49 protein-coding genes (2 of these 49 cut by a window edge) are annotated in these 57,671 nt (G+C 73.5%); 26 read left to right on the top strand and 23 right to left on the bottom strand.

The genetic code is table 11. The annotated features are described in order from the left end of the window. Nucleotides 1-927 carry the 5' portion of an SGNH/GDSL hydrolase family protein gene (locus ABIH81_RS03315; RefSeq protein ID WP_349878964.1) on the bottom strand. It extends 120 nt beyond the left edge of the window, so the window shows 927 of its 1,047 coding nt (coding positions 1-927); the start codon lies at nt 925-927; its stop codon lies beyond the left edge, outside the window. 140 nt (nt 928-1,067) lie between these two features. On the opposite strand from ABIH81_RS03315, the gene ABIH81_RS03310 reads away from it, so the two are divergent. Beyond that, nucleotides 1,068-1,424 carry a YkvA family protein gene (locus tag ABIH81_RS03310; protein WP_013474058.1) on the top strand — a complete coding sequence of 119 codons (357 nt, stop codon included), beginning with the start codon at nt 1,068-1,070 and terminating at the stop codon, nt 1,422-1,424. 77 nt (nt 1,425-1,501) lie between these two features. After that, the gene (locus ABIH81_RS03305) at nt 1,502-2,872 is read left to right on the top strand and encodes a cystathionine beta-synthase (RefSeq protein WP_349878963.1); all 1,371 of its coding nucleotides are present in this window, start codon (nt 1,502-1,504) and stop codon (nt 2,870-2,872) included. Between the two features lie 88 nt (nt 2,873-2,960). On the opposite strand, the gene ABIH81_RS03300 is transcribed toward ABIH81_RS03305, so the two are convergent. The 9 genes from ABIH81_RS03300 to ABIH81_RS03260 all read right to left on the bottom strand — a co-directional run bounded on the left by ABIH81_RS03300 (nt 2,961) and on the right by ABIH81_RS03260 (nt 12,166). Beyond that, on the bottom strand, nt 2,961-3,470 hold the full coding sequence (locus ABIH81_RS03300) for a GNAT family N-acetyltransferase (protein WP_349878962.1): 510 nt from the start codon (nt 3,468-3,470) through the stop codon (nt 2,961-2,963). Further along, nucleotides 3,467-4,396, bottom strand: coding sequence for a ribonuclease Z (locus ABIH81_RS03295; protein ID WP_349878961.1), 930 nt, complete (start codon nt 4,394-4,396; stop codon nt 3,467-3,469). Before ABIH81_RS03295 ends, ABIH81_RS03300 begins: the two co-directional genes overlap by 4 nt. 306 nt (nt 4,397-4,702) lie before the next feature. Next, the gene (locus ABIH81_RS03290) at nt 4,703-5,887 is read right to left on the bottom strand and encodes an osmoprotectant NAGGN system M42 family peptidase (protein WP_349878960.1); all 1,185 of its coding nucleotides are present in this window, start codon (nt 5,885-5,887) and stop codon (nt 4,703-4,705) included. Next, on the bottom strand, nt 5,884-7,722 hold the full coding sequence (gene ngg, locus ABIH81_RS03285) for an N-acetylglutaminylglutamine synthetase (protein ID WP_349878959.1): 1,839 nt from the start codon (nt 7,720-7,722) through the stop codon (nt 5,884-5,886). The genes ABIH81_RS03290 and ngg overlap by 4 nt, the downstream gene beginning before the upstream one ends. Before the next feature lie 2 nt (nt 7,723-7,724). Then, nucleotides 7,725-9,515, bottom strand: coding sequence for an N-acetylglutaminylglutamine amidotransferase (locus tag ABIH81_RS03280; protein ID WP_349878958.1), 1,791 nt, complete (start codon nt 9,513-9,515; stop codon nt 7,725-7,727). A 355-nt stretch (nt 9,516-9,870) separates the two neighbouring features. Then, nucleotides 9,871-10,533, bottom strand: a complete 663-nt coding sequence (msrA, locus tag ABIH81_RS03275) for a peptide-methionine (S)-S-oxide reductase MsrA (RefSeq protein WP_349878957.1) — start codon at nt 10,531-10,533, stop codon at nt 9,871-9,873. A gap of 76 nt (nt 10,534-10,609) precedes the next feature. Then, on the bottom strand, nt 10,610-11,023 hold the full coding sequence (locus ABIH81_RS03270; protein ID WP_349878956.1) for an HIT family protein: 414 nt from the start codon (nt 11,021-11,023) through the stop codon (nt 10,610-10,612). A gap of 121 nt (nt 11,024-11,144) precedes the next feature. After that, nucleotides 11,145-11,837 carry a nucleotidyl transferase AbiEii/AbiGii toxin family protein gene (locus tag ABIH81_RS03265; RefSeq protein ID WP_349878955.1) on the bottom strand — a complete coding sequence of 231 codons (693 nt, stop codon included), beginning with the start codon at nt 11,835-11,837 and terminating at the stop codon, nt 11,145-11,147. A gap of 2 nt (nt 11,838-11,839) precedes the next feature. Further along, the gene (locus tag ABIH81_RS03260) at nt 11,840-12,166 is read right to left on the bottom strand and encodes a hypothetical protein (RefSeq protein WP_349878954.1); all 327 of its coding nucleotides are present in this window, start codon (nt 12,164-12,166) and stop codon (nt 11,840-11,842) included. 95 nt (nt 12,167-12,261) lie between these two features. On the opposite strand from ABIH81_RS03260, the gene ABIH81_RS03255 reads away from it, so the two are divergent. The 4 genes from ABIH81_RS03255 (at nt 12,262) to ilvA (ending at nt 17,076) form a co-directional block, all read left to right on the top strand. Continuing rightward, nucleotides 12,262-13,404: a cystathionine gamma-synthase gene (locus ABIH81_RS03255; protein ID WP_349878953.1), complete on the top strand. Its 1,143-nt coding sequence runs from the start codon at nt 12,262-12,264 to the stop codon at nt 13,402-13,404. 15 nt (nt 13,405-13,419) lie between these two features. Then, the gene (locus ABIH81_RS03250) at nt 13,420-14,832 is read left to right on the top strand and encodes an amidase family protein (RefSeq protein WP_349878952.1); all 1,413 of its coding nucleotides are present in this window, start codon (nt 13,420-13,422) and stop codon (nt 14,830-14,832) included. Nucleotides 14,833-14,980: 148 nt separating this feature from the next. After that, nucleotides 14,981-15,859, top strand: coding sequence for a DUF4328 domain-containing protein (locus tag ABIH81_RS03245; protein WP_349878951.1), 879 nt, complete (start codon nt 14,981-14,983; stop codon nt 15,857-15,859). Then, nucleotides 15,856-17,076: a threonine ammonia-lyase gene (ilvA, locus tag ABIH81_RS03240; RefSeq protein WP_349878950.1), complete on the top strand. Its 1,221-nt coding sequence runs from the start codon at nt 15,856-15,858 to the stop codon at nt 17,074-17,076. The genes ABIH81_RS03245 and ilvA overlap by 4 nt, the downstream gene beginning before the upstream one ends. A 151-nt stretch (nt 17,077-17,227) precedes the next feature. Here ilvA and greA read toward each other — a convergent pair whose 3' ends face one another. Beyond that, nucleotides 17,228-17,728 carry a transcription elongation factor GreA gene (gene greA / locus ABIH81_RS03235; protein ID WP_018787521.1) on the bottom strand — a complete coding sequence of 167 codons (501 nt, stop codon included), beginning with the start codon at nt 17,726-17,728 and terminating at the stop codon, nt 17,228-17,230. Between the two features lie 146 nt (nt 17,729-17,874). Then, nucleotides 17,875-18,309: a DUF4307 domain-containing protein gene (locus ABIH81_RS03230; RefSeq protein ID WP_349878949.1), complete on the bottom strand. Its 435-nt coding sequence runs from the start codon at nt 18,307-18,309 to the stop codon at nt 17,875-17,877. A 242-nt stretch (nt 18,310-18,551) separates the two neighbouring features. On the opposite strand from ABIH81_RS03230, the gene mca reads away from it, so the two are divergent. From mca to ABIH81_RS03215, 3 genes are all read left to right on the top strand, one after another. Next, entirely contained in the window at nt 18,552-19,433 is an 882-nt protein-coding gene (mca, locus tag ABIH81_RS03225) for a mycothiol conjugate amidase Mca (RefSeq protein WP_349878948.1), read from the top strand. Between the two features lie 48 nt (nt 19,434-19,481). Then, nucleotides 19,482-19,766 (top strand): hypothetical protein, encoded by a 285-nt coding sequence (locus ABIH81_RS03220; RefSeq protein ID WP_349878947.1) that lies wholly within the window; start codon nt 19,482-19,484, stop codon nt 19,764-19,766. A 215-nt stretch (nt 19,767-19,981) separates the two neighbouring features. Continuing rightward, nucleotides 19,982-22,477 carry a bifunctional diguanylate cyclase/phosphodiesterase gene (locus tag ABIH81_RS03215; RefSeq protein WP_349880990.1) on the top strand — a complete coding sequence of 832 codons (2,496 nt, stop codon included), beginning with the start codon at nt 19,982-19,984 and terminating at the stop codon, nt 22,475-22,477. 45 nt (nt 22,478-22,522) lie between these two features. Here ABIH81_RS03215 and ABIH81_RS03210 read toward each other — a convergent pair whose 3' ends face one another. Then, complete coding sequence (locus ABIH81_RS03210) at nt 22,523-23,554, bottom strand: phosphatidylinositol-specific phospholipase C domain-containing protein (protein ID WP_349878946.1); 1,032 nt, start codon at nt 23,552-23,554, stop codon at nt 22,523-22,525. A 209-nt stretch (nt 23,555-23,763) separates the two neighbouring features. On the opposite strand from ABIH81_RS03210, the gene ABIH81_RS03205 reads away from it, so the two are divergent. From ABIH81_RS03205 to purE, 4 genes are all read left to right on the top strand, one after another. Next, on the top strand, nt 23,764-24,660 hold the full coding sequence (locus ABIH81_RS03205) for a hypothetical protein (RefSeq protein ID WP_349878945.1): 897 nt from the start codon (nt 23,764-23,766) through the stop codon (nt 24,658-24,660). Between the two features lie 85 nt (nt 24,661-24,745). Then, nucleotides 24,746-26,782, top strand: a complete 2,037-nt coding sequence (locus ABIH81_RS03200; protein ID WP_349878944.1) for a thioredoxin domain-containing protein — start codon at nt 24,746-24,748, stop codon at nt 26,780-26,782. A 64-nt stretch (nt 26,783-26,846) separates the two neighbouring features. Then, nucleotides 26,847-28,004: a 5-(carboxyamino)imidazole ribonucleotide synthase gene (locus ABIH81_RS03195; RefSeq protein WP_349878943.1), complete on the top strand. Its 1,158-nt coding sequence runs from the start codon at nt 26,847-26,849 to the stop codon at nt 28,002-28,004. After that, nucleotides 28,004-28,495: a 5-(carboxyamino)imidazole ribonucleotide mutase gene (purE, locus tag ABIH81_RS03190; RefSeq protein WP_349878942.1), complete on the top strand. Its 492-nt coding sequence runs from the start codon at nt 28,004-28,006 to the stop codon at nt 28,493-28,495. The genes ABIH81_RS03195 and purE overlap by 1 nt, the downstream gene beginning before the upstream one ends. Before the next feature lie 316 nt (nt 28,496-28,811). On the opposite strand, the gene ABIH81_RS03185 is transcribed toward purE, so the two are convergent. Together ABIH81_RS03185 and ABIH81_RS03180 are read right to left on the bottom strand one after the other, a co-directional pair. After that, entirely contained in the window at nt 28,812-33,725 is a 4,914-nt protein-coding gene (locus tag ABIH81_RS03185) for a permease (protein WP_349878941.1), read from the bottom strand. Nucleotides 33,726-33,887: 162 nt separating this feature from the next. Next, nucleotides 33,888-35,315, bottom strand: a complete 1,428-nt coding sequence (locus ABIH81_RS03180) for a UDP-glucose/GDP-mannose dehydrogenase family protein (RefSeq protein WP_120571563.1) — start codon at nt 35,313-35,315, stop codon at nt 33,888-33,890. Between the two features lie 239 nt (nt 35,316-35,554). Here ABIH81_RS03180 and ABIH81_RS03175 point away from each other — a divergent pair, with 239 nt between their 5' ends. Beyond that, nucleotides 35,555-36,718: an acyl-CoA dehydrogenase family protein gene (locus ABIH81_RS03175; protein WP_349878940.1), complete on the top strand. Its 1,164-nt coding sequence runs from the start codon at nt 35,555-35,557 to the stop codon at nt 36,716-36,718. A 52-nt stretch (nt 36,719-36,770) separates the two neighbouring features. On the opposite strand, the gene ABIH81_RS03170 is transcribed toward ABIH81_RS03175, so the two are convergent. Then, the gene (locus tag ABIH81_RS03170) at nt 36,771-37,424 is read right to left on the bottom strand and encodes a hypothetical protein (protein ID WP_349878939.1); all 654 of its coding nucleotides are present in this window, start codon (nt 37,422-37,424) and stop codon (nt 36,771-36,773) included. 23 nt (nt 37,425-37,447) lie between these two features. Here ABIH81_RS03170 and ABIH81_RS03165 point away from each other — a divergent pair, with 23 nt between their 5' ends. Both ABIH81_RS03165 and ABIH81_RS03160 read left to right on the top strand, forming a co-directional pair. Further along, nucleotides 37,448-37,963, top strand: a complete 516-nt coding sequence (locus tag ABIH81_RS03165) for an acyl-CoA thioesterase (RefSeq protein WP_349878938.1) — start codon at nt 37,448-37,450, stop codon at nt 37,961-37,963. 317 nt (nt 37,964-38,280) lie between these two features. After that, nucleotides 38,281-40,272: an acetoacetate--CoA ligase gene (locus tag ABIH81_RS03160; RefSeq protein ID WP_349878937.1), complete on the top strand. Its 1,992-nt coding sequence runs from the start codon at nt 38,281-38,283 to the stop codon at nt 40,270-40,272. A gap of 89 nt (nt 40,273-40,361) precedes the next feature. On the opposite strand, the gene ABIH81_RS03155 is transcribed toward ABIH81_RS03160, so the two are convergent. After that, nucleotides 40,362-41,051, bottom strand: a complete 690-nt coding sequence (locus tag ABIH81_RS03155; RefSeq protein WP_349878936.1) for a TIGR03089 family protein — start codon at nt 41,049-41,051, stop codon at nt 40,362-40,364. 150 nt (nt 41,052-41,201) lie between these two features. Here ABIH81_RS03155 and ABIH81_RS03150 point away from each other — a divergent pair, with 150 nt between their 5' ends. Both ABIH81_RS03150 and ABIH81_RS03145 read left to right on the top strand, forming a co-directional pair. Beyond that, nucleotides 41,202-42,347, top strand: coding sequence for a glycosyltransferase family 1 protein (locus ABIH81_RS03150; protein WP_349878935.1), 1,146 nt, complete (start codon nt 41,202-41,204; stop codon nt 42,345-42,347). A gap of 64 nt (nt 42,348-42,411) precedes the next feature. Beyond that, nucleotides 42,412-43,503, top strand: coding sequence for a sugar phosphate nucleotidyltransferase (locus ABIH81_RS03145; protein ID WP_349878934.1), 1,092 nt, complete (start codon nt 42,412-42,414; stop codon nt 43,501-43,503). 62 nt (nt 43,504-43,565) lie between these two features. On the opposite strand, the gene ABIH81_RS03140 is transcribed toward ABIH81_RS03145, so the two are convergent. After that, nucleotides 43,566-44,135, bottom strand: a complete 570-nt coding sequence (locus ABIH81_RS03140; protein WP_349878933.1) for an NUDIX domain-containing protein — start codon at nt 44,133-44,135, stop codon at nt 43,566-43,568. A 308-nt stretch (nt 44,136-44,443) separates the two neighbouring features. On the opposite strand from ABIH81_RS03140, the gene ABIH81_RS03135 reads away from it, so the two are divergent. After that, a complete protein-coding gene (locus tag ABIH81_RS03135; RefSeq protein ID WP_349878932.1) occupies nt 44,444-45,433 on the top strand; it encodes a winged helix-turn-helix domain-containing protein in 990 nt (329 codons plus the stop codon). Nucleotides 45,434-45,448: 15 nt separating this feature from the next. Here the strand turns inward: ABIH81_RS03135 and ABIH81_RS03130 are convergent, their stop codons facing one another. Beyond that, nucleotides 45,449-46,534, bottom strand: a complete 1,086-nt coding sequence (locus ABIH81_RS03130) for a coenzyme F420-0:L-glutamate ligase (protein ID WP_349878931.1) — start codon at nt 46,532-46,534, stop codon at nt 45,449-45,451. Further along, a complete protein-coding gene (gene cofD / locus ABIH81_RS03125; RefSeq protein ID WP_349878930.1) occupies nt 46,531-47,478 on the bottom strand; it encodes a 2-phospho-L-lactate transferase in 948 nt (315 codons plus the stop codon). The genes ABIH81_RS03130 and cofD overlap by 4 nt, the downstream gene beginning before the upstream one ends. Before the next feature lie 99 nt (nt 47,479-47,577). On the opposite strand from cofD, the gene ABIH81_RS03120 reads away from it, so the two are divergent. The 6 genes from ABIH81_RS03120 to ABIH81_RS03095 all read left to right on the top strand — a co-directional run bounded on the left by ABIH81_RS03120 (nt 47,578) and on the right by ABIH81_RS03095 (nt 54,183). Next, entirely contained in the window at nt 47,578-48,528 is a 951-nt protein-coding gene (locus tag ABIH81_RS03120; RefSeq protein WP_349878929.1) for a hypothetical protein, read from the top strand. 143 nt (nt 48,529-48,671) lie between these two features. After that, entirely contained in the window at nt 48,672-51,197 is a 2,526-nt protein-coding gene (locus ABIH81_RS03115) for a bifunctional FO biosynthesis protein CofGH (RefSeq protein ID WP_349878928.1), read from the top strand. A 149-nt stretch (nt 51,198-51,346) separates the two neighbouring features. After that, a complete protein-coding gene (locus tag ABIH81_RS03110) occupies nt 51,347-51,640 on the top strand; it encodes a hypothetical protein (RefSeq protein ID WP_349878927.1) in 294 nt (97 codons plus the stop codon). 72 nt (nt 51,641-51,712) lie between these two features. Then, nucleotides 51,713-53,110, top strand: a complete 1,398-nt coding sequence (locus ABIH81_RS03105) for a DUF4331 domain-containing protein (protein WP_349878926.1) — start codon at nt 51,713-51,715, stop codon at nt 53,108-53,110. A gap of 13 nt (nt 53,111-53,123) precedes the next feature. Next, complete coding sequence (locus ABIH81_RS03100) at nt 53,124-53,462, top strand: phospholipase (RefSeq protein WP_349878925.1); 339 nt, start codon at nt 53,124-53,126, stop codon at nt 53,460-53,462. Nucleotides 53,463-53,922: 460 nt separating this feature from the next. Beyond that, complete coding sequence (locus ABIH81_RS03095; RefSeq protein WP_013284161.1) at nt 53,923-54,183, top strand: WhiB family transcriptional regulator; 261 nt, start codon at nt 53,923-53,925, stop codon at nt 54,181-54,183. Nucleotides 54,184-54,284: 101 nt separating this feature from the next. Here the strand turns inward: ABIH81_RS03095 and ABIH81_RS03090 are convergent, their stop codons facing one another. Further along, on the bottom strand, nt 54,285-54,734 hold the full coding sequence (locus ABIH81_RS03090) for a metallopeptidase family protein (RefSeq protein WP_018787548.1): 450 nt from the start codon (nt 54,732-54,734) through the stop codon (nt 54,285-54,287). A gap of 152 nt (nt 54,735-54,886) precedes the next feature. On the opposite strand from ABIH81_RS03090, the gene ABIH81_RS03085 reads away from it, so the two are divergent. Further along, nucleotides 54,887-55,258 (top strand): DUF3499 domain-containing protein, encoded by a 372-nt coding sequence (locus tag ABIH81_RS03085; RefSeq protein WP_349878924.1) that lies wholly within the window; start codon nt 54,887-54,889, stop codon nt 55,256-55,258. 117 nt (nt 55,259-55,375) lie between these two features. On the opposite strand, the gene ABIH81_RS03080 is transcribed toward ABIH81_RS03085, so the two are convergent. After that, entirely contained in the window at nt 55,376-56,755 is a 1,380-nt protein-coding gene (locus tag ABIH81_RS03080) for an FAD-dependent oxidoreductase (RefSeq protein WP_349880989.1), read from the bottom strand. A 5-nt stretch (nt 56,756-56,760) separates the two neighbouring features. After that, nucleotides 56,761-57,671, bottom strand: partial view of an aspartate aminotransferase family protein gene (locus tag ABIH81_RS03075; RefSeq protein WP_349878923.1) — the 3' portion only. It continues 436 nt past the right edge of the window; the window shows 911 of its 1,347 coding nt (coding positions 437-1,347); the start codon falls outside the window, past its right edge — the gene reads right to left on this strand; its stop codon occupies nt 56,761-56,763.

Genomic DNA, 57,671 nt, shown 5'->3' with positions numbered 1-57,671 from the left:
ACCCCGGAGCTGGGCGCCGCTGACCTCCGTGCCGGCGTGCCGGGCCGCCTGGTGGGCGGCCTCCGGGAGCGACCGTACGCCTTCCACGCCGGGCAGGACAGGCCTGCGTTCCGGGACCGCGCCCAGCGCGGACAGCACGGTGGGCAGCAACGCCGCCGCGGCTATCGCGTACCCCTCGGCGGAGGGGTGGAACCGGTCCCACGCGAACATCCGGCCGGGCTCGGCGGCGAACCGCGGCCCGAGCATGTCGCCGAGCGAGACGGTACGGCCGCCGGCCTCGACCACCGCCACCGTCTGCGCGGCCGCGAGCTGGCGGCTCCAGCGCCGGGCCAGCCAGCGCAGCGGCGGCTGGATCGGCCGGATGGTGCCCAGGTCGGGACAGGTGCCGACGACCACCTCGCAACCGGCCGCCCGCAGCGTGCGGACCGCGTCGACCAGGTAGCGCACTGCTACCGGGAACGGTGTGCGGTTGGTGACGTCGTTGCCGCCGACCAGGATCACCGCCACGTCCGGCTCGACCTCCAGCGCGGACTCGACCTGCGGCTTCAGCCCGGACGACAGCGAGCCGACGACGGCGAACCGGTGCAGCCGGACCGGCCGGTGCAGGCGGCGGGACAGCCCGGTGGCCAGCAGCGAGCCCGGCGTCTCCCGGCGCCTGTGCACGCCGTAGCCGGCCGCCGAGGAGTCGCCCAGGATGACCATGGTGACCGGTGGGCCGGGCAGTTTCGCGCCGTAGACGCCGTCGCAGCGCGGCGGCGGCGCCTGCGCCATCGGAATGGTGCGGCGTGCCTGCCGGGCCTGGCCGAGCAGCACCCCGCCGGTGGCGGCGGTGGCCGCCACCGTGGCGCCCGTGCCGATCGCCGCGAAGCGGGCGATCTGCCGGGCGCGCTGCCGGCGGACCGGCGCGACGGAACCAGCGTCCCCCATGAACCGACAGTATCGCGCCAGTACGACCACCGCTGTCCGTGATCGGATGGCTGGGCGGTGCCCGGATTGGGTACCGATGGGGCAGCGGACGCGGGCTTGCCACCGGGCCGCACCATGGTCGGGCGGAGAGGGGCGAAATCATGGGGAAGACGTTGAAGCGCAGCGCCGCGTTCGCCGCGCTGGCCCGGGCGCTGGCGGCGGGCACGCGGGGCGGGCCGTCGCTCGGGGCCCGGCTGGCGGCGCTGCCGCGGATGATCCGCGCGACCACCCGGGGCGAGTACGACGGCGGCCTGCGCCTGGCGCTGATGGCCGGGGCGACGGCGTACATCGTCTCCCCGATCGACCTGCTGCCGGAGATCCCGCTGGCGATCTTCGGGCTGGCCGACGACGCGGTCATGGTCACCTGGCTGGCGGGCAGCGTGCTGGCCGAGACCGAGCGGTTCCTGGAGTGGGAGGCACGTCGCAGCTCTGTCATCCCCGGGCATGTGGTGCCCTGACGGCACGTAGGCTGGTCGGCGAACTGAGGGCTGACCGGCCGCCGGAACGACGGCGGCGCGACGAAGGGCACAACGAGGTGCAGTACTACGACAACGTCGTCGAGCTGATCGGCAACACGCCGCTGGTACGCCTGCGCAACGTCACCGAGGGCATCCAGGCCACCGTGCTGGCGAAGGTGGAGTACGTCAACCCGGGCGGCTCGGTCAAGGACCGGATCGCGCTGCGCATGGTGGAGGACGCCGAGAAGGCGGGCATCCTGCGGCCGGGCGGCACGATCGTGGAGCCGACCAGCGGCAACACGGGTGTCGGGCTGGCCCTGGTGGCCCAGCTCAAGGGCTACCGCTGCGTCTTCGTCTGCCCGGACAAGGTCAGCCAGGACAAGCAGGACGTGCTGCGCGCGTACGGCGCCGAGGTGGTGGTCTGCCCGACCGCCGTCGCGCCGGAGGACCCGCGCTCCTACTACAACGTCTCCGACCGGCTGGCCCGGGAGATCCCCGGAGCGTGGAAGCCCAACCAGTACAGCAACCCGGCCAACCCGCGCTCGCACTACGAGACCACCGGCCCGGAGCTGTGGCGGCAGACCGAGGGGAAGATCACCCACTTCGTCGCGGGCGTCGGCACCGGCGGCACCATCTCCGGCATCGGCCGCTACCTCAAGGAGGCGTCCGAGGGCCGGGTCAAGGTGATCGGCGCGGACCCGGAGGGCTCGGTCTACTCCGGCGGCACCGGCCGGCCGTACCTGGTCGAGGGCGTCGGTGAGGACTTCTGGCCGGAGACGTACGACCGGTCGGTCGCCGACGAGATCGTCGAGGTGTCGGACAAGGAGTCGTTCGAGATGACCCGCCGGCTGGCCCGCGAGGAGGGGCTGCTGGTCGGCGGCTCCTGCGGCATGGCCGTGGTGGGGGCGCTGGAGGTGGCCCGCAAGGCCGGCCCGGACGACGTGATCGTGGTGCTGCTGCCGGACGGCGGCCGGGGCTACCTGTCGAAGATCTTCAACGACAAGTGGATGGCCCGGTACGGCTTCCTGGACGACTCGGGCACCGAGCCGACAGTCGCCGACGCGCTCGCCGGCAAGCCCGGTGGCCTGCCCGAGCTGGTGCACGTGCACCCGACCGAGACGGTCCGCGACGCGATCGACTACATGCGCGAGTACGGCGTCTCCCAGCTCCCGGTGCTCAAGGCCGAGCCGCCGGTGGTGACCGGCGAGGTGGCCGGCTCGATCGCCGAGAAGGATCTGCTCGACGCCCTGTTCACCGGCCAGGCCCACCTGCACGACACGATCGAGCGGCACATGGGCGAGCCGCTGCCGATGGTCGGCGGCGGGCAGCCGGTGAGTGAGGCGGTCGGGCTGCTGGAGAAGGCGGACGCGGCGCTGGTGCTGGTCGACGGCAAGCCCAAGGGCGTGCTGACCCGGCAGGATCTGCTCGCGCACCTCGGCGCCCGCTGACCCCGCGTGTAAGGAAGGGCCCCCTTTTAACACCGCGTGTTAAAAGGGGGCCCTTCCTCTACCGGAGGCGTTAACAAGGGGCCCTTCCTTACAAGCGGCGGGCGTAGCGGAGCTGGGGGACGAGCGCCTGGCCGATGTGCTCGTCCCGCTGCTCACCGGTGGCGGTCCAGCCGCCGCGCTCGTAGAACCGGCGCGCGGCGGCGTTGTCCCGCAGCACCCACAGCGCGGCGCGGGTCCACCCCCGGGCCCGCATCGCGTCCAGCGCGTCCACCATCAGCGCCCGCCCGGTGCCCCGGCCCCGCTCGGACGGCTCCAGGTGGATCGCGTTGAGCAGCCCGGTCGCGGTGTCGCCCTCGTCGTCCGGGCCGAGGTAGCTGAACCCCACCAGCCGGCCGTCCCGCTCGGCCACGGTCATCCGGTGGTCGGCGCCCTCCCAGGTCAGCCGTTCCACCCAGTAGCGGCCCATCGCCTCGGGCGTGGGGTCGGCCAGCGCCTCGGGCGGCAGGAACGACGAGTACGCCGCCACCCGGGAGCGCTGGTGCAGGGCGCCGACCGCCATCAGGTCGGCCTCGGTCGCGGAACGTAGGGAGATCGTCACCCGGGCGACGGTACCCGCCGGGACGGCACCTGCACCGTCTGGAGATCCTCGGCGACGACCAGATCACCGGAGAAGTGTTCCCGGGCCTCGTCGTGGAAGCGGCGCGGGTCGGCGTACCGCTGGGAGAAGTGGGTGAGCACGAGCGTGCGTACCCCCGACTCGGCCGCCACCCGCGCGGCCTGGCCGGCGGTGAGGTGCCCGGCCTCGGCGGCGAGCGCCGCCTCCGACTCCAGGAACGTCGACTCGATCACCAGCAGGTCGGCGTGCTCGGCCAGCGCGTACACGCCGTCACAGAGCCCGGTGTCCATCACGAAGGCGAACCGCTGCCCCGGCCGGGTCACGCTCACCTCGTCCCGGGTCACGCGACGCCCGTCGCGGTCCAGGTGGCCGTCGCGCAGCAGCCTTCCGGTGTCCGGACCGGCGATGCCGTACGCGGCCAGCCGCTCCGGCAGCATCCGGCAGCCGTCCGGCTCGACCAGGCGGTACCCGTACGTCTCGATCGGGTGCCGCAGCCGGCGGGCCTCCAGCGTGCCGATGCCGAGCGTGATCCGCTGCCCGTCGGTGTCGATCGGCTCGACGGCGAGTTCGGCGGTCTCGTAGAAGCTGGACGCGTGGCGCAGCCGGGCGAAGTACTCGGCGCCGCCGGCCGGGAAGTGCACCGCCACCGGGCGCGGTACGCGGTCCAGCGAGAGCCGCTGGATCATGCCGGGCAGGCCGAGGCAGTGGTCGCCGTGGAAGTGGGTGACGCAGATCCGGGTCAGGTCGGTGGCGGTGACCCCGGTGTGCAGCATCTGCCGCTGGCTGCCCTCGCCCGGGTCGAAGAGGATCACCTCGTCGTCCCAGCGCAGCAGGTAGCCGTTGTGGTTGCGCTGCCGGGTCGGGGCCTGGCTGGCCGTACCGAGCACCACCAGCTCACGCATGGACACGGCATCCTCCGGAGCGCATGAAGCGACCCCCGGGGCTTCCGCGCTCGCGCGCGGGCCGGCTGGACTGGGCCGGCACCCCGGGGGTCGGGTGGCTGTCGTGGTTTCGCCGCACCGCTGCCACACGGTCTCGACGATCGTGCAGGTGCCCGCCTCGCGGCGGACGAGTTTTCACTGTCGAGGACAGCGGCTAGCGGACAGCCACCTCACGAGTCCGATTGCTATACAAGTCTGGACCACCTCCTTTCCCGTGTACCGCCACGCTATCCACTTCCCGGCGGCCGCGGCAACGGATTTCGATCACAGGGGTCAGTCCAGGCCGATCGGGCCCTTACGCGGGCCCTCCTCGTGCGCCGGCTGCACGGCCAGCGACGGGAAGTCGGCCAGGTCGCCCTCCGGCTCGGCGTCCCACTCGGGGAAGACCAGCGGGTTCTGGAGGTAGAGGCAGAGCAGCTGGGTGAGCTGGTGCAGGCCGTCGAGGTGGGTGCGCTCGTGGCCGTGCGTGGCGTCCACGCCGAACCCGAGCAGCGCCACCCGGGCGTGCGCACCGGCCTCGACCGCCGCGGCCACGTCCGAGCGGTAGTAGTCGAACACGTCCCGGACCAGGTCGACGCCGTGCTCCTTGGCGATCGAGGCGAGGTTGCGGGTCAGGTGGTAGTCGAACGGGCCGACCCCGTCGCCCATCGCGAGCGTCGCCGCGGTCTCCCGGGACTGCTGGCCCGGCGCGACCACCGCCGCGTCCACCGAGACGATCTCCGCGACGTCCGGGTCCAGCCCGTGACTGGCGCCGTGGCCGATCTCCTCGGTGACGGTGACCAGCAGGTGCGCGGTGACCGCCGGGGTGACCCCGGCGTCGACCATCGCCTTGAACGCGGTCAGCACCGCCGCCACGCCCGCCTTGTCGTCCAGGTGCCGGGACTTGACGTACCCGTTCGGGGTGACGGCCGGGTTGGGCAGGAACGCGACGAAGTCCCCGGCGTCGATGCCGAGTGCCCGCAGCCCGGCCTCGTCGTGCACCGGCTCGTCCACCCGCACCTCGACCAGCTCCCAGCCGACGCCCTGGAGGTCGACCGCCTCGTTGTAGCGGTGGCCGCTCGCCTTCAGCGGCAGCACCTGGCCGGTGACGACCCGCTCCAGGTCGTCGGTGAAGATCCGCACGTGGGCGCCCTCGGCGAAACGGGCGCTGTGCGTGCCGATCGGGTTCACCTCCAGCCGGCCGTTCTCCTTCAGCCGCTTCACCATGCCGCCGATGGTGTCGGTGTGCACCACGATCGCCCGGTCGGCGCCGGTCGACCGGGGGCCGGGCAGACAGGCGCTCAGCGCCCCGCGACGGGTCAGCGTGGAGCTGATCCCGATCGCGGAGAGCCGCTCGCCCACGTACTGCTGGATGTGGTCGGTGCGCCCCGACGGGCTGGGGATCTCCAGCAGCTCCACCAGCACCTGGCGCAGGTAGTCGAGGTCGAGCTTGAGCGGTTGGGGTTTGCGTGCGGTCATGCCCCAGAGCCTGCCGCACCGGCCGGCGACCAGAGTCGCTGCGGTGCCCGGGTACCCGGGAAGAGCAGGTCGACGAAGCGCTCGGCGGTCGGCTGCGGCTCGTGGTTGGCCAGGCCGGGCCGCTCGTTCGCCTCGATGAACACGTGTTCCGGCTGGTCCGGGGCGGGGACCAGCAGGTCCAGCCCGGTGACCGGGATGTCCAGCGCCCGGCTCGCAGTGACGCACGCCTCGGCGATCGCCGGGTGCAGCTCGGCGGTCACGTCGTGGATCGTGCCGCCGGTGTGCAGGTTGGCCGTCCGGCGGACCGCCAGCACCTCGCCCTCCGGCAGCACGTCGTGCATCCGGTACCCGGCCTCCGCCACCACCTCGCGGGTCATGTCGTCGACCGGGATGCGGGACTCGCCGCCGGTGGCGGCCGCCCGGCGCCGGCTCTGCCGCTCGATCAGCTCGGTGATGTCGTGCACGCCGTCGCCGGTGATCTGCGCCGGCCGGCGTACCGCGGCGGCGACCACCTCGTGGTCGATCACCACGACCCGCAGGTCCTCGCCCGCGCGCAGCTCCTCGATCAGCACGTCCGGGCAGAACCGGCGGGCCAGCTCGACGGCCGCGGCGAGCGCCTCCGGCGTACGCACGCCGACGGTGATGCCGTTGCCCTGCTCGCCGCGCGCCGGCTTGACCACCACCGGGCCCACGTCGTCGAGGAACGTGACGTCGTCGGGCTCGCCGGTGGCGGTGCGCCCGCGCGGCACCGACAGCCCCGCCTCGGTGAGGATGCGCCGGGTCACCCGCTTGTCGTCGCAGCGGCTCATCGCCACCGCCGAGGTCAGCTCCGACAGCGACTCGCGGGTGTGGATGGTCCGGCCGCCGGTGGTCAGCTTCAGCTCACCCCAGTGCGGGTCGGTCACCTCCACCCGGATGCCGCGGCGCATCGCCTCGTCCGCGACGATCTTCGCGTACGGGTTCAGCTCGTCGTACCCCTGCGGCATGGCGGGCAGGAACAGGCGCTCGTTGATCGGGTTCTTCCGCTTCACGCAGAGCGTGCCGGTGCGGTGGAAGCCGAGGCGCTCGTACAGCCGGATCGCGCCCGAGTTCTCGGCCAGCACGGACAGGTCCACGAACGCCCGGCCGCGCCCGTCGAGCCGGTCGGCGAGCGCGGTGAGCAGCGCCTGCCCGGTCCCGGGCGGAGCGGTGTTGAAGTCCACGGTCAGGCACCACAGGCTGGCGCCGTTCTCCGGATCGCCGAACACCGCGACGTGGTCCACGCCGGTGATGGTGCCGACCACCTCACCGGTGGTGTCCTCGGCCACCAGGTGCAGGAACCGGTCCGTGCCGGCGTTGTCCACGAGCACCTCGACCGGGGCGGTGACCATGCCGTTGCGCGCGTAGATCCGGTTCACCGCCTCGGCGTCGGCGGCGTCACGCAGCGGCCGGACGGTCAGCCCGGGCACCTCGCCGCCCTCGGTGGCGGCGGGCCGCTTCTCGCCCAGCGGCAGCCGGTACGTCAGCGACGGGTCGATGAACAGCTCGTCCGGCAGCCGGGACACCAGCACGTGCGGGTCGCGCAGGTAGATGCAGATGTCCCGGGCGCCGACCGCCTCGGAGCGCAGCACGTCGGCCACGTGCACCTGGTCGTCGAACGTCTGCCCGAACACCAGCCGGCCCCAGCCGCAGTCCAGCACCACGCCCGAGGCGTCGGTGGACCCGGTCTCCGGCTGTCGCGGCTCCGGCGTACCCGGTGCGACCGGGTCACCGCCGGGGCCGGTGCGTTCCCGGCGGCGCCCCAGCACCCGTTCCCGGTCGGTACGCGCCGTTCCGGTGGCGAGGGTGTCGGTCACGGTCAGTCGATTCCGTGGCTCTGGAGCCACATTTCCAGGAGTCCCAGTTGCCACAGCTTGTTTCCGTTCAACGGGGTCAGTTCGGCGTTCGGGTCGGCGAGCAGCGCGTCGACGTAGTCGGCGCGGAACAGGTCACGGCGGCGCGCCTCCGGCGAGGTGAGCGCGTCGCGTACCCGGTCGAGGAGCTTGCCCTCCAGGTGGGTGAGACCGGGCACCGGGAAGTAGCCCTTGGGCCGGTCGATGACCTCGTGCGGCAGGACCCGGCGGCCGATCTCCTTGAGCACGCCCTTGCCGCCCTGGGCCAGCTTCAGCTCCGGCGGGCAGCTCGCGGCCAGCTCGACGAACTCGTGGTCGAGGAACGGCACCCGGGCCTCCAGCCCGTGCGCCATGGTCATGTTGTCGACCCGCTTCACCGGGTCGTCGGTGAGCATGACCTGGGTGTCGATCCGCAGGCCCGCGTCGACGGCGGTCTGCGCCCCCGGGCGGCCCAGGTGCGCGGCCACGAACTCCCGCGCCGGGTCGCCGTCGGCCAGCCAGGCCGGGTTGAGCACCCGGGCCAGTCCGGCCGCGTCGCGGTCGAAGAACGCCTTCGCGTACGTCTCGAGCGCCTGCTCCCGGTCCACCCCGGCGAGCGGCGGATACCAGTGGTAGCCGCCCAGGATCTCGTCCGCGCCCTGGCCCGACTGCACCACCTTGACGTGCCGCGCGACCTCCTGGCTGAGCAGCCAGAACGCCACGCAGTCGTGGCTGACCATGGGCTCGCTCATGGACGCGACGGCGGCCTCCAGCGGTGGCAGCAGGTCGCCGGTGGGCACCCGGATCTGGTGGTGGTCGGTGCCGAACGTCTTCGCCACCAGGTCGGAGTAGACGAACTCGTCGCCCTCCCGGCCGCCGACCGCGTCGAAGCCGATGGAGAACGTGGCCAGGCCGGACCGGGCCTGCCCCTCGCCGGCGAGCAGCGCGACCACCAGGCTGGAGTCGAGGCCGCCGGAGAGCAGCACGCCCACCGGCACGTCGGCCACCATGCGGCGGCGTACGGCGGTGGTCAGCGAGTCGAGCAGCGCGTCCTGCCAGTCCCGCTCGGACCAGCCGGCCCGCTCGGCGGCGCGGCTGAACGCCGGATCCCAGTACACCCGCTCGTGGGTGGAGCCGTCGGCCTCGTACACCCGGACCGTGGCCGGGGGCAGCTTGGTGACGCCGGCCAGGATGGTGCGCGGCGGCGGCACGATGCTGTGGAAGCTCAGGTAGTGGGCGAGCGCCACCCGGTCGATCGTGGTGTCGATGCCGCCACCGGCGAGCAGCGCCGGCAGGGTGGAGGCGAACCGCACCACGCCGGGGCTCTCGGCCAGGTAGAGCGGCTTGATGCCGAGGCGGTCCCGGGCCAGCACCAGGCGGCCGGTGTCGCGCTCGCTGATCGCGACGGCGAACATGCCGATCAGGTGGTCGACGAAGTCGAGCCCCCACTCGGCGTACGCCTTGACCACGACCTCGCTGTCGCCGGACGAGAAGAACCGGTGGCCCTTGGCCTGCAGCTCGGCGCGCAGTTCCCGATAGTTGTAGATGCAGCCGTTGAAGACACCGGTGAGCCCGGCGGCGGCGTCCACGATGGGTTGGCCGCTCGCCGCGGACAGGTCGATGATTTTCAGGCGCCGGTGTCCCAGCGCGGTCGGGCCCTGCGACCAGACGCCGCTGTCGTCGGGCCCTCGGTCACTCATCGTGGCCGCCATCCGCTCCACGGCCGAGACGTCGGCGCGTGAACCGTCACGGCGGAACTCTCCCGCAAGTCCGCACATACGAGCCAATGCTGCCAGAGCTTGTTGCAGTTCGCCTGTTGAGACGATGACGAACGTGTGACAGCTTGCTACGATGCGCCGTCACGCAGGGTGGTTGCCTGTCATGCCTTCGGTTCCTGCCCTCCAGGCCGCAGATGCCGGAAACCCGGCCTGCCCTCGGTGTGAGGAACACCGCACGAACCGGCGCCGCCCCGGCGTCGTCGGCTTTCACCGATCTTGCACTTTGGTGCCCTGCAATCCTCGCGAACCGGATAACCTGCGGGCCCAAACTGCAAGATCGCGCGTGCGTAGACGCTGCCGGCACGGTGATCGGCCTCGCCGTTCACCGTGCCGGACTCGTGGTTCGGATCTCGGGTCAGCCCGCGGTGCGGGCCACGCCGACCGGGCAGCTCAGCCCGTTCGGTCCGTGGTTGCAGTAGCCGTTCGGGTTCTTCGTCGGAGCCAGGTACTGCTGGTGGTAGTCCTCGGCGAAGTAGTAGTCGCCGAGCGGGGCGATCTCGGTGGTGATCTCACCCTTGCCGGCCCGGGCCACGATCGGCGCGAACGCGTCCCGCGACGCCTTGGCGGCGGCGATCTGCTCGTCGGTCGTGGTGTAGATCACCGAGCGGTACTGGGTGCCCACGTCGTTGCCCTGGCGCATGCCCTGGGTCGGGTCGTGGTTCTCCCAGAAGACCTTCAGCAGGTCCTCGTAGGCGATCTTCGACGGGTCGTAGACCACCTGGACCACCTCGGCGTGCCCGGTCATGCCCGAGCAGACCTCCTCGTACGTCGGGTTGGTGGTGTACCCGCCCGCGTAACCGGCCGACGTGGTGATCACGCCGGGGAGGGTCCAGAACAGCCGCTCGGCGCCCCAGAAGCAGCCCATGCCGAAGACGGCGACCTGCGCGCCCTCGGGGAACGGGCCCTTCAGCGCCGACGGCAGCACCTCGTGCCGGTCGGCGATCGGCATCGCGATCGGGCGGCCCGGCAGGGCCTGGTCAGGAGAGATCATTTCGGCCTTCATGCGGCGGAGGAACACGGTGGGACTCCTCTCTTGGCTTTCCCAGCGTGTGCAACAGCGTCGGCCCCCGGTTCCTTACCCGCCCATGCCGGCGTCAGGCCAGCGCCGCCGAGATCCGCCCGGCGCACTCCGTCGCCTCGGCGTCGTCGGCGTACCGGGTACGAGGCCAGAAGAAGCCGCGCAGCCCGTCGCCCTTGGTCCGGGGCACCACGTGGGTGTGCAGGTGCGGTACGGACTGGGACACCCGGTTGTTCATCGCCACGAACGTCCCACCGGAGCCCAGACCGGTCTCCACCGCCACGGCGATCCGCTGCACCAGCCGGAAGTAGCCGGGCAGCTCGTCGGCCGGCAGGTCGGACAGGGTGACCAGGTGGGTGCGGGGCACCACCAGCACGTGGCCCTTGAACACCGGCCGGGTGTCGAGGAACGCGACCCCGTCCGGCTCGTCGGTCACCCGGAAGGCCGGCACCTCGCCCGCCACGATCCCGCAGAACACACACCCGCTCACGACCCCACCCTAGGCCCACCCACCCTGCCTCCAAGAGCCGTGATCATGAGGTTGGCGGCGACAAATCGGACGGTCCGCACCGCCAACCTCATGATCACCCGGGAAGTCGCGCTGGGTGGCGTCAGGAGCGGTCGAGGTAGGCGTCCCAGTCGTCGTCGGGGATGCCGGTCGGGCCGGTCTCGCCGTTGGCGAGGCGCGCCCGGATGTCCGCCTCCCACCGACGAGCCCAGCGCCTGAGTCCGCCGATGTCGTCCTCGCCGAGACCGTAGGAGGCGAATGTCTCCACCTCGAGCTCGTCGATCCCGCCCAGTCGGTCGGCCAGCTCGTGAAGCGAGAACGCGACGGTGTGCCGGGCTCCCAAGGATTCGAGTCCCCTGCACTCCACGATCCGGCCGGCGGCGCGTACGTCGATGTAGTCGCGATGCGCGGCGCGGTCGTGAAGCGCCCTGACCTTGAGGCCGATGGCGTCCTCCAGCGCGAGCACAGGGCCGATGTGCAACCTCGCGGGCGGCCCGATCGCCTCTTTCAAGAGGTCGACCTCGCAGGCGAAGCCCGGCCCCTCGACCAGCAATCGGGCCATCCGGGGCGTCGCCTCGACGACCCAGCAGTCGAGCCCCTCCGCCCGGTACGCCTCGGTCAGGCGCGCCGCGACCAGGGGTAGCGGCAGCGCGGTTGCGGTGGCGAAGTCGATGTCGCGGGAAGGCCGGTTCACGAGATCGTGCGCGGCTAGGGCGTAACCGCCTGCGAGCACCAGACCGAGGTCGTCACCGGCGCGGAATCCAACGCGCAGCAAGCGCGTGTGCAACTCGTCCACGGCTAGGCTGCCAGGCCCGGCATCCTGCTCTCCCAGATGCTGATCACTCGGCGCGCGGTCAGCTTGCAGATGCGGGACCAGTCCTGCCGGAGAAGCGCTGGATTGACGTACCGGACGATGTCCTCACGCTGCCCGCAGTCCATCAGCGTGCGATAGAGCGTGAGCCGCTGTCCGCTGTCGTCGACATCGAACTCGGTGAGCCCGGACCACGCGAGGCGGGTCGGCAGCGTGACCCGGCCGTGCTCGGGCCCCTTGAGCTCGTCCAGGGACGTGGGGATCCGGTCGGCGATGCCGTGCAGGCGAGAGGGGAGCGCCTCGGTCGTACTCACCGGACCAGTATGGCCGACCGCCCCGACACCCTCGCGGTTGTGACTCGCGCCGGGTTGCCGGGAGCGGGACCGGGCGGGGGGCTAACGTCTGCGGCATGAGCCACGGCTTCGAGACACTCGCCATCCACACCGGTCAGGACCCGGAGGCCCGCACCGGTGCGGTGATCCCGCCGATCTACCAGACCAGCACGTACGCCCAGGACGCCGTCGGAGCGCCCCGCGAGGGCTACGAGTACAGCCGCTCCGGCAACCCGACCCGGGACGCGCTCCAGGAGTGCCTGGCCGCGCTGGAGGGCGGCCCGGTGGCGCTCGCCTTCGCCAGCGGCCTGGCCGCCGAGGACACGCTGCTGCGGACCGTCTGCAAGCCGGGCGACCACGTGGTGATCCCGGACGACGCGTACGGCGGCACGTACCGGCTGTTCGCCAAGGTGGCCGAGCGCTGGGGCCTGGCGTACACCCCGGCGAAGGTCTCCGACCCGGACGCCGTACGCGCCGCGATCCGCCCCGGCGCCACCAGGATCGTCTGGGTGGAGACGCCGACCAACCCGCTGCTCGGCATCGCCGACATCGCCGCGCTGGCCGCTGTGGCGCACGACGCCGGCGCGCTGCTGGTGGTCGACAACACGTTCGCCTCGCCGTACCTCCAGCAGCCGATCGCGTTCGGCGCGGACGTGGTGGTGCACTCCACCACGAAGTACGTCGGCGGACACTCCGACGTGGTCGGCGGCGCGCTCGTCGCGGCGGACCGGACGCTCGGCGAGGAGCTGCGCTACCACCAGAACGCGATGGGCGCGGTCAACGGCCCGTTCGACGCCTGGCTCACCCTGCGCGGCATCAAGACCCTCGGGGTACGGATGGACCGGCACTGCGACAACGCCGAGCGGATCGCGGCCTACCTGGACGGACACGCCAAGGTCGCCCAGGTCCTCTACCCGGGCCTGCCCTCGCACCCCGGCCACGAGGTGGCCGCCAAGCAGATGCGCCGGTTCGGCGGCATGATCTCGTTCCGCGCGGCGGGCGGCGAGGAGCACGCCGTCCAGATCTGCAACCGGGCCCGGCTGTTCGTGCTCGCCGAGTCGCTGGGCGGCGTGGAGTCCCTGATCGAGCACCCGGGCCGGATGACACACGCGAGCGCCGCGGGCTCGCCGCTTGAAGTTCCCGGCGATCTCGTGCGACTGTCTGTCGGCATCGAGACGGTCGACGACCTGCTCGCCGATCTGGAGCAGGCCCTGGGCTGACCGCTGGCTGGGAGGGTGGCAGTGCCGGACATCTTGCCGACGACCTGGGTCGGGACGACCGCGAAACAGATCGCCCGGGCGGTACGCCGTGGCGACGTCTCCGCCACCCAGGTCGTCGCCGACCACCTGGATCACGTCGCCCGGGCCGACGCCGAGCTGGCCGCGTTCCGCACGGTACGCGGCGGCGAGGCGATCACCGAGGCGGAGAAGGTCGACGAGCAGGAGGAACTGGCGAACCTGCCGCTGGCCGGCGTGCCGGTGGCGGTCAAGGAGAACACGCCGGTGGCCGGCCTGCCCACCTGGAACGGGTCGGCCGCGATGCGTACCGAGGTCGCGGAGGCCGACCACGAGGTGGTCCGGCGGCTGCGCGGCGCGGGCGCTGTCATCCTCGGCGTGACCCGGATGCCGGAGCTGGGCCTGTGGGCCCTCACCGACGACGACACCGCTGTGACCCGCAACCCGTGGGATCCGGCGCGTACCCCCGGCGGCTCGTCCGGCGGCGCGGCCGCCGCGGTGGCCGCCGGGCTGGTGCCGATGGCCCACGGCAACGACGGTCTCGGCTCGATCCGCATCCCGGCGGCCTGCTGCGGCCTGGTCGGGCTCAAGCCCGGCCGGGGCGTGGTGCCCTGCCAGCTCGGCGCGGACGACTGGTTCGGCCTCACCGAGCACGGCATGCTGACCAGCACCGTGGCCGACGCGGTGGTCGGCTTCTCGGTGCTGGCCGGACGCCGGCCGGACAAGCTGGTCCCGCCGGAGCGGCTGCGGGTGGGCGTCTCGCTGCGCTCGCCGGTACGCGGCGTCTCGCCGGACGCGCCGAACCGGGACGCGGTCGCCGCCGCCGGCCGCCTGCTGGCCGCCGCCGGCCACGACACCGTGCCCGCCGACCCGGTCTACCCGACCCGGCTCGGCCTCCAGGGCATCGCCACCTGGTTCGCGGCGGCCGCCGCCGACGTGCGCGCCGCCGGGGTGGCGCCGCGGCAACTCCAGCGGCGCAGCCGCCGGCACGTCACGCTCGGCGAGTGGGCGCAGCGCCGGGGGTACGTGCGGGAGGCCGACCGGGCCGCCTGGCGCGAACGGTCGGTGCACTTCTTCGCCGACAACTCGATCGACCTGCTGCTCACCCCGGCGCTGGCCGGGCCGCCGCCGGAGGCCGCCGGGTGGTCCGGCCGCTCCTGGCTGGCGAACATGTCGACCAACATCAGGTACGCCCCGTACGCGGCGCCGTGGAACATCGCCGGGCTCCCGTCGATCGTGGTGCCGGTCGGGCGCCGCCCGGACGGCCTGCCGGTGGGCGTGCAGTTCGTCGGCCCGCCCGGCTCCGAACTGCTGCTGCTCGGGGTGGCCGGCCAGTTCGAGATGCAGGCGCCGTGGGCCCGGCACGCCCCCGGCTATCCCCGCGTCGGAACGGGGTCGCCGGCCACCGCGTGATCGTCTAGCGTGTGCGCACCCCTGTCGCGCACACCACCTCGGACGGTCCCCGATGAACTGCCAGACCTGCGGGGACGCCACGTCCCCGGCCTATGAGGAGTGCCGGCGCTGCGGTACCCGAGTCGGTCAGCCCGCCGTGAGCCCCGGCGTGCCCACGTACGGCGTACGTGGTCTGGCCGTGGCCGGCGCGTTCGCGGTCGGCGCCGCCACCCTGTGCTACCTGCTCACGGCCCTGTTCCCGCTGGTGGGTGTGCGGATCGCCCGCTCGGCCGCCGAGCAGCTCGACCGGGACGTGCTGCTCGGCGCGGTGCTGGCCGAGGTGCTGTTCTCGGTGCCCTACCTGCTCGCCCTGCTGACCGCGGGGACGCTCGTGGTGATCTGGACCTGGCGGGCCCGCAAGAACCTGGACGCGTTCCCGGGCACCGTGCCGAACCTCGGCCCGGCGTGGGCGATCGCCGGCTGGCTGGTGCCGCTGGCCAACCTCGTCGTACCGGCCCGGGTGCTCGCCGACCTGCTCCGCAACAGCGTCTGGCGGCGCCGCCAGTCGTGGCTGGTCGGGGTGTGGTGGGCGAGCTGGCTGGTGTTCCTGATCGGTGACCGGTTCGTCGCCCGGGCCGAGCAGCAGCGCTACGACCGGCTGACCGAGCTGCCCCGCAACGACGCGGAGTTCGGCACGTACGTGCGCTTCTACGAGGACGCGCTGGGGCCCCGGCTGGTGCCGGCGGTGGCCTGCCTGGTCGCCGGCATCGCGTTCGTCGTGCTGATCCGCCGGATCTCCGCCGCCCAGCAGGACCGGCTCGCGCGGGCCGTGCCGGCGTGGCCCGGGCAGCCGGTCTGGCCCGGTCACCCGGGCTGGCCCGCGCCCGCCGCGCCGGCGCCGGTTGCGCCGATGCCCGCCGCGACGGCCGCCTTCGCGCCTGCCGCGCCCGCCGCCTTCGGGCCCGCTGGTCCGCGGGACGGCGCGGACGGTGCCTCGGCGACGTCGCCGCAGGTTCCGCCCGCCCCGGGTGGCACGATCGGGGCATGACGGAACTGGTCGGTCTCGCCGACGTACAGGCCGCGCGGGAACTGCTCGCCGGTGTCACCCGTACCACCCCGCTGGAGCCCTCCCGGCCGCTCAGCGCCGCGCTCGGCGGGCCGGTCTGGCTCAAGTGCGAGAACCTCCAGCGCGCCGGGTCGTACAAGGTGCGCGGCGCGTACGTGCGGATCTCCCGCCTTTCGGCCGAGGAGCGGGCCCGCGGCGTGGTCGCGGCGAGCGCCGGCAACCACGCCCAGGGGGTGGCGCTCGCCGCCGGGCTGGTCGGCGCGCGCGCCACCGTCTTCATGCCGGTGAACGCGCCGCTGCCGAAGGTCGCCGCGACGAAGGGGTACGGCGCGCAGATCGAGCTGGTCGGCAACACGGTGGACGAGTCGCTCGTCGCGGCGCAGACCTTCGCCGAGCGGACCGGAGCGGTGTTCATCCACCCGTTCGACCACCCGGACGTGATCGCCGGGCAGGGCACCGTGGCGCTGGAGATCCTCGAACAGTGCCCGGACGTGCGCACCATCGTGACCGGGGTGGGCGGCGGCGGGCTGGTCTCGGGCATGGCGGTGGCGGCCAAGGCGCTGCGTCCCGACGTACGCGTGATCGGGGTCCAGGCGGCGAGCGCCGCCGCCTTCCCGCCGTCGCTGCGGGCCGGCGAGCCGCTGCGGCTGCCCTCGTTCGCGACGATCGCCGACGGGATCGCCGTCGGCCGTCCGGGCGAGCTGACCTTCACCCATGTCCGCAAGCTCGTCGACGACGTCGTCACGGTCTCCGAGGAGGACATCTCCCGGGCGTTGCTGATGCTGCTGGAACGCGGCAAGCAGGTCGTCGAGCCGGCCGGCGCCGTCGGCGTGGCGGCGCTGCTGGCCGGCGCGGTGGAGGTGACAGCGCCGGTCGTCGCGGTGCTCTCCGGTGGCAACATCGACCCGCTGCTCATGCTCCGGGTGATCGAGCACGGCCTGGCGGCGGCCGGCCGGTTCCTGCGGATCACCGTGCGCTGTACGGACCGGCCCGGCCAGCTCGCGTCCCTGCTCGGCGAGATCGCCGAGCACCGGGCCAACGTGGTGGACGTGGTGCACCAGCGCGCCAACCCGCACCTGCGCCTCGGCGAGGTGGAGGTGGCCCTGTCCGTGGAGACCCGCGGGGTGGAGCACTCGGACACGCTGATCAGCGCGTTGCGGGCCAGCGGCTACCAGGTGGTCTTCACCGGCGAGGGCTGAGCCGTCGGCGGAACGCCGACGCCACAGCGGAACCGAACGCCCCGGCCGGATGATCCGGTCGGGGCGTTCGGGTGTGCGGCTCGGGTCCGAGGAGGGCCTGTCAGCCTCGGTCGGGTTCGGACCCGAGCCATCCGGCGCGGGTCCGGAGGGGTCAGCCGCTGTACGGCTCGAAGGAGACGATGGTCACCTTGATATCGGCGCCGCTGGGCGCGGTGTAGGTGCAGGTCTGCCCCGCCTTGCCGCCGAGGATCGCCTTGCCGAGCGCGGACTCGGGGCTGTAGACCGTGAGGTCGGTGGTGGAGGCGATCTCCCGGGAGCCGAGCAGGAAGGTCTCGCTGTCGTCGGCGTCGTCGTCGAAGTAGATCTTCACGACCATGCCCGGCGACACCGCGTCGGCGTCCGGCGCCTCACCGACCTTGGCGGTGCGCAGCAGCTCCTTGAGGTAGAGAATGCGGCCCTCGGCCTTGCCCTGCTCCTCACGGGCGGCGTGGTAGCCACCGTTCTCCCGCAGGTCGCCCTCCTCGCGCCGGGCGTTGATCTCGGCGGCGATGACCGGCCGGTTGGCGATCAGCTCGTCGAGCTCGGCCTGCAGACGGTCGTAGGCGTCCTGGGACAGCCAGGTGGCGGGCGCCTCGTTTCCATTTGTGGACACAGGCGGTCTCCTCGATTGGTGCGGACTGGCTGACAGGTGAACTTGCAAGGCTACCAGTGCAGGCCACGTCGAGGTGTGCTCAATCACCCCGGGTGCCGGTGATGGGGACCGGGGTGTGGGGGCCGGCGACTCGCCGGCGGTCCGGCTCAGCCGGCGGGCCGGCAGCGCAGGACCTCGCCGATGAACGGCCGGGCGCTCGTGGGCACCTCCTGCCGGGTCCGGATGTGGCGCTGGCCGGGCTCCGCGGTCACCGTGGCCTCGGCGCTGCCCACCTGGGCCCCGTCGTGGGAGCGGGCCCGCAGCAGACAGGTGGCGGAGCCGCCCGGCGGCACGGTGACCCGGAAGTCGACCACCACCCGGGAGTCGGTGATGTCGGTGTAGCTGATCATCTCGCCCTGGTACTCCGGGTCGCCGTACTGGTAGTAGAGCTTCGCCGCGCCCAGCCCGAGGACGGCGAGCAGGACCGTCACCGTGAGGGCGAGCAGGAGTGGCCGGCGGCGTCCCGGCTCCCGGCGGCGGCCGTAGCGGCCCGGCGGGAAGACCGGCGCCTCCGCGGCGACTGTGGCGTGCGTCTCGCTCACCGGCGGGTATCTCCTGGCGTTGTTGTCGGCGGTATCGGCAAGAATGGCTAGGTCCATCTTCCCAGCCCGGCGCTGAGTCAAGGATGGCAGGTCGGCCTGGACCGGCGGGCGTGGCCCTGGCCACTCCGGTGGCGGGTCGGGCCGGCCGTCACGGGGGCTTTCGCGGGCGCGGGGGGAGATTCCGGCAGGTCAGCCGGTCGGCCCGGGGGCCGGTCGGCGGGCACAGACGAGGAGCGCCGAAGGTGGCAGAACAGCTGCGTCTCATGGCGGTGCACGCCCATCCCGACGACGAGTCGAGCAAGGGCGCCGCCATGATGGCGAAATACGTCGCCGAGGGGGTGGACGTCCTGGTCGTCACCGCCACCGGTGGCGAGCGGGGCAGCGTACTCAACCCCAAGATGGACCGCCCCGACGTCTGGGCGAACATCGGTGACATCCGGCGGGCCGAGATGGACGCCGCCCGGGCGATCCTCGGCGTCGAGCAGGCGTGGCTCGGCTTCGTCGACTCCGGGCTGCCCGAGGGCGACCCGCTGCCGCCGCTGCCGGAGGGCTGCTTCGCCCTCCAGGACGTGGACGTCGCCGCCGCGCCGCTGGTGCGCCTGATGCGGCAGTTCCGCCCGCACGTCGTCACCACGTACGACGAGGAGGGCGGCTACCCGCACCCCGACCACATCATGACCCACAAGATCACCGTGGCGGCGTTCGACGCGGCCGGTGACCCGGAGCGCCACCCCGACCTGGGCGAACCGTGGCAGCCGCTGAAGCTCTACTACGACGTGGGCTTCTCCCGCGCCAAGATCATGAGCCTGCACGAGGCGGTGCTCGCCGCCGGGCTCGAATCGCCGTACGGCGAGTGGATCAAGCGCTGGGACGAGCGCCCCGACAAGGGCGCCCGGATCACCACCCGGGTCGAGTGCGCCGACTACTTCCCGGTGCGCGACGACGCGCTGCGCGCGCACGCCACCCAGATCGACCCGGACGGCTTCTGGTTCCAGGTGCCGATGGAGCTGCAGAAGCGCGCCTGGCCGACGGAGGACTTCCAACTCGCCCGGTCGCTGGTCGACAGCCCGCTGCCCGAGTCCGACCTGTTCGCGGGCGTACGTGAGGCGTGCCGTGCCCACTGACCCGGCCGGGGTCTACCCTGGTGCTCAGCCGCACATCGGAGGAACACCATGCTGACCACCGTCGAGGTGCTCGCGCAGAACAACTTCGGTGACACCCGTACGGGTGGTCTGGCCGGTCCGATGGGCCTCTTCCTCATCGTCGCGCTGGCCACCGTCACCGTCCTGCTGATCCGCAACATGAACGCCCGGCTGCGCCGGCTGCCCGACCGCTTCCCGCAGCAGGGCGCCCCGGGCCGGGCCGATTCCGCAGTCGCCGATCCGACAGACGGGCTCGTCGAGCAGGATTCACCGACGAACACGCCCAACGGCTCCCAGCAGCACCGGAACAGCTGAACACCGCGTGAATCACGTCGAAGCCGGTCGTCGCCCCCTGTTGCGACCACCGGCTTTGGCTTAGCCTTCCGCCGGGGGGACCGTCAGGCCCCGGACCCTGCGCGGAAGGGGACGCCGATGTCGAAGACAGCACCGGCCCCCGACCATGTCCCGGCCCGACCCGTCGACGGGGCGGCCCCGTGACCACCGAGCCGGCCGACCGTTCCCCCGACCGGATCGGCCTGCGCGGGACACCGGTGGGCGTCGTCCTGCTCACCGTCGCGGTCGCGCTGACCGGTCTGCTCGCCGCCGCGCTCGGCCTCACCGTCCCGTCGCACCTGCCGGCCGACCACCCACTGCCCGGTCCGGCGCGCTTCGGCATCGCCACCGCCGCGTTCGCGGTGGCCCAGCTCGCCCGGCTGCGCTTCCGCAGCGCCTCGGGCATGGTGAGCATCACCTGGGGCGAGGCCGCGCTCGTGGTCTGCCTGTGGCTGGTGCCGGCGGGCTGGCTCCCGGCCGCCGCCCTGCTGGGCGTGGGCGCCGCCTGGACCGTGATGTCAGTGGTCTCCGACCGCCGTCCCGCACTGGAACTGGTCGGGATCGCCGGTTCGCTCACCGCCGCCACCGCGCTCGCCGCGGCCGTCGCCACCGCGCTCGGACCGCCGCTGCTCGCCGCGCCCACCCCGGAGCTGGCGCTCACGCTCACCGCCGCCGCGGTCACGTACCTGCTGACCACCGCCTTCCTGGGCGCCGTCACGCTGGCCCTGCGGCACGGCATCGCGATCGGGCCGCCGTTGCTCGCCGCGCTGCGCGGCAAGCTGCTCATGTTCGTCGGCAACGTGGCGGTCGGCCTGGTGGTCGTCGCGCTGCTCGAACTCGACGCGCGGTGGCTGCTGCTCCTGCCGCCGCCGCTCTGGCTACTCCAGCAGACCTACCGCCACCGGCTCCGGGCCGACCAGGAGCGGCGCACCTGGCGGGCGTTCGCCGAGGCCACCGCCGCGCTCAACCAGCTCGACGAGCGCGGCGTGGCGACCGCCGCGGTGACCGGCGCGCTCACCCTGTTCGGCGCGGAACTGGTCGAGGTCGACGTGGCCCGGGGCGAGGGACGCTGGCGCCGCTACCGGGGCGACCGCGGCGGGCAGGTACGCGACCGGGAGGTGGAGCCGTCCGGTGGTGCCGACGCGGGGGAGCACGAACTGGTGCGCCGCCTCGCGGTGGGACCGGCCGAGGTCGGCCGCCTGCGGGTACGGTTCGCCCGGTCCGCCCCGCCGAGCGCCCGGGAACGTGACGGCGTGGCGGCCTTCGGCGACGCCCTGGCCGCCGCCCTGCACGACGCCGCCACGCACCGGGAGCTGCGTCTGGTCACCGCCCGCTCGTCGTACGACGCGGTGCACGACCAGCTCACCGGACTGCTCAACCGGGCGGCGCTGCTGGCCAAGGGGGACCAGGCGCTGCGGCAGCGCGCGCACGACCACCCGGTGGCGCTGCTGCTGCTCGACGTGAACCAGTTCAAGGAGGTCAACGACACGCTCGGGCACTCGGCGGGCGACCAGTTGCTGCGGCTCACCTCCAACCGCCTCGCCGCGCTGACCCGGCCGGGTGACCTGCTCGGGCGCCTCGGCGGCGACGAGTTCGCCCTGCTGCTGACCTCGGTGCCGCTGGTCGAGGACCGGACGGCGCCGCTGGCGTACGCGCTGCGCCAGGCCCGGGAGGTCGCCGAGCGCCTCGCCGCACCGACCGAGGTGGCGGGGGTGCGGATGTCCGTCGAGGTGGCGGTGGGCGTGGTGGTCGCCGACGCGGGCGCCGCCGACCTGACCGAGCTGCTGCGGCGGGCCGACATCGCCATGTACCAGGCGAAGGAGGGCGGCGGCAGCGTCGCCGCGTACGACAGCTCCCGCGACGCGGCGAGCACCGACCACCTGGCGTTGCTCGCGGAGATGCGGGAGGCCCTGGCCGCCGACGACCAGCTGGTGCTGGCGTTGCAGCCGGCGGTGGACCTGGCGACCGGCGCGCCGACCGGCGTGGAGGCGCTGATCCGGTGGCGGCATCCGCGCCGGGGCTGGCTCGGCCCGGCCGACTTCATCCGCCCGGTGGAGAACAGCGAGCAGCTCGGCAGCTTCACCCGGTACGTGCTGGACAAGGCGCTGGCGGTCGCCTCCGGCTGGGCGCGGGACGGGCTGGACGTCCCGATCTCGGTGAACCTGTCCGCGCGCAGCCTGCTCGACCCCCGGCTGCCCGCCGAGATCGAGGAGGCGCTGCGCCGCCACCAGGTGCCGCCGCGCCGGCTGGTTCTGGAGATCACCGAGACGGTGGTGATGAGCGAGCTGGAGGTCATCGACGAGGTGCTGGCCACGCTGCGTGCCATGGGTGTGCAGCTCGCCGTGGACGACTTCGGCACCGGGTTCTCGTCGCTGACGTTCCTCACCCGGATCGCTGTCGACGAGTTGAAGGTGGACCGCTCGTTCGTGCTCCGGATGGCCGACTCGCCGGAGGCGGCGGCGATCGTCCGGACCACCGTCGGGCTGGCCCACGAACTGGGCCTGCGGGTGGTGGCCGAGGGCGTGGAGACCGCCGAGCAGCGCATCGCGCTGGCCGAGCTGGGCTGCACCGCCGCGCAGGGCTACCACTTCTTCAAGCCGATGCCGGCCGACAAGATCGCCGCGGTGCTGGGGTCGCTACGCGACGCGGCCCCGGGGAACGTCTTCCCGCTGCGCGCCGACGGCGCCTCCTGAGCCGGGGCCCGCGCCGCCGGAGCGGTCCGGCGGCGCGGGGAGGGCTCAACCCCGGGGCAGCACGTCGTCGAGGACTGTGGGCAGTGTCGCCCAGTCGGCGGAGGCGATGCTGGCGTGCTTGCGGGCCAGCTCGGCGACCCGGGCCGCCGCCGCTCCGGCGTCGCCCGTGCCGACCGCCGGCGGGACGTTCTGCGCGTCGGTCATGACCAGCAGGTAGTGGTTGGCGTGGTACCAGGCGGTGTCGATCCCGCCGCTGACGTACGCGGTGGCGTCGCCGTCGAAGAGCACGAACCACTGCCGCAGGCTCGCGTCGGCGTACCGGGTGCGCGGGTCGCCGGCCTGCGCCCGGTGCACGGCCGGGAACGCGCGGGCGCTGCCCAGCGTGCCGGCCGCTGCCAGGGCGGCCAGGTGGCGGGCGTACTCGACGTCGGTCCAGAGCGTGTCGGTCGGGTTGCCCTCCTCGACGGTGCCGGGGATCAGCTCCACGATCACCCTGCCGGCGAGCTGGCTCCGGGTGGGCCAGGCGTCGGCCCGGGCGGCGGCGTCCAGGCTGGGGTGGCCGCCGAGCAGGTCGGCCGGGCGGAACACCCGGTCGCCGAGCCGGGCGGCGAGCACCGCGTCGAGCTGCGCCGGCCCCTGCCCGGTACGGCCGCTGAAGCCGGTCTTGAGCTCCAGCTTGAGGATCAGCGGTCCGGCGTCGGGGTGCGCGCCGAGCCAGATGCGGATGTCGTCCAGGCAGTGTTCGAGATTCTTGTTCCGGGTGCCGGTGTAGAGCTGGGCGGCGCTGGTGGCGGCGACGCAGTTGTTGTCGTTGCCGAGCGGGTTGCTGTGGCTGACCCGCCACTGCCGGGTCAGCACGTCCGGCCAGACGTCGAGCTCGATCAGGCCGGGCCGGGCGTCGAGCGCCTGGGCCAGGTAGGTGTAGGTGCCGCGTTCGTACGCGTTGTGGATGCCGACGCCGGTGCCGGCGGACAGGCGTGTCTGCGGCGGGACGTCCGCGGACGCGGTGCCGGCTGCGGATGTGGTCGCGGCGACGGCGACGACGAGGGCGGTGACCAGGACGGGGAGTCTTCGCATGACCGTCTCCTTCGGACGGACCGGTGTGGGGGACACCGGGCATGCGCCGATTTAAATAGACGAATGTGAATTGGGGAAGACTTTTCGTGGACCGTCGGGCTCCGACAACCCGCCCGTACGGGGCAGCGGGGGCGGTCGGCTGGTCCTAATCTGCTGGCACGGTGGCACAACGGGTGTGCCCTGCTGACGTCCACACGGGGAGGACGACGATGAGACGTTCCTGGCGACAGGTTCTGCTTGCCTCGACCATGGCGCTGGTCACCGGCGCCACCGGCCTGGTCATGTCCGCGCCGGCGCAGGCTCGGCCGGCGGAGTCCTGGTCGTTCGGCGTCACCGGCGAGCCGGGCGATCCGATCACCGCCGGCAACTCCTACTCCTACAGCTCCGCCGCGCCGACGCCCGGCGACGAGATGAACGCGTGGGGCGGCGAGCAGCAGCGGTTCGGGATGGAGTTCTGGAGCGAGACCGACAACATCTGGCGCCTCGACATCATCGCCCCGACCGGCCAGCCCCTGAAGGCGGGTGACACCTACCAGAACGTCGGCCAGCCGGCGTACGGGAGCGACGCGGCCGGCATCCGCCTCTACAACGGCGGCTGGGGGCGTTCCTGTGCGCAGAGCACCGGTTCGTTCACGGTCCTCGACGCCGCCTGGGGCCCCTTCGACTACGTCGAGCGCTTCGACGCCACCTTCGAGATCCGGTGCGAGGGCGCGACCGGCAGCCTGCGCGGTGAGATCCACATCGGAAACCCGCCGCCGGTGCCGGCGCTCGACGTCACGTTGACAGTCGACCCGGTGGCGACGGTGGACAACAAGGGCATCGCCACCGTCCGCGGATCGATCACCTGCACCCGGGCGGGCTCCTTCTCCATCGCGGGCGAGCTGGTCCAGGAGCAGAAGAAGGCGGGCATGGTGCGCGGCTACTTCTCACCCCACATCCCGTGCGTTCCGGGCCAGGTGGTTCCCTGGTCGGCCACCACCTACCCGGCCGACGTCAAGTTCCAGCGCGGCACCGCCCAGGCGGTCAGCGAGATCCTGGTCCGCGACTTCGAATACTGGAACGAGTTCACCGTGCGCGACACCTCGACGCTCACCCTCACCCGCTGAGGCGCCGGTCGGGCCGGGACGCCGGTCCCGGCCCGGCCGACGCACTCGCGCCGCACCGGCTCGGCGCGCTCGCTATGGTCGGATGGTGAACCGACTCGCCAAGGCCACCTCGCCCTATCTGCTCCAGCACGCCGACAACCCGGTCGACTGGTGGCCGTGGTGCGACGAGGCGTTCGCCGAGGCGAAGCGGCGCGACGTGCCGGTGCTGATCTCGGTCGGCTACGCGGCTTGCCACTGGTGCCACGTGATGGCTCACGAGTCGTTCGAGAACGAGGCAGTGGCCCGGCTGATGAACGACGACTTCGTCTGCGTCAAGGTCGACCGCGAGGAGCGCCCCGACGTCGACGCGGTCTACATGACCGCCACCCAGGCGATGACCGGGCAGGGCGGCTGGCCGATGACCGTCTTCGCCACGCCGGACGGCACCCCGTTCTTCTGCGGCACGTACTTCCCCCGCGCCAACTTCATCCGCCTGCTCGGCTCGGTCGCCACCGCCTGGCGTGACCAGCGCGATGCGGTGCTGCGGCAGGGTGCCGCCGTGGTCGAGGCGATCGGCGGCGCGCAGGCCGTCGGCGGCGTCACCGCGCCGCTCACCGCCGAACTGCTCGACGCCGCCGCCGGGCAGCTCGCCCAGGAGTACGACGAGACGAACGGCGGTTTCGGCGGCGCGCCGAAGTTCCCGCCACACATGAACCTGCTCTTCCTGCTCCGGCACCACCAGCGCACCGGCTCGGCGCGCAGCCTGGAGATCGTCCGGCACACCTGCGAGGCGATGGCTCGCGGCGGCCTCTACGACCAGCTCGCCGGCGGCTTCGCCCGCTATTCGGTGGACGGCCACTGGACCGTGCCGCACTTCGAGAAGATGCTCTACGACAACGCGCTGCTGCTGCGGGTCTACACCCAGCTGTGGCGGCTCACCGGCGACCGGCTGGCCCGCCGGGTGGCCCGCGACACGGCCCGGTTCCTCGCCGACGAGCTGCACCGCCCCGGTGAGGGCTTCGCCTCGGCCCTCGACGCGGACACCGAGGGCGTCGAGGGGCTCACCTACGTCTGGACGCCCGACCAGCTCGTCGAGGTGCTGGGGGAGGACGACGGCCGGTTCGCCGCGGACCTGTTCGGGGTCACCGCCGACGGCACGTTCGAGCACGGCACCAGCGTGCTGCGGCTGGCCCGGGACGTCGACGACGCCGATCCGGAGGTGCGGGCCCGCTGGCAGGACGTGGTGGGCCGGCTGCTGGCCGCCCGCGACACCCGTCCCCAGCCGGCCCGCGACGACAAGGTGGTGGCCGCCTGGAACGGGCTCGCGATCACCGCCATCGCGGAGTTCCAGCAGGTCGCCACGCTCCTCGTGTCGCCCGACGACGAGGACGCGAACCTGATGGACGGCGTGCTGATCGTCTCGGACGGCGCGATGCGGGAGGCCGCCGAGCACCTGGCCGCCGTGCACCTGGTGGACGGCCGGCTGCGCCGGGTCTCCCGGGACAAGATCGTGGGTGAGCCGGCCGGGGTGCTGGAGGACTACGGCTGCGTCGCCGAGGCGTTCTGCGCGTTGCACCAGCTCACCGGCGAGGGGCGGTGGCTGACCCTGGCCGGTGAGCTGCTCGACGTGGCGCTGGCCCGGTTCGCCGGCCCGGACGGTGCCTTCTACGACACGGCTGACGACGCCGAGCGGCTGGTCACCCGGCCCGCCGACCCGACCGACAACGCGACCCCGTCGGGCCGGTCGGCGATCGTCGCGGCGCTCGTGGCGTACGCGGCGCTGACCGGGGAGACCCGCTACCGGGAGGCGGCCGGGAAGACGCTGGAGACCGTCGCGCCGATCGTCGACCGGCACGCCCGGTTCACCGGGTACGCGGCCACTGTCGGCGAGGCGCTGCTGTCCGGGCCGTACGAGATCGCGGTGGCGACCGGCGACCCGGAGGGCGACCCGCTGGTGGCCGCGGCGCGGCGCCACGCCCCGCCCGGCGCGGTGGTGGTGGCCGGCGCCCCGGACCAGCCCGGCGTGCCGCTGCTGGCCGGGCGGCCGTTCGTCGACGGGCGGCCCGCCGCGTACGTCTGCCGGGGCTTCGTCTGCCGGCGGCCGGTGACCAGCGTCGAGGAGCTGGTCGAGCAGCTCGGCTGAGCGGGGTGGGCCGGGCCGCCCTCACGGTCCGGCCCGGCACCGGCCCTTATAGGCTGGCGGCGCTATGGACTCCCGTACCGGTCTCCCCGTCGTGGGCATGGTGGGTGGCGGCCAGCTCGCCCGGATGACCCACCAGGCCGCCATCGCTCTCGGTCAGTCGCTGCGCGTGCTGGCGCAAGCCCCGGACGACGGCGCCGCGCTGGTCGCCGCCGACGTCCAGTACGGCGACCACACCGACCTGGCCGCGCTGCGTACGTTCGCCAAGGGCTGTGACGTGGTCACCTTCGACCACGAGCACGTCCCCAACGAGCACATCCGTGCCCTGACCGACGAGGGCGTGAAGCTGTTCCCGCCGGCCGAGGCGCTGGTGCACGCGCAGGACAAGCGGGTGATGCGGGAACGGCTCGGCGAGCTGGGCGCGCCGAACCCGGCCTGGCGCCCGGTGGAGTCCCCGGCCGACCTGGTCACCTTCGGCGAGGAGACCGGCTGGCCGGTGGTGCTCAAGGCCGCCCGGGGCGGCTACGACGGCCGCGGCGTCTGGATGGCCGACGACGCCGGCCAGGCCGGCGAGCTGGCCGCCACGCTGCTCGCCGGTGGTACGCCGCTGCTGGTGGAGGAGCGGGTGGCGCTGCGCCGGGAGCTGGCCGTGCAGGTGGCGCGGTCGCCGTTCGGGCAGGTCGCCGCGTACCCGGTGGTGGAGACGGTGCAGCGCGACGGCATCTGCGTCGAGGTGCTGGCACCCGCGCCCGACCTGCCGGAGGAGCAGGCCGTGGCCGCGCAGCAGCTCGCCATCGACCTGGCCACCGCGCTCGGCGTGGTCGGCCTGCTGGCGGTGGAGCTGTTCGACACGCCGTCCGGGCTTGTCGTCAACGAGCTGGCGATGCGGCCGCACAACTCCGGGCACTGGACCATCGAGGGGGCCCGGACCTCGCAGTTCGAGCAGCACCTCCGGGCGGTGCTCGACTACCCGATGGGGGACACCTCGCTGACCGCGCCGGTCGTGGTGATGGCGAACGTGCTGGGCGGCGAGCCGGGCGGCATGTCCATCGACGAGCGGCTGCACCACCTGTTCGCCGCCGAGCCCGGGGCCAAGGTCCACCTGTACGGCAAGCAGGTCCGCCCGGGCCGCAAGATCGGGCACGTCACCGTGCTCGGCAACGACCTCGACGACGTACGGGCCCGGGCCGCGCGTGCCGCCCGCTGGCTCCAGGAGGGGCACTGATGAGCACCGTCGGGCTGATCATGGGTAGCGACTCGGACTGGCCGGTCATGAAGGCCGCCGCCGAGGCGCTCGACGAGTTCGGCGTGCCGTACGAGGTGGGCGTGGTCTCCGCGCACCGCACCCCGGTCAAGATGATCGAGTACGGCCGGGCCGCCGCCGGCCGTGGTGTCCAGGTGATCATCGCGGGCGCGGGCGGAGCGGCCCACCTGCCCGGCATGGTCGCCTCGGTGACCCCGCTGCCGGTGATCGGCGTCCCGGTGCCGCTGAAGTACCTGGACGGCATGGATTCGCTGCTGTCCATCGTGCAGATGCCGGCCGGTGTGCCGGTCGCCACCGTCTCGATCGGCAACGCCCGCAACGCCGGTCTGCTCGCGGTACGGATCCTGGGCGCCTCCGACCCGGTGCTGCGCGACAAGATGGCCGCCTATCAGGCGAGCCTGGAGGATCTGGTCGCCGGGAAGGAAGCCGCGCTGCGCGCCTCCCTGACCTGATCACCCGTCACTCTGCGTACTCAACGAGGCTGGTTGCTCTGCGTGACTGAGCGCGCGGGCGGGTGTTGGTGCCCTCCGCCGACTTTGCTCTGCAGCCATCGGCGCAGCCCGGCTCCGACCTGCGGCGCAGCATTTCGACGCCGACGGCTCGGCGACGGAGATCGTCACGTCGGGTGACTGCTGCTTCGGTGGGTGCAGAGCAAAGGGGGCGGAGGGGAACCACCCTCGCCGCGCCCTGCCGACACGGAGCGTGACCCGGTCAAGGGCGATGGCGCAGGGTACCGCGGACCTGGGCGCGAGCCGGCTGGACCAAACCTCACCGCATGCCGCGCAGCGCGGTCTGGAGGCGTTCCTGGGCACGGCGGCGGCGTTCGTTGCTCGCACCGAGCACCAGCAGCACGATGCCGACCGGGATCAGCACCAGCCACGGGCCGAGGCTGAACAGCGCGTGCACGGCCGCGATCGCGGTCACGGTCGCCCCGACGATCACCGGGGCCTGCTGCCGGCTGGTGGAGCCGAAGATCAGCACCGCGACGGCGCCGAGCAGCAGCAGTACCTGACGCACCGTGCTGGAGTCGGTGGCGATCACGATGGCCAGCGTGGGCAGGAACGCGGTGACCAGTGCCGGCCCGTACGCCACCCAGCTCGACAGGTCGGGCCGGTGCCGCAGTTGCAGGACGCCGACCAGCAGGGCGAGCGCGGCGAACGGCAGCGTGTACGCCTCCGGCAGCGCCACGTCGGCCACCCGCATCAGGATCCACCAGGCGCTGATCTCGCAGGCCACCACCGCCCAGAACAGCAGGTTGCGTTCCATCGGCCGGCGTCCCGGACGGCTGGCCGCCACCCCGAGGACCGCGCCCCAGGCAGCCAGCAGCGCGGCGATGTGCCGGGGCGAGTCGTACGCCAGGGCCAGCGCGATGAGCGCCGCGCCGTAGCCGCTCCACTCGACGGTGGCCGCCTCCCGGTACGCCTCGGGGCGGCGCAACCGGGGCAGCGTGGCGGCGAACACCTGCAACGCCGCACCGACCGCGAGCACCCCGAACGCGGACCAGACGGCCGCCAGCCCGGACTTCAGGCCGATCGTGAGCACGAACAGCTGAGCCATCACCGAGCCGAACAACCAGCCCAGGATGCGCGCCCGCTGGGTGGTGCCGAACAGCGCGGCGACGGCACCCACGCCGACCGCGCCGCCGAGCGTGAACACGGTCAGGTCGCTCGTGGCGAGGCTGCCGGCGAGCCCGGCGCCACCGGCGGCCAGGCCGAGCGCGAAGACCAGCACCCGGGCCACCCGGATCGACCGGCCCGGCTCGGCCAGCGCCGGCGGCGGGGTGAGCGCCAGCCCGAGCATCGAGATGGTGAACACCGCGAGCGCGGCCAGCGCGGTCACCGGCCAGCCCTTGCCGAGCGCCACCGGCGTGATCAGCAGTGTGATCGCCGCGCCCGGCAGGATCACCGGCACCGCCCGGGACCGCCGCCCGCCGCTGAACCCGGTGGCGGCGAGCGCCGCGGTCACCGTCAGCAGCAGCGCGGTGAGCACGTGCGTGGGGTTGACCGCCTCCGGCGGCGGGGTCAGCAACTCCGGTGGCGGTCCCTGCCACACCCGGCTCAGCACCGCGAACGGCGAGAACAACGCCACCACGAGCGAGGGCGCCACGGTGGCCAGGGCCAGCGCGGTGGGCAGCGCCGCCGCGGCGAGCGCACCGGCGGCCGGGCTGACCCGCCAGCGCAGCTCGGGATCGTCCGGGTCGCGCCGCAGCGCGCCGTTGAGCAGCACGGTCCAGCGGCGTACCGGCCGGCCCGAACCGGCGGGCGGGACGGTCGCGGCGCGTACCAGTTCGGCGAGCACACCGAGCAGCGCGGCGGCGGCGGCGAACACGCCCGCCGGCAGGCCGACAGCGAGCGCCGCGGCGGCGGTGACGGTGGCCGCGCCGACCACCGCGACGCTCGCGTACGGAAGATACTGCGGCACCTGCCGGCGTACCGCCGCGATCGCGGCCAGCCCGATGCTGGCGGCGGCGAGCGCGGCGGTGAGCACCACCTGCGGTGGGCGGCCGTACTCGACCGCCAGCGCGGCCACCGCGCCGGGCAGCGCGAGCACTGCCGCTCCGGCGCCCGCGCCGCCCACCTGCACCAGGTGCGGCGGCATGCCCTCGGTGCGGATGTCGTCGACGAGCGACGGCGCGAGCGTGCGGGCCACGGCGGCCACCGTCGCGCCGATCAGCGCGATGCTGCCCAGCGCCAGCGCTGTGGTCCACGGCCGCACCAGCCCGGCCCCGGCCCCGTGCAGCGCCACCACCCCGGCCACCGTGGCCCGGGACAGCGCGGCCCGCGGATCGACAGCGGCCGCGGCGGCCATGCCGTAGACGGTGGCCACCATGCAGCCGACCAGCACCGGGGACCACCAGGGCAGGTCGAACGCGGCGGGGGCGCCCACCGTGGCGAGCACGGCGGCCAGGCCGGAGACGTCGTACTTCCACGGTGGCGGCAGCAGGATGGCCGCTGTCACCGCCAGCAGCGCCAGCGCGACCGGGGCCTGCCAGGTCGACCCGCCGGTCGGCGCGGCCGGCCAGCCGGTCAGGTCACCGGCCCAGATCGGGCCGGGCGTGGCGAGCACGCCGAGCCCGCCGCGCAAGGCGCTCCAGGCGGCGATCAATCCGATCAGCGTGCCACCCGCGGCGATGCCGAGGATCGGGCCGCGCCGCCACTCCTCGGGCAGCGCCCGGGCGGCCACCGCGACCAGCAGCACCAGTGCCGAGGCCACCACGAGCTGACCGCCGGGGGCGAGCACCGCGGCGATCCGGGCCAGCGTGGCGACGAGCGCCACTGTGGTGGCGGCCAGCGCCAGGTCGGACCCGTCCAGGGACATGTCGGCCCGGCGTCCGGCGTCGATGCGCGGGGCGAGCGCCAGCAGTGCGGCGGCGACCAGGAGCAGGCTGCCCACCCAGGCGTCGGCCGAGGTCGCGCCCGGCGCGCCGAACGCGGCGGCGGCGACCGCCACCGTGCCGAGCACCGTGCCGAGCGCGTGCGGCATGCTCAGATGCCGCTGCGCCACCTGCACCAGGGCGGCGTAGCCGAGCGTGACGCAGACGGCGAGGAAACTCGCCGCGAGGATCGGCACGGTGATCTCGCGCAGGTTCGCCGGTGTGGCGACCGGCGGCGTCGGCACGGTGGCCGCCACGAACGCGGCGACGGCGCCGGGCAGGGCGAACGCCCCGCCACCCGCGGCCCAGGCGCAGACCGTGTCCGTCGCGGCGGCGGCGAGCCGGACCCGTGGGGCGAGGGACACGAGTGCCCCGGCCAGGAACAGCACCGTCAGCGCGGCGGCGGTGAGCGCCGGGCGCGCGAGGGCCGCGCCGGCGCCGGTCAGGCCCAGCCCGGCCGCTGTCACCGCGTGTGCCACCGCGGCCCGTTCGGTGCGTGCGGTCAGCCCGAGCACGCCGACCGCGACCGCCGTCAGCAGCATCGGCCAGCAGGCCGCCGCCCAGCCCAGACCGAGCGAGGCGGGTACGGCGAGCGCGGTGAGCGCCGCCCCGACCACCGCGAACTCGCGCCGGATCTCGGCCGGCAGCGCGATCACGGCGGCGACGGTGAGCAGCAGCGCGCTGGCCGCGAGCTGCCAGCCGGTCGGGCCGACCGCCCGGGCCAGCTCGGCGTGCCATCCGCTCAGGTCCGCCGACCAGGCGGGCAGGGCGGCCCGGACCGGTGCCAGCCCGGCGCGCAGCGCGCCACCGGCCACCACCAGGCCGCTGACCGTGAGCGCCACCGCGGAGGCGATCTGCGGACCACGCCGGGCCGCCTCCGGTACGGCCCGGACGGCGAGCCCGGTCAGCGCGATGACGGCGGAGATGAGCAGCAGGGACCGGCTGGGCAGGGCCACCGAGGCGACCCGCCCGAGCGCGCCGATGACCGCCAGTGTGAGGATGCCGGCGCCGACGTCCGGCAGCGGCGGCCGGCGCAGCACCAGCGTCCCGGCCAGCGCGACCAGGGCGGCGAGCAGCAGCACCGTGCCCGCGGCGGCGGCCGGCGGCACTGTGGTGGCGCGCAGCAGGCCGGTGACCGCGTACGCCAGCGCGACCGCGACCGCCACGCCGTGCAGCAGCCAGGTCAGCTCGGGCAGCCAGGGCACCGGCCTAGCGGTGGCGGTGGCGGCCGGACCCGGCGGGGTCTCCCCGCCCAGCACCTCGGCGGACTCCTCCGGCGCCGACTCGGGCCGGTCGTCGTCGGCGCGCTGCCGGGGCGGGACGGGCGGTGCCGGCTCGGTGGCGGGCAGGTCACGCCGGACGGGCCGCTCGCGTACCACCGCCGAGCGCGCGAGCGCCAGGTCGAGCACTGCCACCACGGTCAGCATCAGCGCCCAGCCGACCGGCCCGGTGATCCGCTCGTACGCCAGCAGGGGCAGCACCGGCTGGGCGGCCAGCACGGTGGCGAAGCGTGGCGCGCGCAGGCCCGTCCCGTACGCGTACCCGAGGGCGACGAGCGTGGTGACCAGGAAGATCGTCCCGGCGAACGCGGCACCCGAGGAACCGCCGCCGATCCGGTCGACGGCCCAGAGTGCGTACCCGGCCAGCGGCACCAGCAGCAACCCGACCGCGGCGATGGTCTCGGCGGTGGAGGTGAGCCCGCGCCGGGCCAGCACCGGCGGGGCGAGCAGCATCAGCGCCGTCGCCACCAGCAGCACGCCGAGGCGGGCCAGCGCGTCCATCGAGCTGGTGGCGACCGCGGCGAAGACCACAGCGGCGACGCCGAGCAGGAGCGCGCCGAGCCCGAGCGGGATGTTCTGCACCTCGCGCGAGGACGCCTCGGGCGGGTGCTCCGGGTCGTCCGCGTCGAGCCAGCGCGGGCGGCCGCGCGGCGGCGCCGGGGGCAGATCCTCCGGAGGGCCGGGCGGCGGGGTGCCCTGGCGGGGCACCCGGGGCGGCGCGCCGGTGGCGGCGGTGGGCGGGCGGCGGCCGGGCCGGCGGCGCAGAACCCGGCGTGGCCGGGTGGCCTGCCGGATCCGTTCCTCACCGGCGTGCGCCAGTATGTCCCGCTGGAAGAGGGCGGCCTGCATCTTGGCGGCGATCTGCCGCTGCTCCCGGGCGATCTCGGCGTCGCGGGCCTTCATCTCGGCGATCGAGCGCTCGATGTCGGCCAGGTGCTCAGCCCACTGGGGCTGGTGCGCCCCGCAGTGCGGGCAGACGACGGCGGGCTTGATGTCCTGCCCGCACGAGGCGCACCTGAAGCTCTCCACGACAGTCTCCCGTCCGCCCGTGCCCCCGCACTGTGGACCTCCCAGAGGCAGCATGCCTTGAGTGGGCCGGGATTTCGACAGTTGCCGCCGCGTTCCGGACAACAAAAACGGACCGGCCGCCGGGGAGACGTTCCCCGGCGGCCGGTCCGTACGGTCAGCGGGTCAGGGGCGGCCCATGCCGCGGTACTCCCAGCCGGCCTGCGTCCACAGTGTCGAGTCGAGGCAGTTGCGCCCGTCGACCACCTTGCGGCCGTTCGCCAGCTCGCCCAGGGCGACCGGGTCGGCGTTGCGGAACTCGGCCCACTCGGTGAGCACGCAGACGAGGTCGGCGCCGCGGACGGCGTCGTTCATCGTCTCCTCGTACGTCAGCTCGGGCACCGCCCGGCGCGCGTTCTCGATCCCCTGCGGGTCGAACACGTGCACGTCGGCGCCGGCCTTGCCGAGCAGCGAGGCGACCGCGAGCGCCGGCGCGTCGCGTACGTCGTCGGTGTTGGGTTTGAACGTGGCGCCGAGCACCGCGACCCGGGTGCCGGACAGGTCCGGGCCGGCCGGGCCGGAGCGGCGGCCGAGCAGTTCGGCGGCGAGCTGCACCACGCGGCTGCGGCGGCGCTGGTTGATCAGGTCGACCTCGTGCAGGAAGCGCAGCGCCTCACCGGCGCCCAGTTCCTGCGCCCGGGCCTGGAAGGCGCGGATGTCCTTGGGCAGGCAGGCGCCGCCGAAGCCGAGCCCGGCCTGGAGGAACCGGTTGCCGATGCGCGGGTCGTAGCCGATCGAGCGGGCGAGCTGGGTGACGTCGCCGCCGGCCGCCTCGCAGACCTCGGCCATCGCGTTGATGAAGGAGATCTTGGTGGCGAGGAACGCGTTCGCGGCGACCTTGACCAGCTCGGCGGTGGCGAAGTCGGTGACCACCAGCGGCACCTCGCGGTCCTCGGTGGCGGCGAGGTCGAAGACGCCCTTGTGGGCGGCGAAGAGCATGCCGTTGGCCCACTCGCTCTTGACGCCGACCACGATCCGGTTGGGGCGCAGCACGTCGTCGACGGCGAAGCCCTCCTGGAGGAACTCGGGGCTCCACGCCACCTCGACGCCGAGGTCGGCCGGGGTGTGCTTGCCGACGAGCTGCTCGACCCACTCGGCGGTGCCCACCGGCACGGTGGACTTGCCGACGATCAGCGCCTTGCGGGTCAGGTGCTGGGCGAGGCTGGTCACGGACGCCTCGACGTACGACAGGTCGGCGCCCATCCCGTCGGCCCGCTGCGGGGTGCCGACGCAGATGAAGTGGACGTCGCCGAAGTCGGCGGTCTCCTGGATGTCGGTGCTGAACCGCAGCCGGCCGGCGGCCAGGTTGCGCCGCAGCAGCTCGTCGAGGCCCGGCTCGTGGATCGGCACCTCGCCCGCGTTGAGCTTGGCGATCTTGTCCGCGTCGACGTCGAAGCCGAGCACCTCGTAACCCAGCTCCGCGTAGCAGATGGCGTAGGTCGCACCGAGGTAGCCGGTGCCGAGGAACGTCACCCGCGGGCGGGCGGCGCCGGACGGCGGGGTCACCGCGGCGATGGCGGGCATCGGCTGGGTGTTCGGGTACGGAATCGTCACGCCTGTCTTCTCCGCTCGCACTGGCGGCGCTTCCACGCGTCGCATTCTGCTGGGGCGCCGAGGCCGGGCACCGAGGGAACTGCTGTGAGGGTAATGGGGTCGGGCGGGCGAGGCTCGGGCGTGAGCCTACCCGTCGGTAAGGTTCGGCCGGGGCCGGTGGCTATCCTTCAGTCTGCGGCAGTCGTCGGCCCCCGGGCGGCACAGACTGCGCATGATAGCGGTGAAAGGGGAGGGCCGACATGGCCGCAGAGCAGTCGTTCGACGTCTACCGGTTGCCGGAGGAGCACGAGGCGATCCGGGAGGCGGTCCGTGAGGTCTGTGCGGCCAAGGTGGCTCCGCACGCCGCCGAGGCGGATGAGACAGGTGAGTTCCCCAAGGCGTCCTACGAGGCTCTGCGCGCGGCCGACTTCCACGCCCCGCACATCCCGGCCGAGTACGGCGGCGCCGGCGCGGACGCGCTGGCCACGGCCATCGTGATCGAGGAGGTGGCCCGGGCCTGCGCGTCGTCCTCGCTGATCCCGGCGGTGAACAAGCTGGGCACCATGCCGCTGCTGCTGGCCGGTTCCGAGGAGCTCAAGCGCAAGTACCTCACCCCGGTCGCGGCCGGGGAGGGCATGTTCTCCTACTGCCTCTCCGAGCCGGAGGCGGGCAGCGACGCGGCCTCGATGACCACCAAGGCGGTACGTGACGGAGACCACTGGGTGCTCAACGGCGTGAAGCGGTGGATCACCAACGCGGGCGTGTCCGAGTACTACACCGTGTTCGCCGTGACCGATCCCACAGCCCGGTCGAAGGGCATCTCCGCGTTCGTGGTGGAGAAGTCCGACCCGGGTGTCAGCTTCGGCGCCCCGGAGAAGAAGCTCGGCATCAAGGGCTCGCCCACCCGTGAGGTCTACTTCGACAACGTCCGGATCCCGGCCGACCGCATGATCGGCGCCGAGGGCACCGGCTTCGCCACCGCGATGAAGACGCTGGACCACACCCGGGTCACCATCGCCGCCCAGGCGGTCGGCATCGCGCAGGGCGCGCTGGACTACGCCAAGGGCTACGTCCAGGAGCGCAAGCAGTTCGGCAAGCCGGTCGCCGAGTTCCAGGGCATCCAGTTCATGCTCGCCGACATGGGCATGAAGCTGGAGGCGGCCCGGCAGCTCACGTATGCCGCCGCCGGCAAGTCCGAGCGCGGCGACGCGGACCTGACGTACTTCGGCGCGGCCGCGAAGTGCTTCGCCTCGGACGCCGCCATGGAGATCACCACGGACGCGGTCCAGTTGCTCGGCGGCTACGGCTACACCCGCGACTACCCGGTCGAGCGGATGATGCGGGACGCCAAGATCACCCAGATCTACGAGGGCACCAACCAGGTCCAGCGCATCGTGATGGCCCGTCAGCTGCTCAAGGGCTGACCGCAGGCGTTCGGGCGGGCGGGCCGGTCGCGTACCGGCCCGCCCGCACTCGTCAACGGCTCTCGGTGCCCTCCGGCCGGCCCGCGCCGCGCGGGGGCGCGGACCACGGCGACTCGCTGCCGGTACGGCGGGGCAGGGGTTCGGTGGGGGTCTCGGGGTACGCCAGCGTGAGCGGCGGCGTGTCCGGATCCTTCGCCGGCGCCGGGGGCCAGTCGGTGAGCGCCGGCTTGTGCTCCACCGGTGTGACGGCCGGGGTCAGCTCCGCCTCGGCCGCCGGGGGTGTGGCGGGACGCCGCCAGCGGCTCGTGCTGAACACGGCCATCAGCAGCAGCACGCCGATGAGGAACAGCGTGCCGTTGTCGAGCGGGTCGCGCAGCGGCAGCGGGTCACCGAGCAGCCTGAGGTCGTCCGGCACCTGGTCCCGCACGCTGAACGGCGCGACGAACAGCCCGAGGTACGGGACCGCGAGCAGCAGGCCGGCCACCAGCGGGCCGAACGGCGAGAAGCGCAACGTGCCGAGCAGGCCGAGCAGGATGCCGGCGACGCCCAGATAGACGGCCGGCTCGATCAGGTTCGGCGTGCTGTACGTCCCGATCTCCACCCAGCGGTCGACGGTCCGCTCAGATCCGTCCTGACCGAGCGTGACGAGCACCCAGGTGACGGGCGCCACCGCCAACCCGGCGAGGAAGCTCCAGAGATGTCGCATCCGCGCACCGTACCGTCTCCGGCATGACAGATCATCCCGCGGTCCCGCCGGGTAAGCCCACGTCGTACTCCCGCGTCACGCTCAGTCGCATCATGACCGCGGTCGATGTCAATCTGTACGGGACCGTGCACGGTGGGGTACTCATGAAATTCGTGGACGACGTCGCGGGCGCGGCGGCTGCGCGGCACAGCGGCGGCACCGCGGTGACCGCCTCCATCGACGAGATCGTCTTCTCCGAGCCGGTCCGGGTGGGCGATCTCGTGCACGCGCACGCACAGGTCAACTGGACCGGACAGACCTCGATGGAGGTCGGGGTGAAGGTGGTCGCCGAGCGCTGGGACTCGGCCGAGGACGAGCCGGTCCGGGTCGCCACCGCGTACCTGGTCTTCGTGGGCGTCGACGTCGGCGGCGCGCCCCGTCCGGTCCGCCCGGTGCTGCCCGAGACGCCGGAGGACGAGCGCCGCTTCCGGGAGGCCGAGATCCGGCGCGCGCACCGGCTCGCCCGGCGCCGCGCGATCCAGGCCCACCGGGCCGGCTGAGGTGTAAGGAAGGGCCCCTTGTTAACGCCTGCGGTAGAGCAGGGGCCCCTTGTTAACACCTCCGCCTACGCGCGCCGCCCTCCACCGGCGGCGGACGCCCGCGGAGAGCGAGGTGTTAACAAGGGGCCCTTCCTCTGCACGAGGCGTTAATAGGGGGCCCTTCCTTACACGCGGGCCACATGGGGTGGGGGTGCGGGGTGTGGGCGGGGCACGCCCCGTACGCCGCACCCGGCGCGGACAATGGCGGCACCAGGTAGGGCAAGATGGCGCCACGGCCCCGGCACACCGTCGTGGCGGGCCCAGGGGAGGGTGGAACAGTGGCTGACGTGCTGTGGACGCCGCCGGCGGACGTGCGGGAGCGGTCCCGGATCGGTGACTACCTGCGCTGGCTGGCCGAGCACCGCGGGCTGGAGTTCGCCGGCTACGACGCGCTGTGGCAGTGGTCGGTGACCGACCTGGACGCGTTCTGGCGCTCGATCTGGGACTACTTCGACGTCGTCGCGCACACCCCGCCGAGCGCCACCCTCACCGACCGGGCCATGCCCGGTACCCGCTGGTTCCCCGGCGCGACGCTCAACTACGCCGAGAACGTGCTGCGCATGCCGGGGCTGGGCGACGACGACCCGGCGGTGATCGCACACGGTCAGACCCGCGCGCCGGAGACGCTCACCGCGGCCGGGCTGCGCGAGCGGGTCCGCCGGGTGGCCGCCGGGCTGCGCCGCCTCGGCGTGGGTCCGGGCGACCGGGTGGCCGCGTACGCGCCGAACATCCCCGAGACGTACGTCCTGCTGCTCGCCACCGCCAGCCTCGGCGCGATCTTCTCCTCCTGCGCGCCCGAGTTCGGCACCCGCAGCGTCACCGACCGCTGGCAGCAGATCGAGCCCACGGTGCTGGTCGCTGTCGACGGCTACCGGTACGGCGACAAGCCGGTCGACAGGCGCGCCGAGGTGGCCGCGATCCGGGCCGCCCTGCCGTCGCTGCGGCACACGGTCGCCGTCGCGTACCTCGATCCGGACGGCCCGGCCCCCGACGGCGCGCTGCCGTGGGCGGAGCTGGCGGCGGACACCGGCGAGCCGTTGACGTTCACCCCGGTCGCCTTCGACCACCCGCTCTACGTGCTCTACTCCTCCGGCACCACCGGCCTGCCCAAGCCGATCGTGCACGGTCACGGCGGCATCCTGCTGGAACACCTCAAGATGCTGGCGCTGCACCACGACCTGGGTCCGTCCGACCGGTTCCTGTGGTTCACCACGACCGGCTGGATGATGTGGAACTTCCTGGTCTCCGGCCCGGCGGTGGGCGCGGCGATCGTGCTGTTCGACGGCAACCCGGGCCACCCCGACCTGGGCGCGCTGTGGCGGCTGGCCGCCGACACCGGCACCACGTACTTCGGCACGTCCGCGCCGTTCCTGCTGGCCTGCCGCAAGGCCGGGCTGGTGCCGCGCGAGATCGCCGGCCTGTCCGCGGTGCGCGGCCTCGGCTCGACCGGCGCGCCGCTGCCGGCCGAGGGCTTCACCTGGGTGTACGAGAACGTCAGCGACCGCCTCCAGCTCCAGTCGCTGTCCGGCGGCACGGATGTGTGCACCGGCTTCGTGGGCGGCGTGCCGCTGCTGCCGGTGTACGCCGGGGAGATCGCCTGCCGGGCGCTCGGCGCGAAGGTGGAGGCCCGCTCGGCCGACGGCAGTGCGGTGGTCGGGCAGCTCGGCGAGCTGGTGATCACCGAGCCGATGCCGAGCATGCCGGTCGGGTTCTGGAACGACCCGGACGGCGCGCGCTACCGGGAGGCGTACTTCGAGGTCTATCCGGGCGTGTGGCGCCACGGCGACTGGATCACCGTGAACGAGCGCGGCGGGTGCGTCATCACCGGCCGCTCCGACGCGACGCTCAACCGGGGCGGCGTACGCCTCGGCACCGCCGAGTTCTACTCCGTGGTCGAGGGGCTGGACGAGGTGGTCGACTCGGTTGTCGTGCACCTGGAGGACGACGAGGGCGGCGCGGGTGAGCTGCTGCTGTTCGTGGTGCTCGCCGAGGGCCTGGAACTCGACGACGAGATGCGGCGCAAGATCTGCCGGGAGCTGCGTACCGCCCTGTCGCCGCGGCACGTGCCGGACGAGATCCACCAGGTCCGGGCCGTGCCGAGGACGCTCAGCGCGAAGAAGCTGGAGGTCCCGGTGAAGAAGATCCTGACGGGTACCCCGGTCGACAGCGCGGCGGCCAAGGGCGCCCTGGCCAACCCCGAGTCCCTGACGGCGTTCGCCGCCCTGGCCCAGCGCCGGGCCACCACCGACCACCCCGTCTCGCCTCGCTGATCTTGCACTCTCCGCCCCGGCGGAAGGGGCGAATCCCCCGCACCGAGGGCCGAGACTGCAAGATCGCGGGGGAGGTGGGGCGGGAGGGCTCAGGTCAGGGTGTGGGTGGTCTTCTCGGTTTCGGCGCGGGAGGGCAGGCGGGCCGGGTCGGGGTGGGCGCACGCGACCACGCTGGCGCCCGCCGAGAGCGGGGTGAGCAGCCAGTCGACCGGGTCGGGGTGAGTGGTCACGTCGACCAGGAGGCGGTCGCCGTGAGTCAGGCCCAGCTCCGCGGCACGGGCCGCCGCGCGGGCCAGCAACTCCGCGTCCGCCTCACCGCCCGCCGGGTACGGCGTGAAGTGGTCGCCGTGTCCGCGTACCGCCGCGACGAAGTCGGTGCAGCCCGCCGGCACCTGCCGCATCGGCAGCGCGAACGGGTCGAGCGCCAGCGCGTACCGCTCGCCGGCCGGCCACCCGGCCGCCTCGTCCACCCGGTCGGCGGCCACGAACAGCGCCTCCACCGGGCCCGGCGTGCCGGTCACCGTCAGCTTCGCCGACCAGCAGCCGAGCAGCACGGCCGCGGTCTGCCAGTGCGGCGGCAGCAGCACCCCGGCCGCGTCGCCGGGCGCGGCGCCCACCTCGTCGGTGAGCAGGTTCGCGGTCTTCGCCACCCAGTTCGCGAGCGTCGCCCCGGAGAGTTCGGTGCGCTCGCCGGTGGAGTCGTCGTACCAGGTCAGCAGCGGTCGGGTGGGGTCGGGCGCGATCGCGTCGGCGAACACCCGGGCAATGTTGTCGGCCATCGGCGCGAACGATACGCGCCCCGCGTGCGTACTCGATGACAACGACAAGTCGGCGTACCGTCGGGTCGCGGTCAGCGCCTTGCGCCCGGCCCGGCGTAGGCTTGCCGAGAGTGTTCTTCCCCACAACTGCGCCACCTGAGGAGTCGCCCCGTGACCGCCGGTCGCCCGCCCCGCGTTCTCATCGACGCCACGAGTGTCCCCGCCGACCGTGGCGGCGTCGGTAGATACGTCGACGGACTGCTCGGCGCGCTGGGCCGGGTCTGCGGCACCAGCGTCGACCTGGCCGTGGTCAGCCTCCGCACCGACCTGGAGCGCTACACCCGGATGCTCCCCGGTGCCGAGGTGATCCCCGCCCCGGCGGCGGTGGCGCACCGGCCGGCGCGGCTGGCCTGGGAGCAGACCGGCCTGCCGCTGCTGGCCCAGCAGGTCGGCGCCGAGGTGCTGCACTCGCCGTTCTACACCTGCCCGCTGCGGGCCGGTTGCCCGGTGACGGTCACCGTGCACGACGCGACGTTCTTCACCGAGCCGGAGCACTACGACAAGTCGCGCCGGACGTTCTTCCGCAGCGCGATCAAGACGTCGCTGCGCCGGGCCGGCCGGGTGATCGTGCCGAGCAAGGCCACCCGCGACGAGCTGATCCGGCTGCTGGACGCCGATCCGACCCGGATCGACGTCGCCTACCACGGCGTCGACCAGGACGCGTTCCACGCGCCGGGTGACGAGGAGAAGGCACGCGTCCGGGCCCGCCTGGGTCTCGGCGACAGCAGCTACATCGCGTTCCTGGGGGCCAAGGAGCCGCGCAAGAACGTACCCAACCTGATCCGCGGCTGGGCCCGGGCGGTGGGCGACCGGCCGAACCCGCCCGCGCTGGTGGTGGCCGGCGGCCAGGGCCACGACGACGACATCGACCGCGCGGTGGCCGAGGTTCCGTCGCACCTGCGGCTGCTGCGCCCGGGTTACCTGCGCTACGCCGACCTGCCCGGCTTCCTCGGCGGCGCGCTGGTGGCCGCGTACCCGTCCTACGGCGAGGGCTTCGGCCTGCCGATCCTGGAGGCGATGGCGTGCGCCGCCCCGGTGCTCACCACGCCGCGCCTGTCCCTGCCCGAGGTGGGCGGCGACGCGGTGGCCTACACCAGCGAGGATCCGGACCAGATCGCCACCGACCTCGTCGCCCTGCTGGACGACGAGCAGCGGCGGCTGTCCCTGGCCAAGGCCGGGTTCGACCGGGCCAAGGAGTTCACCTGGGAGTCCAGCGCGGAGGTCCACATCGCGGCGTGGCGACGGGCCCGGTCCTGAGCGCCGGCTGCCGGTCCCGGGCGACCGGCCGTGACGGCTCGCCCGCTTCGGGCATGATGTGCTGATGTTCTACGCCGTCATCCCGGCGGGCGGCAGCGGCACGAGGTTGTGGCCGTTGTCCCGTGCCGGCCATCCCAAATTCCTCCACCCGCTGACCGGCACCCCCGCCTCGCTGTTGCAGGCCACTGTCGACCGGTTGTCGCCGCTGACCACGCCGGAGCGCACGCTCGTGGTCACCGGAGCCGCGCACGCCGCGGCGGTGGCTCGGCAACTGGCTGGCCTGCCGGAGGAGAACATCCTGGTCGAGCCGTCGCCGCGGGACTCCTGCGCCGCGATCGCACTGGCCGCTGCGGTGATCGCCGGCCGGACCCCGGACGCGGTGATGGGCTCGTTCGCCGCCGACCACCTGATCGGCGACCCGGCCCGGCTGGCCGAGGTGGTACGGCAGGCCATCCGGGGCGCGGAGCAGGGGCTGCTGATGACGGTGGGCATCACCCCGACGCGCCCGGAGACCGGCTACGGCTACCTGGAGACCGGCGAGCCGGTGGGGGACGGCCCGCTCCGCCCGGTACGCGAGTTCAAGGAGAAGCCGGCCGCCGAGGTGGCCGAGGTGTACGTCCGCTCCGGCCGGCACCTGTGGAACGCCAGCATGTTCGTCTGGCGGGTGGACGTCTTCCTGTCCGAGCTGGCCCGCCAGCAGCCCGAGCTGCACGCCGGGATCACCGCCATCGCGGCGGCCTGGGGCACCCCGGAGCAGGACGACGTGCTCGGCCGGATCTGGCCGACGCTGCCCCGGATCTCGGTCGACTACGCGGTGATGGAGGGCGCGGCGACGGCCGGCTGGGTGGGTACGGTGCCCGGCGACTTCGGCTGGAACGACGTGGGCGACTTCCACACGCTCGGCGAGGTGCTGCCCGCCGACGGCGCCGGCAACGTGGTGCTGGGCGGGGACGCGAAGCCGGGCGTGCTGCTGCACGACACCACCGGCACCGTGGTGGTGCCGCACTCCGGCCGGCTCGTGGCCACCGTCGGTGTCCACGACCTGATCGTCGTGGACACCCCGGACGCGCTGCTGGTCTGCCCCCGCGACCGCGCGCAGGACGTGAAGAAGATCGTGGACGAGCTGAAGGAACGCGGCGAGGAGGGCCTGGTCTGATCGGTCGCGCGCCGGGCCGCCGGCGTGGGGAGGCGTCCGGCGGCGCGGCGCGGTGCCCTCGTTCAGCCGCCCGTACGGCGGGCCAGCGCCGCGAGCGCCGGCGGCACGAGCTGAGCGGTGGCGTGGGCGAGCGGCTCGGGCAGCCGGTCCGGCGGGAACCAGCCGAGCGCCTCGGACTCCGCGCTGACCCGCTCGATCGCTCCGGCCGGGGCCAGGACGGCGTACCGGACGTCGTAGTGGAACGACCCGCCCTGGCAGGCGACCTGATGGATGTCCACGTCGATCGGCTCCGGCTCGACGGTCAGGCCGGTGATGCCGGACTCCTCGGTGGCCTCGCGCAGCGCGGCGGCCACCAGCGTCCGGTCGCCGGGCTCGCAGTGCCCGCCGAGCTGCACCCACCTGCGGATCTTGCCGTGCAGGCAGAGCAGCACCCGGCCGTCCGGGTCGAGCACCAGCGCGCTCGCCGTGACGTGCCCGGCCCGGTGCAGCCGGCTCATCGCCACCGGTCCGTCGGCCAGCAGCGCCAGCGTCCGGTCCCGGGCGGCGTCGGCGGCGGGGCTGGTCGCCGTCCAGCGGCTCAGCGTCGCGACGGCGTCGGCGTGCAACTCGGTGTACGGGATGAGATCGGGCACCCGGACACTCTACGAGCGCCGCCTCCGTACCCTGGCGCGGTGTCGCGCTCCGGATCGGGATGAGCGAGGGCCGGGCGGCACCCCTGCGACTGATGTCGCAGACCCTCGTGGTGCCACCCGGCCACGCCCGTCAGCCGGCGTCCGGGTCAACGTTGCGCCCCGGCGTCGGCGGGCAACAGAGAGTTTGCCGAACCGGCCCGCCCGGCGTCGAGGTTTTTCACCTGACGCTTAAAGATGGAGATTAGTACCGGCGGGTAGAGTGCGGAGTGTGGCGGGCATCCCCGCCGTCCGCACGGGAGCAGCAACCCATGTTGAAGATCATTTTCTCGGGCGAGGACGTTCTGCGGACCCGGGTCGCCCCGGCCGCGGACCCGCTCTGGGAGCTGGTCCTCAGCCTGCACCTGCTACAGGGGCGCAGCCGGGACCCGATGATGACCACGTGGCGGCGCACCGTGGCGCACGGCCTGCGGACCGACACCGACGCCGAGCAGTACCGCCTGCTGCTCGCGCTCAACCCGCCGCGTGGCTACTTCCCCGACTTCCTCACCCCGTTCGCCAGCCGGGAGGGCTTCCAGGCCGGGCTGGACGCGGTCCGGGGCACCCCTGTGGACATGCTGCGCCGCGACCTGACGCTGCTCGCCGGGGAGACCCCGCTGCCGTCGTCGGCCACCGCGCTCGCCCGTGGCGAACCGGGAACGCTGCACCACCTGACCGACGCCATGACGCGCTACCAGTCGCTGGCGGTCACGCCGTACTGGTCCCGGGTGCAGGCGGCGGTCGAGGCGGACCGGGCCCGGCGTGCGCGCGCGATGCTCGACGGCGGCGCCGAAGGGCTGCTGGCCAGCCTGCGGCCGAACATGCGCTGGGTCTCGGGCGTGCTGGAGGTGCTCGACTACCCGGACACGCGGGAACTGCACCTGGACGGCCGCGGGCTGCTGCTCGTGCCGTCGTTCTTCTGCTCGCGTACCCCGGTGGCGCTCGTCGACCCGACCCTGCCCCCGGTGCTGGTCTACCCGGTCGACCGGCTGGCCGGCCTGACACCCGCGTCCGGCGCCGCCGCGTCACCGCAGGGCGAGGCGCTCGCCGCCCTGCTCGGGCGCACCCGCTCCCGGGTGCTCCAGGCCGCCGACGAGGGCTGCACGACCGGTGAGATGGCACGCCGGCTGCGCATCTCCGCCGCCGCGGCCAGCCAGCACACCACTGTGCTGCGCAACGCGGGGCTGCTGGTCAGCCAGCGCGACCGCAACACCGTCCTGCACACGCTGACCCCGCTGGGCCGGGCCGTCCTCGACGCCTGAGCGTCGCCCGCCGGGTCAGAGCGCCAGCGTGGCGCTCGCGGTGCTGCCGGACGGGGGCGGGAGCAACGTCGATTCGATCCCCTCCGCGGCCAGCGCCGCGCGCAGGCGTTGCAGGTCCGCGCCGAACCGGACCAGGTCCGCCGGATCGACCGGGGCGGGCGCCGCGCCGAGCAGCAGACCGGTGGCCGAGGCGGGCCAGCCGGGCACTGTGGCGGCGAGTCCGGCGCGTACCTCGTCGTCGGTGACGTGGGTGAACACGGTGCCCGGGGCGACCACGTCGGCGACCACGTCGATCGCCCGCCGCACCGCGGCCGGATCGGCGGGCTCGGGGCCGGTCCGGTCCGCCAGCGTCGCCGCCGCCCGCAGGCCGGCGGCGCGCGCCTCGGCCGTACCGAGCGAGAACAGGTCCATCGAGGCGTCGCGGACGAGCGTGCGGGCGCCCTCGTCGTCGTCCCGGGTCGCGGCGAGGTAACCCCGGACCACCGCGACCGGCACCTGGTCGCACTTGCCCTTGATCAGCTCACCGGCGGCTGCCAGTTCGTCGACCACCGCCATCTGGGTGACGAACAGCTCGTTGCCGTACGGGTCGACCTCGCCCCGGTGGTCGCGGATGGCCGGCATGCCGGCCACCCCGAGCGCCACGTCGGTGAGCCCGTTGCGCCACGGGCGGCCCATCGTGTCGCTGACGATCACGGCGACGTCGAGGCCGTACCGCTCGCGCAATTCGGCGCGCAGCGCCCGGGCGGACGCGTCCGGGTCGACCGGCAGCAGCACCAGCCGGGTCTTGTCCACGTTCGAGGCGTCGATGCCGGCGGTGGCCATCACGAACCCGTGGTGGGTCTGCACGATCCGGGTCGCGCCCCGGGTCGCCACCACCCGGGCGGTCTCCCCGGCCAGGATCCGGTCCCGCTCGGCGAGCCGTTCCGGGCCGTCGGCCGGCACGTCGACCAGCCGGCCCTCCGCCTTCGACACGATCTTGCTGGTCACCACGAGCACGTCGTGGTCGCGCAGCCAGGGCGCCGCACCGGCGATCAGCGCCGCCAGGTCGTCGCCCTCGGTCACGTCGCCGATGCCCGGCACCGGCAGGATCTCCAGCCTCACATCAGCTCCAGCGCGGCGCGCACCATCGCGGCGGTCGCCGCCTCGTCGGTCATCCGCAGCGGCGCCGCGCGCACCGTCACGTCCGGCACGACTGTGCCCTCGTCCTCCGGCGCGACCAGCCAGCCGTCGAGCAGCCCGCCCGCCGACCGGGCGCCGTAGAGGCCACCCACGCCGGCCGCGCTGCACTCCACGCCGAGCACTGCCAGGCAGCGGTCGGCCATGCCGCGTACCGGCGCGCCGCCGATGATCGGCGACACCCCGATCACCGGGGCCGGGCCGCCGGCCACCGCGTCGCGCAGGCCCGGCACCGCCAGCACCGGGGCGATGCTCACCACCGGGTTGCTCGGCGCGATCAGCACCACGTCCGCGGCGGCGATCGCCTCGGCCACGCCGGGCGCGGGCTTCGCCGCGTCGGCGCCGACGAAGACGAACCGGTCGGTGGGTACGTCCGCCCGATGCCGAACCCACCACTCCTGGAAGTGGATCGCCCGCCGGCCCTGCTCGTCGGTGACGACGGCATGGGTCTCCAGGCGGTCGTCGGTGGCTGGCAGCAGCCGTACGCCCGGCTGCCAGCGGGCGGCCAGCGCCTCGGTGACCTGCGACAGCGGGTAGCCGGCGTTGATCATCTGGGTGCGCACCAGATGGGTGGCGATGTCCTTGTCGCCCAGGCCGAACCAGCTCGGCTCCGCGCCGTACGCGGCCAGCTCGTTCTTCACCGTCCAGGTCTCGCCCGCCCGGCCCCAGCCGCGCTCCGGGTCGGCGCCGCCGCCGAGCGTGTAGAGCACGCTGTCCAGGTCGGGGCAGACCTTCAGTCCGTGCAGCAGCAGATCGTCGCCGACGTTGACCACGGCGGTCACCTCGGCGCCCACCTGGCGGGCGTACGCCCGCACGCCGAGCAGGAAACGGGCGCCCCCGATGCCGCCGGTCAGTACCACGATGCGCATGGCGTCCATCCTTCCCCACGCGTCGCCGTCGATCGTCCGGTGGCCGGAGAGACTACGCTCACTTCGGCAACTGTCCGCTTTCGTCCCCTGGGGGAGTCCGTGACCAGCCCCGCCGAGCCCGCGTCCGGCGACGCCACGCAGGCCAGCCAGTTGATCAAGCCGTTGCGCGAACTGGCCGCGCTCGTCCTTCTCGGCGCCAACGCCGTGCTGCTCTTCGTCGGCCTGCTGCGCCTGCTGGTGCCGGTCGACGACTACAGCACGTTCAGCGGCCGGGCCGGGAGCACGTACTTCACCTTCATCGGCCTGGAGTCGACGGCCCTGCCGGTGCTCGCGGTCCTGATCGCCACCGTCGTCCTCCCGGTCGTGCCGAAGGCCAAGCTGATCACGCAGGTGGCGCTCGCCGAGTACGCCGTGTCCGCCGTGTTCGGCGCGCTGACGTTCCTGATCTGGCTGGTCGGCCGGCTCGCCGACGGCGAGGTGCTGGACGCGTTCCTCGGTCTGCTGACCCGGGCGGCCTGGCTGGCGATCTTCGCGGTCGGCGCGTTCGTGGTGTTCAAGATCTGGCGCACGCTCTACTACGTGCCGAAGCCCAAGCCGCAGCCCGGCGTGTACGGCCAGGCCCAGCCCGGCTGGCCGCAGCAGCCGGGTCAGCCCGGCGGCTACCCCGGTCCGGGCGGCTACCCGCAGCAGCCCGGCCAGGGCTACCCGCAGGCCGGCTCGCCCCCGCCCGGCTGGCCGCAGCAGCCCGGCCCGTACGGCCAGCCGCAGTCGGCGCCGCCGTTCAACACGGCCCCGCCGCACGCGCCGCAGTCCGGTCCGCCGTTCGCCGGTCCGCAGCCGGCGCCGCAGTCCGGCGTCCCGTTCGCCGGCCCGCAGCAGGCGCCGCAGTACGGCTCGCCGCAGCCTGCGCCGCCGTTCGCCCAGCCGCCGTCGGCCGACCCGACGCAGGCGATCCCGCGCCAGTCCGCCGAGCCGGGCGCGCCGTCGCCCGCCGCCGACGACGAGCGCACCCAGCGGTTCGACCGCGAGGACCCGAACCAGCCCCGCTGAGACCCGCGCGGCGGGCGACGCCCCACCGTCGCCCGCCGCCACCTCGGCCCGCCGCTGTGCGGCAGGCCACCGGAGTCGTCCCGTTGCCCGGGCCGCGACCGGGGGCGGGCATCCGTCCGTCCGGTAGCGCTTAGGCTGGGCGGATGGTTGATCGCAGCGACCCCGAACCGACCGAGGCGAGCATCCGCCGGGCACTGGGGCGGGCCGCCACCGGCCGGACGCTCGACGCCGGCGAGGCGGGCGCGCTGCTCGCCGCTCGCGGGCCGATGCTCGACGACCTGCTCCGGATCGCCGGCGACATCCGCGACGCCGGGCTGCGCGACGCCGGGCGGCCGGGCGTGGTGACGTACTCGAAGAAGGTCTTCATCCCGCTGACCCGGCTCTGCCGGGACCGCTGCCACTACTGCACGTTCGCCACCGTGCCGCACCGGCTGCCCGCCGCCTACCTGGAACGTGACGAGGTGCTGGCGATCGCCCGCGAGGGCGCCGCGCAGGGCTGCAAGGAGGCGCTGTTCACGCTCGGCGACCGGCCCGAGGAGCGGTGGCCGGCGGCCCGCCGGTGGCTGGACGAGCGGGGGTACGACTCGACGCTGGACTACCTGCGCGCCTGCGCGGTGGCGGTGCTGGAGGAGACCGGCCTGCTGCCCCACCTGAACCCGGGCGTGCTCACCTGGTCGGAGTTGCAGCGGCTCAAGCCGGTCGCGCCGAGCATGGGCATGATGCTGGAGACCACCGCCACCCGGCTCTGGTCGGAACCGGGCGGCCCGCACTACGGCTCGCCGGACAAGGAACCCGCGGTACGCCTGCGGGTGCTCGAGGACGCCGGCCGGGTCGGGGTGCCGTTCACCACGGGCATCCTGATCGGCATCGGCGAGAACCGGGCCGAGCGGGTCGACGCGATCTTCGCGATCCGCCGGGCGATGCGGGAGTACGGCCACCTCCAGGAGGTGATCGTGCAGAACTTCCGCGCCAAGCCGGACACCGCGATGCGCGGCATGCCCGACGCGGAGCTGCACGACCTGGCCGCCACGGTGGCGGTGGCCCGGGTGCTGCTCGGCCCGAAGGCCCGCATCCAGGCCCCGCCGAACCTCATCGCGGGCGAGTACGACCTGCTGCTGCGCGCCGGCATCGACGACTGGGGCGGCGTCTCCCCGGTCACGCCCGACCACGTCAACCCGGAGCGGCCCTGGCCGCACCTGGACGAGCTGGCGGCGCGTACCGCGAGTGCCGGGTTCACGCTGCGCGAGCGGCTGACCGTCTACCCGGAGTACGTCCGGGCGGGGGAGCCGTGGCTGGACCCGCGCCTGCTGCCGCACGTCACCGCGCTCGCCGACCCGGCCACCGGGCTCGCGGTCGAGGCGGCCCGCCCGGTGGGACGGCCCTGGCAGGAGCCCGAGTCGGGCTACGGCGGCCGCACCGACCTGCACGTCACCATCGACGTCACCGGCCGTACCGACGACCGGCGGGGCGACTTCGACAGCGTGTACGGCGACTGGGCCGAGGTGGCCGGCAAGGTGGCGCCGGAGGCGCGCGCGGGCGTACCCCTGGGTGGTGGCCCGGACGGCGACCTGCGTGCGGGCCTGCGGCTGGCCGCGGACGACCCGGCCGCGCTGCTGACGCCGGCCCACGAGGCCAAGGCGCTGGCGCTGTTCGGCGCGGACGGCCCGGCGCTGGAGGAGCTGTGCCGGCTGGCCGACGACGCGCGCCGGGACGTGGTCGGCGACGACGTGACATACGTGGTCAACCGCAACATCAATTTCACGAACGTCTGCTACGTGGGCTGCCGGTTCTGCGCGTTCGCCCAGCGGGAGAGCGACGCCGACGCGTTCCGGCTCTCGCTTTCGCAGGTGGCCGACCGGGCCGAGGAGGCGTGGGCGGCCGGAGCGACCGAGGTCTGCCTCCAGGGCGGCATCGACCCGAAGATGCCGGTGACCGGTTACGCCGACATCGTCCGCGCGATCAAGGCGCGGGTGCCGGACATGCACGTGCACGCGTTCTCCCCGATGGAGATCGTCACCGCCGCGGCGAAGGCCGGCGTGCCGGTGCGGGAGTGGCTGCTCCAGCTCCGCGAGGCCGGGCTGGACACCATCCCGGGCACCGCCGCCGAGATCCTCGACGACGACGTGCGCTGGGTGCTGACCAAGGGCAAACTGCCGGCCGCCGCCTGGGTCGACGTGGTGAGCACGGCCCACGAGCTGGGCATCCGGTCCAGCTCCACGATGATGTACGGCCACGTGGACCACCCGGGCCAGTGGCTGGCGCACTTCCGGGTGCTGGCCGGGGTGCAGGACCGTACCGGCGGGTTCACCGAGTTCGTGGCGCTGCCGTTCGTGCACACCAACGCGCCGATCTACCTGGCCGGCATCGCCCGCCCGGGCCCGACCTGGCGGGAGAACCGGGCGGTGCACGCGATGGCCCGGCTGCTGCTGCACGGCCGGATCGACAACATCCAGTGCTCCTGGGTGAAGCTCGGTGACGCGGGCACCGTGGAGATGCTGCGCGGCGGCTGCAACGACCTCGGCGGCACGCTGATGGAGGAGACGATCTCCCGGATGGCCGGCTCGGGCAACGGTTCGGCCCGTACCGAGGAGCAGTTGCGGGCCATCGCCACCGCTGCCGGCCGGCCGTTCCGCAAGCGGACGACCGCGTACGGTCACGCCCGCGCCTGAGGTCGAACCTTTCCCCGCCGCGCGCCGTACCTGTGGATGCCGGCGGCGGTTTCGGCGAGGACCGCCGCCGGTGTCCCGAACCGGGGCCCGGCGGCGTCCGGGCGCCCGGCCCGCTGCGGCGCTGCGGCGCCGGTCCGGAAAGGCAGCCGATGAGCACTGACGAGACCACCGACGCGCCGAAACGGCGGATCTGGCCGCGGTTGACCCGCAGGCAGACGCTCACCGCCGCGGCGAGCGCGACACTGGGCGCCGCCGCCCTCACCGTGCCGGGCCTGTCCGCCGCGCAGAACGCCCCCACGGCGAACCGGCGCGACGAGCCGATCGTGGTCCACCTCCGCGACGCCGCCACCGGCGTCATGGACGTCTTCGTCGGCACCACCCGGGTCGAGGTACGCGACCGCGGCCTGGCCGACCGCCTGGTGCGCGCCGCCGGCCGGCGCTGATCCCACCCTCCGCCGGCGCGGACTCCCGGCGCCGGTTCCGCTTTCCGTTCCCCCGACGAAGGTGCGTCCGCCATGTCCTCTCACCGCGAGGCCCCGGAGATCGCCAAGGATCCGGTCGCCGACAGTTCCGACCTGTACGCGTTCGTCACGCCGAGCCAGCCGGACACGATCACGTTGATCGCCAACTACGTGCCGGTGCAGCTTCCCTCCGGCGGCCCGAACTTCTTCGAGTTCGGTGACGACGTCCGGTACGAGATTCACATCGACAACGACGGGGACGGATATCCGGACGTCACCTATCGTTTCGAATTCACTACCGAGATCACGAACCAGAACAGTTTTCTCTACAACACCGGGCCGATCGAGTCGCTGGAGAGCAAGAACTGGAACCGGCGGCAGTTCTACCGGCTGACCCGGATCGCCGACGGCCGCGCGCGTGTGCTGGCGCACAAACTGCCCTGCCCGCCGTGCAACGTCGGGCCGCTGTCCACGCCGAACTACCAGAACCTGGTCCGGCAGGCGACGTTCAAGCTGTCCACCGGCGAGAAGGTGTTCGCCGGGCAGCGCGCCGACGGTTTCTTCGTCGACCTGGGCGCGGTGTTCGACCTGGGTACGCTGCGGCCGTTCCAGCAGCTGCACGTGGCCGGCAAGAAGCTGTTCCGGGACGAGGGCGCGCCGGTGAACGCGCTGGACCGGCTCAACGTGCACAGTCTCGCCGTGCAGGTGCCGCTGAACCAGGTACGCCGCAAGGCGGCCCGCTACGGCTACGCCGACCGCGCCTCGACGATCGGGGTCTGGACGAGTGCGTCCCGCCAGCAGGTGCGGGTGCTCGGTGACCGGGTCGCCGCTGACACCGCCGCCGGGCCCTTCACCCAGGTGTCGCGGCTCGGTAACCCGTTGTTCAACGAGGTCATCGTGCCGATGTCCAGGAAGGACGTCTGGAACACGCTGCCGCCGTCGGAGGACAAGCGGTTCGCCGGGTTCGTCGAGCGGCCCGAGCTGGCCGCGCTGCTGCCCACGCTCTACCCGGGTGTGTTCCCCAATCTGGACGCGCTGAACAAGTCCAAGAAGCCGCGTGCCGACCTGGTGGCGATCCTGCTCACCGGCGTCCCGGCCGGACTGATCGACGGCTTCGCCAACACCACGGGCGACGTCCAGGCGGACATGCTGCGGCTGAACACGGCGATCCGGCCCAGCCGCAAGCCGGACCGGTTCGGCGTGCTCGGCGGCGACCTGGCCGGCTTCCCCAACGGCCGTCGCGTCGCCGACGACGTGGTGACGATCGCGCTGCGCGCCATCGCTGGGCTGACCGTGCCGCTGGTCGACAAGACGTTCCGGCCGGACGCCGCCGCCGCGGCGGTGACACCGGGCCTGAGCGCGGCCGACGTGACCGCGCCGTTCCTGGCCGACTTCCCGTTCCTCGGCACGCCGTACGACGGGTTCGGCAACCCGCAGGCGAAGAAGTCCTGACGGGAGGCGGCCGATGTCACACCATCACGATCTCGGCCCGTCGGAGGTCGGCAGCGTCGTGCTCGACCTGGGCGGCGACCGGGGCGCACTGATCATCCACACCGGGCGGGATCTGCACGGCCGGGAGATCGAGATCAGCCGCGTGGACCTCGACGGCCCGCGGACCCACTCCGCCGTACGCGAGCGGCACGTCCGGGACGGGGTGTTCCACAGTGCCGTCTACCCGGATCTGGAGGCGGGTGTCTATACCGTCTGGTGGGACGAGAGTACGTCTGCCGGCGCGATCTCGGTCGCCGGTGGATCCGTCGCCGAATTCGTTTGGCCCACCAGCTCACCAGCCCGCTTGGACTGAGCCGTCAGTCGCGCCGGAACCCGCGCCCCGTCCACATGATGGACGGGGCGCGGTCGGCGTTGGACCGCTCGGCGGGCGGTACCGCGGGAAGCGGGTTACCCTTTGCCCCACCAATTCTGATCTTGGTACGAGCGGCCGGCGGGGGCGTCCGGCCGGCCTGTCGGCGATGCGCCACGGCAGAAAACTTCCGGCAACTCGCCGGGGAGGGCGTTACTCGTCCGGGGTCTGAATCGATAGGGCAGGTTGCGAGGCTACGGGCGACCGCGGCGGTCGTCCCGGACGTGTCGGGAGGGCGACTCCATTATCAAGTTTGGCTTGACGGCGCACGCATTACACGCGTGTAATTTGAATGGGGTTGTTCGCACGGAACGCAACAAATGGTGACCGTACGGACAGGCACGCCTTTCGCGTGGGGGGTTGCAGCGGCGAATGACGCCGGTGCGCGACAAGGAGGCAATCGATGGACGGCCAGCTCGAGGTGGCCGACCTGCTCGGGAACGCGCCGGAGTGGCAGGAGCGAGCGCTCTGCTCGCAGACCGACCCGGAGGCGTTCTTTCCCGAGAAGGGCGGCTCGACCCGCGAGGCGAAGCGCATCTGCTCGCGGTGCGAAGTGAAGACGGAATGCCTGGAGTACGCGCTCGGCCACGACGAGCGGTTCGGAATCTGGGGTGGCCTCTCCGAGCGGGAGCGGCGCAAGCTCAAGCGGCGGGTCGCCGCCTGATCCACGTACGGGTCCACGGGCGGTGGGGGCCGCCCGGACCCGGGTCGCCGTCCGGCCGGAGGGGTCCGGCCGGACGGCGGCGCCCTGCCCGGTCGAACCGGTCAGGCCAGCTCGTCCGGATCGACCCCGAGCAGATTCGCCACCTGCTCGATGATCACGTCGTGCACCAGGTCGGCGAGATCCTCGCGGTCCATGGCGCGGAACTCCAGCGGCCGCCGGTAGAGCACGATCCGCGGCGGCACCTCCTGGCGGCCGGGCCGCCCCGGCAGCAGCCGGGCGAGCGGCACCTCGCCGTCCTCCAGCACGTCCGAGTCGTAGACGTTCAGATCCGGCGGGACATCCTCGACCGCGAACTCCACCCCGGCCAGCTCCTTGGCGAACCGGCGTTCGAGCGTCTCCACCGTGTCGAGCACCAGATCGTCGAAGACCTCGGCCTTCGTCCGGGCCAGCGGCACCGTGGCCGGCACCAGCCGCCCGCGCAGCCCGCGACCGTGCCGGTCACGGTGGGTGCGCCGGCCGGAGCCGGGGCGGCGGTTCTGGGGGCTCGTCATGACGCACAGGGTAGCCCGGTCGGCGGTCCACCCGCCGTCGCGCGGCCGTCCGGCGTGCCGGTGCGCCGATCGGAGGAATTGTGATCACCATGACGGGCGTGTCGTAACGCGAAGCGGTGCGCCGGACCCGGTAATGGGGATACCCTGCCGCCGTGAGGTCACCACGGCGCTGCTCCCGTAACGGCTGCCCCCGGCAAGCGGTCGCCACATTGACCTATGTCTACAACGAGTCGACGGCGGTGGTGGGCCCGCTCGCGGCGTTCGCCGAACCGCACACGTACGACCTGTGTGAGCCGCACGCCCGCAACCTGACCGCCCCGCGCGGCTGGGACGTGGTGCGGCACGAGGGCGAGTTCGAGCCGCCGCCGCCCACCACGGACGACCTGGTGGCGCTGGCCGAGGCGGTACGCGAGGCCGCCCGCCCGGCCCCGCCGCGCCCCCCGGAGGACGAGCCCACCACCAGGCCCCAGACCCCCCAGCAGGGCCGCCGGGGCCACCTCCGGGTAATCCCACCCCACCACTGACCCGCCGCCCCCAGCCTCCCGGCCCGGCACCCTCCGCCGCGTCGATCATGAAGTTGACGGCGTTTTCGATCTCCCTGAGTGCCGCCAACTTCATGATCAACGGGATGGAGGTCGGGGTCAGTGGCCCAGGAAGCGGGTGAAAGCCTCGGCTCGGCGGGACGGGCGGGCGGTGCGGTGCTCGGTTCGGTCGGCTGAGGACATGACCTTCAGGCCGGCGTTCATGGCGAGCCAGCGCAGCGGCTCCGGCTCCCAGCGCGGGGAACGGTGGCCCACCCAGGGCAGCGCCGTGAGGTCGCTGTCCACACCCCGGATCAGGTCGGCGAGCGTACGCCCGGCGAGGTTGCTGGTGCCGACGCCGTCACCGACGTAGCCGCCGGCCCAGGCCAGCCCGGTGCGGCGGTCCAGCCCCACCGAGGCGGCCCAGTCCCGGGCCACGCCGAGCGGCCCGCCCCAGGCATGCGTCACCGGCACGTCCGGCCCGAGCACCGGGAACAGTTCCCCGAGCGTCCGGCGCAGCGCCGCGAACACCCGGGGTTCCCGGTCGAAGCCCGGCCGCACCCGGGAGGCGTAGTGGTAGGGCGCGCCCCGCCCGCCGAACGCGAGCCGGCCGTCGGCGGTGCGCTGGCCGTACACGATGACGTGCCGGTAGTCGGAGAACGTCTCCCGCTCCGCCAGCCCGATCCGTGCCCAGGTCTCCTCGGGCAGCGGCGGGGTGGCCACCATCAGCGAGTAGACCGGCGCCACCGCACGCCGCTGGCCGGGCAGCCCCGGCGTGTAGCCCTCGGTCGCGCGGACCACCACCGGCGCCCGGACCAAGCCCGCCGGGGTCACCGCCGCGCCCGGCCGCAGCGCGGTCACCGGTGTGCGCTCGTGGATGCGTACGCCCCGGCGCTCCACCGCCCGGGCCAGGCCCCGGACCAGCTTCGCCGGGTGGACGGCGGCGCAGTGCGGGGTGTACGTGCCGCCGCGTACCCCCTCGGCGTTGCACCGCGCGGCGGCCTCGTCGGCGCCGAGCAGCGTCAGGTCGTCGTCGGTCAGCCCGTGCGCGTGGGCCCGGGCGACCTCGGCCCGGGCCCGGTGGAGCTGGGCCTCGCCGCGGGCGAGCGTCACGGTGCCGCCGGCCCGCCAGTCGCAGTCGATGCCCTCGGCGGCGGCGACCCGCCCCACCTCGCCGACCGTGTCGTGCATGGCCCGCTGCATGGCCAGTGCCCGGTCCCGGCCGTGCCGCCGGGCCAGCGCCGGCAGCGAGGTGGGGAACAGCGCCGAGCACCAGCCGCCGTTGCGCCCGGAGGCACCGTACCCGGCGATCTCCCGCTCCAGCACGACGACGCGCAACGTGGGGTCGGCCTCGGCCAGGTACCAGGCCGTCCACAGCCCGGTGTACCCGGCGCCCACGATCGCCACGTCGGCGTCCGTGTCGCCGGGCAACCCGGGTCGCGGTGTCAGCGGTTCGTCCAGGCCGGACAGCCAGTACGACAGGTGCCGGTAGTCCGTCATCGGCGTCAGAGCCGGGACCACGCCTCGGTCAGCACCGCGCGCAGGATCTGCTCGATCTCGTCGAAGTGCTGCTGGTCGGCGATCAGCGGCGGGGCGAGCTGCACCACCGGGTCACCCCGGTCGTCGGCCCGGCAGTACAGCCCGGCGTCGAACAGCGCGGTGGACAGGAAGCCGCGCAGCAGCCGCTCGGACTCGGCCTCGTCGAACGTCTCCCGGGTCGTCTTGTCCTTGACCAGCTCGATGCCGTAGAAGTAGCCGTCGCCCCGGACGTCGCCGACGATCGGCAGGTCGTACAGCTTCTCCAAGGTGGACCGGAACGCGCCCTCGTTGGCCCGGACGTGCCCGATCAGGTCCTCCCGGGCGAACACCTCCAGGTTGGCCAGCGCGACCGCGCAGGAGACCGGGTGGCCGCCGAACGTCACCCCGTGCGCGAACATGCCGGTCTCGGTGAGGAACGGCTCCATCAGCCGCTCGCTGGCGATCATCGCGCCGAGCGGGGCGTAGCCGGAGGTGATGCCCTTGGCGGTGGTGATGATGTCCGGCTGGTAGCCGTACCGCAGCGCGCCGAAGTACTCGCCGAGCCGGCCCCAGGAGCAGATCACCTCGTCGCTGACCAGCAGCACGTCGTACGCGTCGCAGATCTCGCGTACCCGCTCGAAGTAGCCGGGCGGAGGCGGGAAGCAGCCGCCGGAGTTCTGCACCGGCTCCAGGAAGACGGCGGCGACCGTCTCCGGCCCCTCCCGCTCGATCGCCCGGCCGATCTCGTCGGCGGCCCAGCGGCCGAACGCCTCGGCGTCGTCGCCGTGCTCGGGGGCCCGGTAGAAGTTGGTGTTCGGCACCTTGATGCCGCCCGGCACCAGCGGCTCGAAGTCGGTCTTGATGCCGGGCAGGCCGGTGATCGACAGCGCGCCCATCG

It is taken from the genome of Micromonospora sp. HUAS YX12 (assembly GCF_040215685.1).
Classification (GTDB): domain Bacteria; phylum Actinomycetota; class Actinomycetes; order Mycobacteriales; family Micromonosporaceae; genus Micromonospora; species Micromonospora tulbaghiae.
This window is presented reverse-complemented; position numbering and strand designations above follow the sequence as displayed.

Excerpts from the sequence above, each read along its gene's own strand:
- ABIH81_RS03110 (WP_349878927.1), top strand. The coding sequence starts at position 51,347 with ATGAGCACTGACGAGACCACCGACGCGCCGAAACGGCGGATCTGGCCG.
- ABIH81_RS03165 (WP_349878938.1), top strand. The coding sequence starts at position 37,448 with ATGACAGATCATCCCGCGGTCCCGCCGGGTAAGCCCACGTCGTACTCC.
- ABIH81_RS03155 (WP_349878936.1), bottom strand. The coding sequence starts at position 41,051 with ATGGCCGACAACATTGCCCGGGTGTTCGCCGACGCGATCGCGCCCGAC.
- ABIH81_RS03105 (WP_349878926.1), top strand. The coding sequence starts at position 51,713 with ATGTCCTCTCACCGCGAGGCCCCGGAGATCGCCAAGGATCCGGTCGCC.
- ABIH81_RS03280 (WP_349878958.1), bottom strand. The coding sequence starts at position 9,515 with ATGTGCGGACTTGCGGGAGAGTTCCGCCGTGACGGTTCACGCGCCGAC.
- ABIH81_RS03310 (WP_013474058.1), top strand. The coding sequence starts at position 1,068 with ATGGGGAAGACGTTGAAGCGCAGCGCCGCGTTCGCCGCGCTGGCCCGG.
- ABIH81_RS03290 (WP_349878960.1), bottom strand. The coding sequence starts at position 5,887 with ATGACCGCACGCAAACCCCAACCGCTCAAGCTCGACCTCGACTACCTG.
- ABIH81_RS03170 (WP_349878939.1), bottom strand. The coding sequence starts at position 37,424 with ATGCGACATCTCTGGAGCTTCCTCGCCGGGTTGGCGGTGGCGCCCGTC.
- ABIH81_RS03175 (WP_349878940.1), top strand. The coding sequence starts at position 35,555 with ATGGCCGCAGAGCAGTCGTTCGACGTCTACCGGTTGCCGGAGGAGCAC.
- ABIH81_RS03080 (WP_349880989.1), bottom strand. The coding sequence starts at position 56,755 with ATGACGGACTACCGGCACCTGTCGTACTGGCTGTCCGGCCTGGACGAA.
- ABIH81_RS03135 (WP_349878932.1), top strand. The coding sequence starts at position 44,444 with ATGTTGAAGATCATTTTCTCGGGCGAGGACGTTCTGCGGACCCGGGTC.
- ABIH81_RS03095 (WP_013284161.1), top strand. The coding sequence starts at position 53,923 with ATGGACGGCCAGCTCGAGGTGGCCGACCTGCTCGGGAACGCGCCGGAG.
- ABIH81_RS03220 (WP_349878947.1), top strand. The coding sequence starts at position 19,482 with ATGCTGACCACCGTCGAGGTGCTCGCGCAGAACAACTTCGGTGACACC.
- ABIH81_RS03090 (WP_018787548.1), bottom strand. The coding sequence starts at position 54,734 with ATGACGAGCCCCCAGAACCGCCGCCCCGGCTCCGGCCGGCGCACCCAC.
- ABIH81_RS03115 (WP_349878928.1), top strand. The coding sequence starts at position 48,672 with ATGGTTGATCGCAGCGACCCCGAACCGACCGAGGCGAGCATCCGCCGG.
- cofD (WP_349878930.1), bottom strand. The coding sequence starts at position 47,478 with ATGCGCATCGTGGTACTGACCGGCGGCATCGGGGGCGCCCGTTTCCTG.
- ABIH81_RS03205 (WP_349878945.1), top strand. The coding sequence starts at position 23,764 with ATGAGACGTTCCTGGCGACAGGTTCTGCTTGCCTCGACCATGGCGCTG.
- ilvA (WP_349878950.1), top strand. The coding sequence starts at position 15,856 with ATGACGGAACTGGTCGGTCTCGCCGACGTACAGGCCGCGCGGGAACTG.
- purE (WP_349878942.1), top strand. The coding sequence starts at position 28,004 with ATGAGCACCGTCGGGCTGATCATGGGTAGCGACTCGGACTGGCCGGTC.
- ABIH81_RS03145 (WP_349878934.1), top strand. The coding sequence starts at position 42,412 with ATGTTCTACGCCGTCATCCCGGCGGGCGGCAGCGGCACGAGGTTGTGG.
- ABIH81_RS03100 (WP_349878925.1), top strand. The coding sequence starts at position 53,124 with ATGTCACACCATCACGATCTCGGCCCGTCGGAGGTCGGCAGCGTCGTG.
- ABIH81_RS03210 (WP_349878946.1), bottom strand. The coding sequence starts at position 23,554 with ATGCGAAGACTCCCCGTCCTGGTCACCGCCCTCGTCGTCGCCGTCGCC.
- ABIH81_RS03255 (WP_349878953.1), top strand. The coding sequence starts at position 12,262 with ATGAGCCACGGCTTCGAGACACTCGCCATCCACACCGGTCAGGACCCG.
- ABIH81_RS03195 (WP_349878943.1), top strand. The coding sequence starts at position 26,847 with ATGGACTCCCGTACCGGTCTCCCCGTCGTGGGCATGGTGGGTGGCGGC.